43 protein-coding genes and 2 pseudogenes are annotated in these 47,947 nt (G+C 72.5%); 21 read left to right on the top strand and 24 right to left on the bottom strand.

Going from position 1 to position 47,947, the window contains the following annotated elements; genetic code table 11:
- The 4 genes and pseudogenes from AB0M39_RS29135 to AB0M39_RS29120 all read left to right on the top strand — a co-directional run.
- Positions 1-302 (top strand): annotated as a pseudogene (locus AB0M39_RS29135) (sugar ABC transporter ATP-binding protein); the annotation flags it as partial.
- A 95-nt stretch (positions 303-397) separates the two neighbouring features.
- Positions 398-1,792, top strand: a complete 1,395-nt coding sequence (locus tag AB0M39_RS29130) for an aldehyde dehydrogenase family protein (protein ID WP_365368929.1) — start codon at positions 398-400, stop codon at positions 1,790-1,792.
- Between the two features lie 19 nt (positions 1,793-1,811).
- Positions 1,812-2,891, top strand: coding sequence for a zinc-binding dehydrogenase (locus AB0M39_RS29125; protein WP_365368928.1), 1,080 nt, complete (start codon positions 1,812-1,814; stop codon positions 2,889-2,891).
- 297 nt (positions 2,892-3,188) lie between these two features.
- A complete protein-coding gene (locus AB0M39_RS29120; RefSeq protein ID WP_365368927.1) occupies positions 3,189-4,604 on the top strand; it encodes an MFS transporter in 1,416 nt (471 codons plus the stop codon).
- Here AB0M39_RS29120 and AB0M39_RS29115 read toward each other — a convergent pair.
- The 3 genes from AB0M39_RS29115 to AB0M39_RS29105 all read right to left on the bottom strand — a co-directional run bounded on the left by AB0M39_RS29115 (position 4,510) and on the right by AB0M39_RS29105 (position 7,386).
- Positions 4,510-5,538 (bottom strand): DMT family transporter, encoded by a 1,029-nt coding sequence (locus AB0M39_RS29115; protein ID WP_365368926.1) that lies wholly within the window; start codon positions 5,536-5,538, stop codon positions 4,510-4,512. The genes AB0M39_RS29120 and AB0M39_RS29115 overlap by 95 nt on opposite strands.
- A gap of 32 nt (positions 5,539-5,570) precedes the next feature.
- Positions 5,571-6,272, bottom strand: coding sequence for a winged helix-turn-helix domain-containing protein (locus AB0M39_RS29110; RefSeq protein ID WP_365368925.1), 702 nt, complete (start codon positions 6,270-6,272; stop codon positions 5,571-5,573).
- Between the two features lie 469 nt (positions 6,273-6,741).
- Positions 6,742-7,386: a TetR/AcrR family transcriptional regulator gene (locus AB0M39_RS29105; protein ID WP_365368924.1), complete on the bottom strand. Its 645-nt coding sequence runs from the start codon at positions 7,384-7,386 to the stop codon at positions 6,742-6,744.
- A gap of 62 nt (positions 7,387-7,448) precedes the next feature.
- Here AB0M39_RS29105 and AB0M39_RS29100 point away from each other — a divergent pair, with 62 nt between their 5' ends.
- Together AB0M39_RS29100 and AB0M39_RS29095 are read left to right on the top strand one after the other, a co-directional pair.
- Positions 7,449-8,600, top strand: coding sequence for an acyl-CoA dehydrogenase family protein (locus AB0M39_RS29100; RefSeq protein ID WP_365368923.1), 1,152 nt, complete (start codon positions 7,449-7,451; stop codon positions 8,598-8,600).
- A gap of 105 nt (positions 8,601-8,705) precedes the next feature.
- The gene (locus AB0M39_RS29095; RefSeq protein WP_365368922.1) at positions 8,706-9,329 is read left to right on the top strand and encodes a TetR/AcrR family transcriptional regulator; all 624 of its coding nucleotides are present in this window, start codon (positions 8,706-8,708) and stop codon (positions 9,327-9,329) included.
- Here the strand turns inward: AB0M39_RS29095 and AB0M39_RS29090 are convergent.
- Positions 9,320-9,781 carry a MaoC family dehydratase gene (locus AB0M39_RS29090; protein ID WP_365368921.1) on the bottom strand — a complete coding sequence of 154 codons (462 nt, stop codon included), beginning with the start codon at positions 9,779-9,781 and terminating at the stop codon, positions 9,320-9,322. The two genes, AB0M39_RS29095 and AB0M39_RS29090, sit on opposite strands and share 10 nt — an antisense overlap.
- 103 nt (positions 9,782-9,884) lie before the next feature.
- Between AB0M39_RS29090 and soxR the strand changes: the two genes are divergently transcribed.
- Positions 9,885-10,352 carry a redox-sensitive transcriptional activator SoxR gene (soxR, locus tag AB0M39_RS29085; RefSeq protein ID WP_365368920.1) on the top strand — a complete coding sequence of 156 codons (468 nt, stop codon included), beginning with the start codon at positions 9,885-9,887 and terminating at the stop codon, positions 10,350-10,352.
- Positions 10,353-10,834: 482 nt separating this feature from the next.
- On the opposite strand, the gene AB0M39_RS29080 is transcribed toward soxR, so the two are convergent.
- On the bottom strand, positions 10,835-11,905 hold the full coding sequence (locus AB0M39_RS29080; protein ID WP_365368919.1) for an RNA ligase (ATP): 1,071 nt from the start codon (positions 11,903-11,905) through the stop codon (positions 10,835-10,837).
- A 137-nt stretch (positions 11,906-12,042) separates the two neighbouring features.
- On the opposite strand from AB0M39_RS29080, the gene AB0M39_RS29075 reads away from it, so the two are divergent.
- The gene (locus AB0M39_RS29075) at positions 12,043-12,804 is read left to right on the top strand and encodes a hypothetical protein (RefSeq protein ID WP_365368918.1); all 762 of its coding nucleotides are present in this window, start codon (positions 12,043-12,045) and stop codon (positions 12,802-12,804) included.
- 45 nt (positions 12,805-12,849) lie between these two features.
- Here AB0M39_RS29075 and AB0M39_RS29070 read toward each other — a convergent pair.
- A pseudogene (locus tag AB0M39_RS29070) lies at positions 12,850-13,171 on the bottom strand (3-keto-5-aminohexanoate cleavage protein); the annotation flags it as partial.
- A gap of 160 nt (positions 13,172-13,331) precedes the next feature.
- On the bottom strand, positions 13,332-13,943 hold the full coding sequence (locus AB0M39_RS29065; protein ID WP_365368917.1) for a hypothetical protein: 612 nt from the start codon (positions 13,941-13,943) through the stop codon (positions 13,332-13,334).
- A 428-nt stretch (positions 13,944-14,371) separates the two neighbouring features.
- Here AB0M39_RS29065 and AB0M39_RS29060 point away from each other — a divergent pair, with 428 nt between their 5' ends.
- The gene (locus tag AB0M39_RS29060; protein WP_365368916.1) at positions 14,372-17,197 is read left to right on the top strand and encodes a penicillin acylase family protein; all 2,826 of its coding nucleotides are present in this window, start codon (positions 14,372-14,374) and stop codon (positions 17,195-17,197) included.
- A 108-nt stretch (positions 17,198-17,305) separates the two neighbouring features.
- On the opposite strand, the gene AB0M39_RS29055 is transcribed toward AB0M39_RS29060, so the two are convergent.
- From AB0M39_RS29055 to AB0M39_RS29045, 3 genes are all read right to left on the bottom strand, one after another.
- Complete coding sequence (locus AB0M39_RS29055; protein WP_365368915.1) at positions 17,306-18,619, bottom strand: serine-threonine protein kinase; 1,314 nt, start codon at positions 18,617-18,619, stop codon at positions 17,306-17,308.
- A gap of 155 nt (positions 18,620-18,774) precedes the next feature.
- Entirely contained in the window at positions 18,775-20,112 is a 1,338-nt protein-coding gene (locus AB0M39_RS29050) for an erythromycin esterase family protein (protein WP_365368914.1), read from the bottom strand.
- A 113-nt stretch (positions 20,113-20,225) separates the two neighbouring features.
- Positions 20,226-21,497: a DUF1343 domain-containing protein gene (locus AB0M39_RS29045; RefSeq protein WP_365368913.1), complete on the bottom strand. Its 1,272-nt coding sequence runs from the start codon at positions 21,495-21,497 to the stop codon at positions 20,226-20,228.
- A 203-nt stretch (positions 21,498-21,700) separates the two neighbouring features.
- Here AB0M39_RS29045 and AB0M39_RS29040 point away from each other — a divergent pair, with 203 nt between their 5' ends.
- The 3 genes from AB0M39_RS29040 to AB0M39_RS29030 are packed head-to-tail and all read left to right on the top strand — an operon-like array spanning position 21,701 to position 24,743.
- The gene (locus tag AB0M39_RS29040) at positions 21,701-22,465 is read left to right on the top strand and encodes an SDR family oxidoreductase (RefSeq protein ID WP_365368912.1); all 765 of its coding nucleotides are present in this window, start codon (positions 21,701-21,703) and stop codon (positions 22,463-22,465) included.
- Positions 22,462-24,114, top strand: coding sequence for an AMP-binding protein (locus AB0M39_RS29035; protein WP_365368911.1), 1,653 nt, complete (start codon positions 22,462-22,464; stop codon positions 24,112-24,114). The genes AB0M39_RS29040 and AB0M39_RS29035 overlap by 4 nt, the downstream gene beginning before the upstream one ends.
- Before the next feature lie 35 nt (positions 24,115-24,149).
- A complete protein-coding gene (locus AB0M39_RS29030) occupies positions 24,150-24,743 on the top strand; it encodes a TetR/AcrR family transcriptional regulator (RefSeq protein WP_365368910.1) in 594 nt (197 codons plus the stop codon).
- Positions 24,744-24,892: 149 nt separating this feature from the next.
- Here AB0M39_RS29030 and AB0M39_RS29025 read toward each other — a convergent pair whose 3' ends face one another.
- From AB0M39_RS29025 to AB0M39_RS29010, 4 genes are all read right to left on the bottom strand, one after another.
- The gene (locus AB0M39_RS29025) at positions 24,893-26,107 is read right to left on the bottom strand and encodes an acyl-CoA dehydrogenase family protein (RefSeq protein WP_365368909.1); all 1,215 of its coding nucleotides are present in this window, start codon (positions 26,105-26,107) and stop codon (positions 24,893-24,895) included.
- 8 nt (positions 26,108-26,115) lie between these two features.
- Complete coding sequence (locus AB0M39_RS29020) at positions 26,116-27,138, bottom strand: phosphotransferase family protein (protein ID WP_365368908.1); 1,023 nt, start codon at positions 27,136-27,138, stop codon at positions 26,116-26,118.
- A 182-nt stretch (positions 27,139-27,320) separates the two neighbouring features.
- Complete coding sequence (locus AB0M39_RS29015) at positions 27,321-28,232, bottom strand: MBL fold metallo-hydrolase (protein WP_365368907.1); 912 nt, start codon at positions 28,230-28,232, stop codon at positions 27,321-27,323.
- A 136-nt stretch (positions 28,233-28,368) separates the two neighbouring features.
- Positions 28,369-28,665, bottom strand: a complete 297-nt coding sequence (locus AB0M39_RS29010; RefSeq protein WP_365368906.1) for a hypothetical protein — start codon at positions 28,663-28,665, stop codon at positions 28,369-28,371.
- A gap of 150 nt (positions 28,666-28,815) precedes the next feature.
- Here AB0M39_RS29010 and AB0M39_RS29005 point away from each other — a divergent pair, with 150 nt between their 5' ends.
- Complete coding sequence (locus tag AB0M39_RS29005; RefSeq protein ID WP_365368905.1) at positions 28,816-29,751, top strand: NADP-dependent oxidoreductase; 936 nt, start codon at positions 28,816-28,818, stop codon at positions 29,749-29,751.
- Between the two features lie 33 nt (positions 29,752-29,784).
- On the opposite strand, the gene AB0M39_RS29000 is transcribed toward AB0M39_RS29005, so the two are convergent.
- From AB0M39_RS29000 to AB0M39_RS28990, 3 genes are all read right to left on the bottom strand, one after another.
- The gene (locus AB0M39_RS29000) at positions 29,785-30,111 is read right to left on the bottom strand and encodes a DUF202 domain-containing protein (protein ID WP_365368904.1); all 327 of its coding nucleotides are present in this window, start codon (positions 30,109-30,111) and stop codon (positions 29,785-29,787) included.
- Positions 30,108-30,503, bottom strand: coding sequence for a DUF202 domain-containing protein (locus AB0M39_RS28995; RefSeq protein ID WP_365368903.1), 396 nt, complete (start codon positions 30,501-30,503; stop codon positions 30,108-30,110). The genes AB0M39_RS29000 and AB0M39_RS28995 overlap by 4 nt, the downstream gene beginning before the upstream one ends.
- A 655-nt stretch (positions 30,504-31,158) precedes the next feature.
- On the bottom strand, positions 31,159-31,674 hold the full coding sequence (locus AB0M39_RS28990; RefSeq protein WP_365368902.1) for an NUDIX domain-containing protein: 516 nt from the start codon (positions 31,672-31,674) through the stop codon (positions 31,159-31,161).
- A gap of 153 nt (positions 31,675-31,827) precedes the next feature.
- Between AB0M39_RS28990 and AB0M39_RS28985 the strand changes: the two genes are divergently transcribed.
- From AB0M39_RS28985 to AB0M39_RS28975, 3 genes are all read left to right on the top strand, one after another.
- On the top strand, positions 31,828-33,483 hold the full coding sequence (locus AB0M39_RS28985; protein WP_365368901.1) for an FAD-binding dehydrogenase: 1,656 nt from the start codon (positions 31,828-31,830) through the stop codon (positions 33,481-33,483).
- A 149-nt stretch (positions 33,484-33,632) separates the two neighbouring features.
- Entirely contained in the window at positions 33,633-34,298 is a 666-nt protein-coding gene (locus AB0M39_RS28980) for a molybdopterin-dependent oxidoreductase (RefSeq protein ID WP_365368931.1), read from the top strand.
- Positions 34,270-34,905: a cytochrome b/b6 domain-containing protein gene (locus tag AB0M39_RS28975; protein ID WP_365368900.1), complete on the top strand. Its 636-nt coding sequence runs from the start codon at positions 34,270-34,272 to the stop codon at positions 34,903-34,905. The genes AB0M39_RS28980 and AB0M39_RS28975 overlap by 29 nt, the downstream gene beginning before the upstream one ends.
- A 63-nt stretch (positions 34,906-34,968) precedes the next feature.
- Here the strand turns inward: AB0M39_RS28975 and AB0M39_RS28970 are convergent, their stop codons facing one another.
- Positions 34,969-36,366, bottom strand: a complete 1,398-nt coding sequence (locus tag AB0M39_RS28970) for a gluconate:H+ symporter (RefSeq protein WP_365368899.1) — start codon at positions 36,364-36,366, stop codon at positions 34,969-34,971.
- 22 nt (positions 36,367-36,388) lie between these two features.
- A complete protein-coding gene (locus AB0M39_RS28965) occupies positions 36,389-36,898 on the bottom strand; it encodes a gluconokinase (protein WP_365368898.1) in 510 nt (169 codons plus the stop codon).
- 141 nt (positions 36,899-37,039) lie between these two features.
- On the opposite strand from AB0M39_RS28965, the gene AB0M39_RS28960 reads away from it, so the two are divergent.
- Positions 37,040-37,741, top strand: a complete 702-nt coding sequence (locus AB0M39_RS28960; protein WP_365368897.1) for an FCD domain-containing protein — start codon at positions 37,040-37,042, stop codon at positions 37,739-37,741.
- A 223-nt stretch (positions 37,742-37,964) separates the two neighbouring features.
- Positions 37,965-39,428 carry an amino acid permease gene (locus AB0M39_RS28955; RefSeq protein WP_365368896.1) on the top strand — a complete coding sequence of 488 codons (1,464 nt, stop codon included), beginning with the start codon at positions 37,965-37,967 and terminating at the stop codon, positions 39,426-39,428.
- Positions 39,429-39,533: 105 nt separating this feature from the next.
- On the opposite strand, the gene phsA is transcribed toward AB0M39_RS28955, so the two are convergent.
- Entirely contained in the window at positions 39,534-41,342 is a 1,809-nt protein-coding gene (gene phsA, locus AB0M39_RS28950) for an O-aminophenol oxidase PhsA (protein WP_365368930.1), read from the bottom strand.
- 334 nt (positions 41,343-41,676) lie between these two features.
- Between phsA and AB0M39_RS28945 the strand changes: the two genes are divergently transcribed.
- Both AB0M39_RS28945 and AB0M39_RS28940 read left to right on the top strand, forming a co-directional pair.
- The gene (locus tag AB0M39_RS28945; protein ID WP_365368895.1) at positions 41,677-42,762 is read left to right on the top strand and encodes an S-(hydroxymethyl)mycothiol dehydrogenase; all 1,086 of its coding nucleotides are present in this window, start codon (positions 41,677-41,679) and stop codon (positions 42,760-42,762) included.
- Positions 42,762-43,391 carry an MBL fold metallo-hydrolase gene (locus AB0M39_RS28940; RefSeq protein WP_365368894.1) on the top strand — a complete coding sequence of 210 codons (630 nt, stop codon included), beginning with the start codon at positions 42,762-42,764 and terminating at the stop codon, positions 43,389-43,391. The genes AB0M39_RS28945 and AB0M39_RS28940 overlap by 1 nt, the downstream gene beginning before the upstream one ends.
- Here AB0M39_RS28940 and AB0M39_RS28935 read toward each other — a convergent pair.
- From AB0M39_RS28935 to AB0M39_RS28920, 4 genes are read right to left on the bottom strand one after another with little or no spacing between them, the layout of a single operon-like run.
- Complete coding sequence (locus AB0M39_RS28935; RefSeq protein ID WP_365368893.1) at positions 43,376-44,308, bottom strand: pseudouridine synthase; 933 nt, start codon at positions 44,306-44,308, stop codon at positions 43,376-43,378. The two genes, AB0M39_RS28940 and AB0M39_RS28935, sit on opposite strands and share 16 nt — an antisense overlap.
- Positions 44,305-44,916 carry a DUF5360 family protein gene (locus AB0M39_RS28930; RefSeq protein ID WP_365368892.1) on the bottom strand — a complete coding sequence of 204 codons (612 nt, stop codon included), beginning with the start codon at positions 44,914-44,916 and terminating at the stop codon, positions 44,305-44,307. Before AB0M39_RS28930 ends, AB0M39_RS28935 begins: the two co-directional genes overlap by 4 nt.
- Positions 44,917-44,918: 2 nt before the next feature.
- Positions 44,919-45,245, bottom strand: coding sequence for a multidrug efflux SMR transporter (locus AB0M39_RS28925; RefSeq protein WP_365368891.1), 327 nt, complete (start codon positions 45,243-45,245; stop codon positions 44,919-44,921).
- Positions 45,245-45,970, bottom strand: coding sequence for a TetR/AcrR family transcriptional regulator (locus AB0M39_RS28920; protein WP_365368890.1), 726 nt, complete (start codon positions 45,968-45,970; stop codon positions 45,245-45,247). Before AB0M39_RS28920 ends, AB0M39_RS28925 begins: the two co-directional genes overlap by 1 nt.
- Before the next feature lie 654 nt (positions 45,971-46,624).
- On the opposite strand from AB0M39_RS28920, the gene AB0M39_RS28915 reads away from it, so the two are divergent.
- Positions 46,625-47,947: pyridoxal phosphate-dependent aminotransferase family protein (locus AB0M39_RS28915; RefSeq protein ID WP_365368889.1), on the top strand; the 1,323-nt coding region annotated here is incomplete at its 3' end.

Genomic DNA, 47,947 nt, shown 5'->3' with positions numbered 1-47,947 from the left:
GCGGACCGGGCGGCGGGGCGGGCGTGCTGACCCGGCTGCGGCGGCGGGCCGTCGCTCAGGTGTCGGGGTCGCCGGTCGCGCTCGCCGAGGCGCCGCCGTCCGCCGAGCCGCCTGGGGAGGTCGCCTACGAGCGTTCGGCCGTCGCCGTAAGCGATCTGGTCGTACGCACCGGTCCCGATATGCGCCTGCGGACGGGCGCGCAGATACCGCTCCTCGTCGACCTCGCCCATCTGTACGTCTTCGACCACCACGGCCGCAGGATCTGCCCCGCGCCCGCCGACCTCCCCGGGCTGGACGCCTGAGGGTCTTCGTTACGCTCCAGGGTGCCCCTGGCGGTCAAAAACTAACACCGCTAGTTTGGGGTGCGGACGACTGCCGCAGGCTCTGGAGGAGTGCGATGAAGGCTCACGACGGGATGTACATCGACGGTCAGTGGCGGCCCGCCGCCGGACCCGATGTGATCGCGGTGGTGAATCCGGCGGACGAGCAGGTCATCGGCCATGTCCCAGCCGGAACCGCGGACGACGTGGACGCGGCGGTACGGGCCGCCCGCGCCGCGCTCCCCGGCTGGGCGGCCACCCCGCCCGCCGAGCGCGCCGCGAAGATCGCCGCGCTGCGCGATGTGCTCGCGGCGCGCCAGGAGGAGATAGCGGCCACCGTCGCCGCCGAGCTCGGCGCGCCGCTCGCGCTCGCGCAGACCGTGCACACGGGCCTGCCCGTGCGGGTCGCCGGCTCGTACGCCGACCTCGCCGCCTCGTACTCCTTCGAGGAGAGGATCGGCAACTCCACCGTGCTGCTGGAGCCGGTCGGCGTGGTCGGCGCGATCACGCCCTGGAACTACCCGCTGCACCAGATCGTCGCCAAGGCCGCCCCCGCCCTGGCCGCAGGCTGCACCATCGTGCTCAAGCCCGCCGAGGACACCCCGCTGACCGCCCAGCTCTTCGCCGAGGCCGTCGACGAGGCGGGCCTGCCCGCCGGGGTGTTCAACCTCGTGACGGGCCTCGGCCCGGTCGCCGGACAGGCCCTCGCCGAGCACGAAGGCGTCGACCTCGTCTCCTTCACCGGCTCCACCGCCGTCGGCCGGCAGATCGGCGCGACGGCCGGAGCGGCCGTCAAGCGCGTCGCCCTGGAGCTCGGCGGCAAGTCGGCCAACGTCGTCCTGCCCAGCGCCGACCTGGCCAAGGCCGTGAGCGTGGGGATCGCCAACGTCATGTCCAACTCCGGGCAGACGTGCAGCGCCTGGACCCGGATGCTGGTCCACGCCGACCAGTACGACGAGGCCGTCGAGCTCGCCGCGGCCGCGGTCGCCAAGTACGTCCCCGGCGACCGGATCGGCCCGCTCGTCAACGCCAAGCAGCGCGACCGGGTGCGCGGCTACATCGAGAAGGGCGTCGCCGAGGGCGCGCGCATCGTCGCGGGCGGCCCCGAGGCCCCGCAGGACAAGGGCTACTACGTCCAGCCGACCGTCTTCGCCGACGTCACCCCCGAGATGGCCATCGCGCAGGAGGAGATCTTCGGCCCGGTCGTCTCCCTCCTGAAGTACGAGGACGAGGAGGACGCCCTGCGGATCGCCAACGGCACGGTGTACGGCCTCGCGGGCGCGGTGTGGGCCGGGGACGACGCCGAGGCGGTCGCCTTCGCCCGCCGGATGGACACCGGCCAGGTCGACGTCAACGGCGGCCGGTTCAACCACCTCGCCCCGTTCGGCGGCTACAAGCAGTCGGGGGTCGGACGCGAGCTCGGGCCGCACGGCCTGGCCGAGTACCTCCAGACCAAGTCCCTCCAGTTCTGAGCCGGGAGCCTCACTCGCCATGGTCCGCGCCGCCGTACTGCCCGCCGTCGGATCTCCGCTGGAGATCACCGACATCGAACTGCCCGAACCTGGCCCCGGCCAGGTCAGGGTCCGCCTCGTCGCCGCCGGGGTCTGCCACTCCGACCTCTCCCTGTCCAACGGCACCATGCGGGTGCCGACCCCGTGCGTCCTCGGCCACGAGGGCGCGGGCGTCGTCGTCTCGGTCGGCGACGGGGTCGCCCATGTCGCCCCCGGCGACGGGGTGGTCCTCAACTGGGCGCCCTCCTGCGGAAAGTGCCACCACTGCCGGATCGGCGAGGTCTGGCTCTGCGCCGACGCGCTGACGGGCTCGGCGAGCGTCTACGCCCGTACCGCCGCCGGCGCGGATCTCCACCCCGGCCTGAACGTCGCCGCCTTCGCCGAGGAGACGGTCGTCGCCGCTGACTGCGTTCTGGCGGTCCCCGACGGCATCCCGATCGAGGACGCCGCCCTGCTCGGCTGCGCGGTCCTGACCGGCTACGGCGCGGTCCACCACTCCGCCCGCGTCCGCAAGGGCGAGTCCGTCGTCGTCTTCGGCGTCGGCGGGGTCGGCCTCGCCACCCTGCAGTCCGCCCGGATCGCGGGCGCCTCCACGATCGTCGCGGTCGACGTCTCCCCGCACAAGGAGGCGCTCGCGCGCGCCGCCGGCGCGACCGAGTACGTCGTCGCCTCCGACCGGACCGCCAAGGACGTACGCGGTCTGACCGGCGGGCTCGGCGCCGACGTGGCGATCGAGTGCGTGGGCCGCGCGGCCACGATCCGCGCCGCCTGGGACTCCACCCGCCGCGGCGGCCGTACGACGGTGGTCGGCATCGGCGGCAAGGACCAGCAGGTCGCGTTCAACGCGCTGGAGCTCTTCCACTGGGGCCGCACCCTCTCCGGCTGCGTGTACGGCGACAGCGACCCCGTGCGCGACCTGCCGGTCATCGCCGCGCATGTGCGCGCCGGGCAGCTCGACCTGCGGTCGATGGTGACCGAGCGGATCGGGCTGGAGGGCATCCCGGCCGCCTTCGCCGCCATGGAGGCGGGCAGGGGCGGCAGGGCGCTGGTGGTGTTCTAGCGGGCGGCTGGTGTTCTAGCGGGCGGCGCCGAGCGACGGCGCTCCAGCCGGCGCGGCCTCGGCCGCTCCGGCCGAGAGCGCGCCGGCCGCTTCCGCACGACGGCCGGACGGACTGAGCCCCACCCCGTCCGGCCGTCGAGTGCTGCCCGGACGCCTCAATTCCGCGTGCGGAGCCGGGCCCGGGCGCCCGTGCGAGCAGCGAGGGAACCAACTCCGGTGAGAACCGTTGACCCCATACCACCCAGTCGGTATGTTCCCCGCACTCCACGTCCCCGCACCCAATCGGAGTGTGCACGCATGGACACCGCATCCCCTTCCCCGCCCGCCGGCGAAACGCCGGAGTCCGTCCCCGCGCCCGCCGACGCCCCCGCCGACCCCAACCGCCGCCGCGTCGCCACCGCCGCGGCCCTCGCCTCCGCCGTCGAGTGGTACGACTACTTCGTCTTCGGCATCGCGGCCGCCCTCGTCCTCGGCGACCTGTACTTCCCCTCCGGCGACTCCTCCGCCGGCGTGCTCGCCGCCTTCGCCGCCTTCGCCGTCGGCTTCCTCGCCCGTCCCGTCGGCGGGATCATCGCCGGCCAGCTCGGCGACAAGCGCGGCCGCAAGCCGATGCTCGTCCTCGCGCTGACCCTGATGGGCGTCGCCACCGCCGGAATCGGCCTGCTCCCCACGTACGAGACGATCGGCATCGCCGCTCCGGTGCTGCTCGTCCTGCTCCGCGTCCTCCAGGGCATCGCGGTCGGCGCCCAGTGGGGCGGCGCGATGCTGATGGCCACGGAGTACGCCCCCGAGGGCAAGCGCGGACTCTACGGCTCCCTGGTCCAGCTCGGCGTGCCCATCGGAGTGGTCACCGCCAACACCGTCTTCCTCGCCGCCGGGGCCGCGACCAGCGACTCCGCCTTCGCCGCATGGGGCTGGCGGGTCCCGTTCCTCGTCGGGTTCCTGGTGCTGGGCCTGGCCTGGTACATCCACACCCGCGTCGAGGAGACCCCCGAGTTCCGGGCGGCCGAACGGGCCCTGGCGGAGCAGGAGAAGAGCCAGACTACGACGCGGTCGCCGCTGCGCACGATCCTGACCAAGCACCTCGGCACGGTCTTCCTGGCCGGGGGGTCGTTCGCGGTAAATACTGCCGCGTTCTACATCATCATCACCGGGGTGCTCGACTACGCGACCCGAGAACTCGACATGAAGCGCAGCGCCGTTCTCGCCGTCTCGCTCTGCGTCAGCCTCACCCAGCTGGCGCTGATACCCGCCGCGGCCGCCCTCTCGGACCGCGTCGGCCGGCTGCGGATCTACGCGGCGGGCGCGATCGGCCTGCTGGTCTGGGCGATCCCGATGTTCCTGCTGATCGACACCGGATCGCTGCTGTGGCTGGGCGTCGGCACCTTCGTCACCAGCTGCTTCCTCAGCATCATGTACGGGCCCCAGGCCGCGCTGTTCGCCGAGCTGTTCACCGCGGAGATGCGCTACACCGGCGCGTCTCTCGGCTACCAGATAGCGGCGGTGTTCGGCGGCGGCCTGGCCCCGTTCGTGATGGTCCTGCTGCTGGAGGCGACCGGCACCTCGATGGCCGTGTCCGGCTACATCATGGGCCTGGCGGTCATCGCCCTGATCTCCATCAAGATCCTGGCCGCGCGGGCCGCCGCTCCGGCGCCGGCTCCTGCGGCCGAGCCTCCTGCGGCCGACTCTCCTGCGGAGGCCGCCCCCGCGTGAGCGCCGGCGGTGTCGTGTCTGTGGCCCCCGCGGCCTGAGCGGCCTTCTTGGTCCGCGAGCGCGACACCGCCACGCCCGCCAGGCACAGCGCGCCGCCCGCGAGGGTGAGCAGGCCGGGGATCTCGTCCAGCGCGATCCAGGCCATCAGCACCACCAGCGCGGGAACGGCGTACGTCGTGGCGCCCATCCGGCCCGCCGAGGTGCGGGCCAGCGCGTACGCCCAGGTCGTGAACGCCAGCGCCGTCGGGAACACGCCCAGATAGACCATGTTGAGGGTCGCCGACACCGGCGCCCGCCCCGCCTCGTCGATCAGCCGGCCCGCGAACGGCAGGCACGCCACCGTGCCGACCAGGCACCCGAACGTCGTCACCTGGAGCGCGCTCGCATGCCGGAGCGCGGGCTTCTGGGCCACCACCCCGCCCGCGTACCCGACCGCCGCCAGCAGGCACAGCAGCACCCCGAGCACCGAGGCGTGCCCCTCGCCGGACATGGACAGACCGACCGCGACCGCCCCGGCGAACGACACCGCCATGCCGGCCAGCAGCCGCGGCGGCAGCGACTCGCCCAGCAGACGGGCCCCCAGCAGCGCGATCAGGATCGGCCCGATGTTCACCACCATCGCTGCGGTGCCCGCGTCGACCTCCTGCTCGCCCCAGTTGAGGACCACCATGTAGACGCCGAACCAGAGCAGCCCGGAGACGGCGATGCCCGGCCAGGCGGCGCGCGGCGGCAGCCCCTCCCGGCGTATCAGCAGCACACAGCCGAGCGCGAGCGAGCCGGCGAGCAGCCGGCCGAGCGCGAGCGCGCCGGGGGAGTAGGCGTCGCCGGCGCTGCGGATCGACACGAAGGCCGAGGCCCACAGCACGACGGTGACGCCCGCGGCGGCGAGGGCGAGCCGCTGCGGACGGCTGGGGGAGTGCGAGGGGTTCGTCATGGGCAGACCGTACGGCCCGGACTGTTCGGCGCTCACCGCACTGTCTCCGCTGCGATGCCGAGCGCCCGCTCCAGCGCCTGCTCGCCGGCCGCCGTCACCTTCACGGCGCGCTCGGAGCCGATCCGTACGCACCATCCGGCGTCCAGCGCGTGCCGGCACAGGGCCGCTCCGGCGACGCCCGCGAGATGGGGCCTGCGCTCGGTCCAGTCGAGGCAGCCGCGCGCGACGGGCCTGCGGCCCGTCGCCTCCAGCGCGATGCCCAGCTCGTCGAACCAGCCCACCCCCTGGTCGGTGAGCGCGAACCCGGTGTCCTGCCGCAGCAGCCCGCGCTCGGTCATCGCATCGGCGATCGCGATGCCGAGCCGCCCGGCGAGATGGTCGTAGCAGGTCCGTCCGCGCGCCATGGCGCTGCTCGCGCTCGCGGCCCGCAGCGAACGCGGCCGGCTGCGCGCGTCTGGCGCGGGCGCGCGGTGGGCGGCGAGGTCCTCGACGAGATGGGCCACGCGCTCGTCGGCGAGCCGCACATACCGGTGCCGGCCCTGGCGCTCCTCGGCGAGCAGCCCGCCCGAGACGAGCTTGCCCAGGTGCTCGCTGGCGGTGGACGGCGCGACGCGCGCGTGCCGTGCGAGCTCCCCGGCGGTCCAGGCCCGTCCGTCGAGCAGGGCGAGACAGAAGGCGGCGCGGGTCTCGTCGGCGAGGAGTCCGGCGAGCGCGGCGAGTTCACTGGCTGACATGACGTCCAGGATGGCGTACGCATGGTTCGGCGGGCGCCGAAGTGTGCGGCGCGGGGGGCTCGATGGCAGGGGTGCGATCGGCGGGGCGGTGCGATCGTGGTCCGAGGACTCGGTGGGCGTGCGGCGCGATCGGGGTCCGCGGGCCCTTCGCCGGGGCGGCGTGATCGTGGCCTGCGGGTTCGTCGGCGGGCCCGGCGTGATCGCGGCCTGCGGGGGGCCCATCGTTGGGCGGCGCGATCGTCAGCCCGCGGGCCCATCGCCGGGGGGCGTCATCGCGGACCGCGGGCCCATCGCCGGGCTGCGCGATCGTCAGTCCGCGGGCCCATCGCCGGGGGCGCTATCGCGGGCCGCGGGCTCATCGCCGGGGCGGCATGATCGCGGACCGTGGGCTCATCGCCGGGGCTGCGCGATCGCGATCCGCGGGCCCATCGCCGGGCTGCGCGATCGTCAGCCCGCGGGGCGCATACCGCTAGGCGCGCGCCAGCGCCTCGTACTGGACCGCGAGCCCGTCCAGCAGCGCCCGCAGCCCGGTCTCGAACGCGCCCTCGTCGACCTTCTCCTGGCGCTCGGCGAGCAGATGCGCCTGGCCGAGGTGCGGATAGTCGGACGGGTCGTACGCCGACGCGTCGTCCACGAAGCCCCCCGCGAACGACCCCAGCGCCGAGCCGGTGATGAAGTACCGCATCAGCGCGCCGATATGGGTCGCCTGGGCCGGCGGCCAGCCCGCGCGGACCATCGCGCCGAAGACCGCGTCGGCCACCTTGAGGCCCGCCGGGCGGCGGCCCGGGCCGCGGGCCAGCACCGGAACGGTGTTGGGGTGGGCCCGCAGAGCCGCGCGGTAGGAGACCGCCCAGTCGTGCAGCGCGGTGCGCCAGTCGCGGTCGTCGCCCTCCTCGAACATCGACAGGTCGACCTGTGCGCTGACCGCGTCCGCGACGGCGTCGAGGATCTCGTCCTTGTTGCGGAAGTGGTTGTAGAGGGAGGGCCCGCTGACCCCGAGCTGCGCGGCGAGGCGGCGCGTGGAGACCGCGTCCAGGCCCTCGGCGTCCACGAGAGCGCTCGCCGTCTCGACGATGCGTTCTCGGCTGAGGAGGGGCTTGCGCGGTCGGGCCATGCGGCACATAGTAGGGCCTGCCCAGAAGAAACTAGCAGTGGTAGTTAAAGCAGGGGTGACGTATGAACCTGGAGCTCAGCGAGGAGCAGACGGCCGTCCGGCGGCTGGCCGCGGACTTCGTCGCCCGCGAGGTCGCCCCGTACGCCGCCGCCTGGGACCGGGCCGAGAGCGTCGACGAGTCGATCGTGAAGAAGCTGGGCGCGCTCGGCTTCCTGGGGCTGACCATCGACGAGGAGTACGGCGGCTCCGGCGGCGACCACCTCTCGTACTGCCTGGTCACCGAAGAGCTCGGGCGCGGCGACTCCTCCGTGCGCGGGATCGTCTCCGTCTCCCTCGGCCTGGTCGCCAAGACGATCGCCGCCTGGGGCGACGAGGAGCACAAGCGCCGGTGGCTGCCCCGCCTCGCCTCGGGCGACGCGCTCGGCTGCTTCGCCCTGACCGAGCCCGGCACCGGCTCCGACGCCGGGAGCCTGGCCACCCGGGCGGTGCGCGACGGCGACTCGTACGTCCTGAACGGCTCCAAGATGTTCATCACCAACGGCACCTGGGCCGACGTCGTGCTCCTGTTCGCCCGCACCGGCGAGGCGCCCGGCCACAAGGGGGTGTCCGCCTTCCTCGTCCCCGCCGACGCCCCCGGGCTGACCCGCCGCGCCGTCCACGGCAAGCTCGGACTGCGCGGCCAGGCCACCGCCGAGCTGGTGCTCCAGGACGTCCGCGTCCCCGCCTCCGCGCTGCTCGGGCCCGAGGGAAAGGGCTTCTCGATCGCCATGTCCGCGCTGGCCAAGGGCCGGATGTCGGTCGCGGCCGGCTGCGTCGGCATCGCCCAGGCCGCCCTGGACGCGGCGGTCGCCTACGCCGGCGAGCGCGAGCAGTTCGGCAAGCCGATCGCCTCCTACCAGCTGGTCCAGGAGCTGATCACCGACATCGCCGTCGACGTGGACGCGGCCCGGCTGCTGACCTGGCGGGTGGCCGATCTGGTCGACCGGGGCGAGGAGTTCGCCACCGCCGCCTCGAAGGCCAAGCTCTACGCCTCCGAGGCCGCCGTCCGCGCTGCAGGCAACGCGCTCCAGGTGTTCGGCGGCTACGGCTACATCGACGAGTACCCGGTCGGCAAGCTGCTGCGGGACGCGCGGGTGATGACCCTCTACGAGGGCACCAGCCAGATCCAGAAGCTGATCATCGGCCGCGCGCTGACCGGCGTCTCCGCCTTCTGAGCCGCGCTCCGCCGTCGCCTGGGCCGCGCCCCGCCGCGCCCAGGCTCTAAGCGCTTGCTCACCCTCGGGGTATGGTGTGCGTTCTGATGAACGGAAGGGGCGAGGATGAGTGCGGCGGAGGAAGCGGCCGGCGAGGACATGCCGTGGGGCGAGGTCGTGCCCGAGGCCGCGCGGAAGCTGCTGGTCGCCGCCGTCGAGGCCTTCGCCGAGCGCGGCTACCACGCGACCACCACGCGTGACATCGCGGGCCGCGCCGGAATGAGCCCGGCCGCGCTCTACATCCACTACAAGACCAAGGAAGAGCTGCTCCACCGGATCAGCCGCATCGGTCACGACAAGGCGCTGGAGGTCCTCTCGGCCGCGGCCTCGGGCGACGGCACGCCGTCCGAGCGGCTCGCCGCCGCCGTCAGCTCCTTCGTCCGCTGGCACGCCGGCCGGCACGACACCGCGCGCGTGGTGCAGTACGAGCTGGACGCGCTCTCCGAGGAGCACCGCGCCGAGATCGTCGAACTGCGCCGCAGCAGCGACGCCGTCGTCCGCGACATCCTGCGCGAGGGCGTGGAGTCGGGGGAGTTCGACGTGCCGGACGTGGGGGGCACCACGGTGGCCGTGCTCTCCCTCTGCATCGACGTGGCGCGCTGGTTCAACACCCAGGGCCGTCGGACGCCCGACGAGGTCGGCGCGCTCTACGCCGACCTCGTCCTGCGGATGGTCGGCGCTCAGAAGTAGTAGCGGGACACCGACTCGGCCACGCACACCGGCTTGTCGCCGCCCTCGCGCTCGACGGTGACGAGCGCGGTGACCTGCACGCCGCCGCCCGCGTCCTCGACGCTCTGGAGGGTCGCGGTCGCGCGCAGCCGCGAGCCGACGGGCACGGGGGCGGGGAAGCGGACCTTGTTGCTCCCGTAGTTGAGGCCCATCTTCATGCCCTCGACGCGCATGATCTGCGGGACGAAGACCGGGAGCAGCGACAGCGTGAGATAGCCGTGCGCGATCGTCGTGCCGAAGGGGCCGTCCGCGGCGCGCTGCGGGTCCACATGGATCCACTGGTGGTCGCCGGTGGCGTCGGCGAAGAGGTCGATCCGCTTCTGCTCGATCTCCAGCCAGTCGCTGTGCCCGAGCTGCTCGCCGACTCCGGCGCGCAGCTCCTCGGCGGACGAGAAGATCTTCGGCTCTGCCATGTGCGTGCTCCCCTGCCTGTCGTCCAAGATGTCTAAGCGCTTGCTCAGGATGGTCGGGCGGGCGCGCTCCTGTCAACGGATGGCGACCAGTAGGCTCCGAGGAGTGCCACAGATTCCCGAGAAGATCCACGAGCTCACGGTCGGCCAGCTCTCCGCGCGCAGCGGCGCGGCCGTGTCCGCCCTGCACTTCTACGAGTCCAAGGGCCTGATCAGCAGCCGCAGGACCACCGGCAACCAGCGCCGCTACAGCCGGGACGCGCTGCGCCGCGTCGCGTTCGTGCGCGCGGCGCAGCGCGTGGGCATCCCCCTCGCCACGATCAGAGAGGCCCTGGCCGAACTCCCCGAGGAGCGCACGCCCGACCGGGAGGACTGGGCGCGGCTGTCGCAGGCCTGGCGCACGGAGCTGGACGAGCGGATCAAGCAGCTCAGCAGACTCCGCGACCACCTCACCGACTGCATCGGCTGCGGCTGCCTGTCGCTGAAGACCTGCGTGCTGTCCAACCCGGACGACGTGGTCGGCGAGAGGATCGCGGGCTCCCGCCTCATGCCGGAACGCCGTCCGAAGCGGTAGGGGGGGCGGAGGCGGGGTGCGAGCTGGCCGGGGCGGAGGCAGATTATGCGAGCGAGCCGGGCCCGCGCCGCGCCGGGGCTCATATCGGATGCCCTCAGCAGGCCGGCTGGAAGTCGACGCGGCCTGAGCAGGGTTGAGCCCGAGGTGGGCTGGGCCCAATGCCCGGCCGCGGCAGCCAATGCTGAGCTGGGCGGGGCGCACGTCGGGCCGGAGCCGCGCGGGCCCAAGCCTGCCTCGGCAGGCCGTGCTGAGTCGCTCGGCCCAAGCCCGGTGCCCTAGGCAGGTGTTGCTGGAAGTCGGGTGGGCCCGAGCCGGGCCCTCAGCAGGCCGAGCCCCAGCGCGGCCCGAGCCCGGCTAGACCCAGCCGCCGCCCGAGCCGGGAAGACCCACCCGCCGCCCCCCCCCGGCACCGCCCCGCCCCCCCCAACGCGAAGACGGGCCCGCACCCCCGTGTCGGGCCCGTCCTCCGTGGGGCGACGGATCTACTCGTACTCCGTGCCGCCCTTGCGGGTCAGATACGCCGGGCTGACCGCCTTGGCTATCGCCCTACCGCCCACCACCGGGCTGTAGCGCTCGGTCGTCGAGCGGATCACGACGCCCTCCCGCAGATGCAGCTCCCGCCCGGACACGGTCTCCCGGCCGGTCGCCAGCTCCAGCACCTTGTCGATGTCGTACGGGCCCTCGTACAGCCTCGGCGCCAGCGGCAGTTCGCCCTCCAGCAGCTCCGCCGCGTCCAGCCAGCGGACCTCGCCGTCGATCTCGGCCGAGACGTCGAAGACGGCGTAGCCCAGGTCCTCCGAGCGCGCGTTGGCGCCGTAGCCGAGGTCCTGCACGCCCGCGCCGAACACCTCGCCGAAGACGCCGACCCGCCTCGCGCCCAGCTTCTCGGCCAGCCGCGCGGCGACCTCGCCGACGCCGTGGCCGTGGATCGCCCGCCAGTACAGATTGCGCGGGTCCTCCTGGAGCGCGAGCCCCTTCGAGCCGAAGCCCTTGGACGAGACCTGTACGCGGCCGCCGTCGGCCACGCTGTACGTCAGCAGGCAGGCGGAGCCGTGCAGCTTCTCCGTCAGCACCACCGGCTCGCCCGGCTCGAAGATCGTCGGGTACCGCTGGATGTTCTCGATGTCCACCCAGGGCAGCAGATCCGGCGCGGCCTCCACGTCCCCGCTCATCGTCGGCGGGATCGGCGGGGACCACTTGGTGATGGCCAGCAGCTCGGCGAAGTCCGTGCCGTCGGCCGCGGCCTGCGCAAGGTCCACGTCCGCGAGCGCCTTGGGCCGGCACACCAGCCCCTGTGACAGCTCGCCGCGCAGGCGCACCGCCTTGACCCGGTTGGACGCCTTGCCCGACAGCCGCCCGGTCAGCCCCAGCTCCTCGACCAGCTCGGCCGGGAGCACGGACTGCTCCGGGATGTACAGCGCGACGTCGCCACTGCGGTACGCGCCCTTGGCGACGACGGCTCGGTACAGGCCCACCTGGGCCAGCTCGAGCACGTCCGCGTTCGGATGCGCATGGATGGTCAGTTGCTCGGCGGTGACGCGCAGCGTCGACATGTCAGGACTCCTCGGGCGGTTTGCTCACGGGCCCTACTGTGCGGCCGGGCTATCCCACTGGCCCACTGGTTTTCGCCCTGGTAACGTCGCGCTCTTCGGCCGGCCCGGTCCGCCCGGAGTCCCGTCAGGAAACTCCTGTGACGTCCACCGAGCTCGCCGCCGCGGTCGCCCGCGTCCGTACCGTCTTCGCCGGCATGACCAGCCCCGACGAGAAGGGCTGCGGCTACTGCCACAACTCGCTGGAGACCGCCCTGCTGCGGACGCCGCACGTCACGGTCCCGGTGGAGACCGTCGGCTACTACCTGCTCGAGGTGGCGGACCACTTCACCGACCACGCCGCCTCCATGCGCAGGCTGCTGCCGGACCTCGTGGCCTACCTCGCCTCCGGCGAGCTCCACGCCTGGACGGGGAGCGTCGCCGGGCTCGCCGCCAGCGGCTGGCAGCAGTGGCCCGCCGAACAGCGCGACGCCGTCTCCGGGTTCCTCCTCGCATGGTGGGACGCGCATCTGCACGACGAGGACCCGGTCCATCCCGTGGAGAAGGTCTTCCAGATGTGCGTCACGGCGACCAGCTCGCTCACCCCCTACCTCGACCACTGGGCGGCGCAGCCCCCCGGCGGCCTCCCGGACGACCGCCTGGCGTCCGTGGCCGAGGAATGGATCCAGGACCTGCTCTACGACGACTCGGTCATCGAGGAGTGGCGCGACTGGCAGCGGGACCAGCCGGACGACGAGCTCGTCGCCTGGCTGGTCGACGTCGCCCGGCCCCGGCTCGCCGCGCACGGCGCCGATCCGGAACTGGTGCGCAGGATAGGGCTGCTGCCCCTGCCCTACGACGAGCGATGGGACGCCTACTACGGCAGGGACGCCGACTCGGCCACCGCCGCGGAGACGAGCTGAGCGTTGGACCCGGCGGGCCGTCCGTCCGGCAGGAACAGCACGTCCTCCAGGCTTTGACCGAGGCATGGTCGGGCAGCACGGTCCACGTGCGCACGCGCTCCACGCGGCGGCCCGGATCCGGCTCGGCCCAGGCGCCCGTGGTCACGCCGACCGGGACGTCCGCCGCGGACCGTATCGCCGTGGGAACCTCCGCCAGGACGCGGGGCGACAGGGTGTCCTGGCCGCACGGCGTCTTCGGGTGGACGTGCACATCCACCGCGCCGGCGGCGACGGCCTGCGCGGCGGAGGCGGCCGGCGCGGCGGGCGAGAGCGGCACGGCGGCGCCGTCGGCGGCCGACCGCGTTCCGTTCAGAGCGACCTGGATCACGCCTTCGATGGTCGCAGCCGCCACTGACGACGGGCGTCGAGCCGAAGTCGCGGCCACCACGGCGGGCGGCTGCGACCGGCGACATGGGGACGGCGACACGGGGAAACGGCGACGCCGTAGTCCGCCCCCGCGCGCCAGACCCCCCGTACGCGCACGGCCGCTACGCCACCGACGCCAGTTCCTTGCGCCCTGCCCTCTTGGCCGCCGCCACCGCGTCGGACGTCAGCACCGGCTGCGGCACCACGATGCCGCACCCCGTGCACACCGGCCCGAACCACGGCTCGTACGCCAGGTCCCGCCGCCACACGATGTCGGTCCCCTCGCACACCGGGCAGGCCTCTCCCGGCTCGGCCTCCAGCGCGGCGATCAGCCGGCGCAGGACCTCGCCGAGCGGCGCGGACGGATGGGCGGCCGGGGTGTCGCAGCGAGCGACCCCGTTCCCGCCCCAGGTCCGGCGGTGCCAGTCGTCGATGAATCCTGGTCGCCGCAGTCCGTCGTGCTTCTCACGCTTGCGGCGGTCGGCGAAGTTCGCCTCGTACGCGAGCCAGACCGCCCGCGCCTCTTCCAACTCCTCGAGCGCGGCCACCAGCCGCGCCGGATCTGGGGCCCTGTCCTCGGGCTCGATGCTGTGCCTCGCGCACAGATGATCCCAGGTCGCCCGGTGCCCATAAGGGGCGAATCGCTCCAGGCACTTGCGCAGCGAGTAGCGCCTGAGCGCCAGATCACACCGCGCGTCGCGGACCTGTCTCGCGAGACTCCGGAAACCGGCCATCGCACTGCCACCTCCGTCGCTGGTACTTCGGCGTCATGGAATGGACGTACGTGTGCCCGATCCGGCTCCATTGAAAATCCGATGGCGTCCGTCATGTGGGACACGGCGGGAGTTCGGCCGGACATCGACCATGGCGCCGGGCGTGGCGGGGGCGGCCCTCACCGCACTGAACAGCGGGTGCGGGAACAGTAAGTGCTTGCGGCCGGCGGCGGGAGGCGGACGGGGATTTTTGGCGGCGAATGGTCCATGGGGCGGGTTTGCGCGAGCGCATCGCCCTTTCGGAGCCCGGTCCCGGGCCGCCGTACGGGCTCAACGGACCGCTTCCCTCGGCCCCTTGTGGCGATTCGGAAAAGGTGACGCATGTTCACCTTACTGACGGGTCGTACCGCCAGTAACCTCCCGCGCATCGGCCTCCCCGAGGAGCATCCATGCGACGACGCAACGGAAGACTCACAGCCGCCACCGCCGCCGCGGCCTTCGCGCTCGCCGCCGGTCTGCTGGCCCCCCTGCCACAGGCCACGGCCGCTGCGAAGCCCGCACCCCCCACCGCACTCCCCACCGCATCCGCCACCGCCACCGCCGCCGACGACGACCTGTGCGGCGGCAAGTGCGCCGACATCCTGCCGCCCGGCCAGAACGGCAACGCCACCCTCGCCCAGATACTCGCCCACCGCGTCTTCGGCACCCGGCCCGCCCACAGCTCCGATCAGCTCGGCCGCTACGACTCCCTGGTCGGCGGCTACGGCGGGCTCACCGACGCCAAGCTCACCGACTTCTTCAACGACGCCTCCTTCGGCGTCCCCGCGGGCCAGGTCGAGTCCGTCGCCAGGCCCCGCGCCGACGTCGCCATCACCCGCGACAAGAAGACCGGCGTCCCCCATATCAAGGGCACGACCCGCTACGGCACGGAGTTCGGCGCGGGCTACGCCGCCGGCCAGGACCGGCTGTGGATGATGGACCTCTTCCGCCACATAGGCCGCGGCGAGCTCACCTCGTTCGCCGGCGGCGCCCTCGCCAACCAGGGCCTGGAACAGCAGTTCTGGCCGCAGGCCCCGTACACCGAGGCCGACTACCAGGCCCAGATCGAACGGATCAGAACCACCGAGGGCCCGCGCGGCGAACAGGCCATGGCCGACGCCCAGGCGTACGTCGACGGCATCAACGCCTACCGCGTCCAGTCCAAGAACGGCCGCTACTTCCCCGGCGAGTACGTCCTCACCGGCCACGTCGACGCCATCACCAACGCAGGCGAGATCCAGCCCTTCACCCTCAGCGACCTCATCGCCATCGCGTCGGTCGTCGGCGGCCAGTTCGGCGGCGGAGGCGGCGGCGAGGTGCAGGCCGCGCTCTCCCTGCTCGCCGCCCAGCAGAAGCACGGCCTCGTCGAGGGCACCAGGGTCTGGGAGTCCTTCCGGCAGCGCGAAGACCCCGAAGCCGTCCTCACCGTGAACGACGGCACGAGCTTCCCGTACGCCAACAAGCCCGCGTCCCCCCGCGGAACCGCGATGCCCGACCCCGGGACCGTGGTGCCCGAGCAGCTTGTCTACGACCGCACCGGCTCGGCCGGCACCGGCGCGAAGTCCCCGGTGCGCGCCCCCAAGAGGCTCGAGCCGGCGCAGGGCATGTTCGACGACGGCGTGATCGCGCCCGGCTCGCTCGGCCGCGGACGGGGCATGTCCAACGCGCTCCTCGTCTCCGGCGAGCACACCGCCAGCGGCAACCCGGTCGCCGTGTTCGGCCCGCAGACCGGCTACTTCGCGCCCCAGCTGATGATGCTCCAGGAGCTCCAGGGCCCCGGCATCTCCGCCCGCGGCGTCTCCTTCGCCGGCGTCGGCATGTACGTCCAGATGGGCCGCGGCCAGGACTACGCCTGGTCGGCCACCTCGGCCGGACAGGACATCACCGACACCTACGCGATCGAGCTCTGCCAGGACGACGTCCACTATCTCTACCGGGGGGTCTGCACCCCGATGGAGAAGCTCGAGAAGCGCAACGCCTGGAAGCCCACGGTCGCCGACGGAACCGCGGCCGGCTCCTACCGGCTCCAGGTCTGGCGCACCAGGTACGGCATGGTCACCCACCGCGCCAAGGTCGGCGGCAAGCCCGTCGCCTACACCTCGCTGCGCAGCACCTACCACCACGAGGCCGACTCGATCATCGGCTTCCAGATGCTCAACGACCCGTCGTTCACGACCGACGCGCAGTCCTTCCAGCAGGCCGCCCACCAGATCGACTACGCCTTCAACTGGTTCTACGCCGACTCCCGCACCGCCGCCTACTTCAACAGCGGCAAGAACCCCGTGCGGGCAAAGGACGTCGACCCGGCGCTCCCGGTGGCCGCGGAGCGGCAGTACGAGTGGCAGGACTTCGACCCGGCCGCGAACACCGCCGCGTACACGCCGTTCGCCGAGCACCCCCAGTCCATCGGCCAGGACTACTACATCTCCTGGAACAACCGGCAGGCCAAGGGGTACGCCACCGCGGGCTTCGGCTTCGGGTCCGTGCACCGCGGCGACCTCCTCGACGACCGGGTCGCCGCGCTCGTCGCGGCCGGCGGGGTCACCCGCGCCTCGCTCACCCGGGCGATGGCGGAGGCCGGAGTCACCGATCTGCGCGGCGAGCAGCTGCTGCCCGAGCTGCTGGAGGTGCTGCGCTCCCAGCCCGTCTCCGATCCGCAGGCACAGGCGGCGATCCAGCAGCTGGAGACCTGGCGGGCGGCCGGGTCGCAGCGCAAGGAGACCGCCCCGGGATCGCACCGCTACACCCACCCCGACGCCGTACGGATCATGGACGCCTGGTGGCCTCTGCTGATCGAGGCCGAGTTCAAGCCCGGCCTCGGCGACGCGCTCTACCAGGCGCTGACCGGGAACCTGCCGGTCGACGAGTCCCCGGCGGCCAACCACGGCGCGACGGGCGGGCACAGCGGGTCCGCCTTCCAGACCGGCTGGTGGGCCTTCGCCGACAAGGACCTGCGCCAGGTCCTCGGCCGGCAGGTGCAGGGCCCGCTGGCGAAGACGTACTGCGGCGGCGGCGACCTCGCCGTCTGCCGTGACGCGCTGCTCACGACGTTGAAGCGGGCGGCGGCGAAGCCGGCGAACGAGGTCTACCCCGGCGACGCGAGCTGCGGCGCCGGCGACCAGTGGTGCGCGGACGCGATCATGCACCGGGCGCTGGGCGGCATCACGCACCCGGCGGTCAACTGGCAGAACCGGCCGACGTACCAGCAGGTCGTCGAGTTCCCGGCGCACCGGTGAGGCGCGATGAGCTGACCGTCCGCCGCCCGGCCGCAGGGCGCTGATCATCCGAGCGGCGGGGCGTACGGCGCCGAGCAGTCGCCGTACGCCCCCCGCACACGGTCGCGCTCAACGGCCGATGCGGCCAGCCGCCAGCACCACCCGCGCCAGCTCCGCATGGCAGATGTCGCTGTGCGCTCCGGAGGGCGGCCCGCCGCGCCGCACCACCGACGCGGCGTCCACGCTGACGCATCCCGAGGCGGGAATCCCCGAGCGCAGCGCCTCCTCCAGGGTCAGCCGGGCCGTGCGCTCGACCGCCTGGATGCCGTCGTGCCCCATCGCCCACCACCGCCGGTCCAAGCCCGCCACGCTGTGGGTGTCCCCGGCGAGGCTGGAGGCCAGCGGATAGATCACCCCGAGCGCGCTGTCGTGCCGGGAGTAGCAGGCCACCACAGGGCCGTCGACCCGGTGCTGCATATCGCGCAGCACCCCCGAGCCGTGCGCCGCGTGCGGCAGGCTCGCGGCGAACGCGTAGTGCGAGAAGGCCCCCTGAAGCAGCGTCACCGACTTCACGTTCCGCACCCCGTCCGGCAGCCCCCGCAGCGCGAACGCGACCAGCCGCGCGCCCTGGCTGTGCCCGACCAGATGCACCCGCACCTGCGGCGACGAACGAGCCAGCTGGCCGAGCAGCGGGCCGAGCCCCAGCTCCCCGACCGTGCCGGCGCGGCGCTTCATCGCGTAGTACGTGGTCTGCCGCAGCAGCTCCTTCGCGCCCTTCCACATCCTCCCGAGGCCCCCGTCGAACGGCGAGGACCAGAGCGCCGGCTCCTCCTTGGTGACCGCGCCGGCCTCCTCCAGCGCGAGGGCGAACTTGCGGCACATCGTCAGCGTGTTCTCGTACAGCACGGCCGGCGGGCCCTGCTCGTCCCACGGCAGGTCGTCGGTGAACGGCGCCTCCAGCCCCCCGGCGGGGACCTCGGCCAACTGCCGTGCCAGTCTCCCGAACTCCGCGAACGCGGCCTCGGACTCCGGCTGCTGGGCCAGCAGCTGGGACAGCCGCGCGACCGTCCCCGCGTGCCCGGGGAAGAAGTCCACGAGCGCCTGCGCGGTCTCCCGGTCCAGCGTCGGGTCCACGGCGTCCCCCCAGTCGGACGCGGCCGAGGGGCGGAAGTCGGGGATCGGCTCGTCGACGAACTTCATCGACGGCCACACCACCCCCGCGTATCCGAGCCGGCTCGCCGACGGTCCGAGGAGCCCCGGGAAAGGGGCGAAGAAGGCGGAGTAGAGGCGGTTCGCGACGGCCGGCGAGTTGTTCCAGCCGTGCGCGAACATCACCAGGTCCGTGACGTCCATTTGCGCCAAACGGTCGCGCTGCGCCGTGTCGACGTCGCCGTCCTTGTCGAACGTTATCTCTCGGTAAGGCCGCACACTCATCTCCGGCATGACCTGCCCCTCCCCGTGGTGTCCCGCGCTGTGCACAGCATCCTGCGGGAAGGGAGGGACGGCCATACCTGCGGCGAATGTCGGCCATTGTCGGTCCCGGAGCGGTCAGAGCCGGTCCGTGGGAGATCACTTGGAGCCAGTCTCCGGGGGCGCGGTCAGAGCCGGTCGGCCGCCGTGATCCGGTGGAGGTGGACCAGCACGTCGTACGAGGCGGTCAGAGCCAGCGGCTCCGGCGCGTCCGGCCAGCCGCCGATGCTGCGCACGGGGCGGGCCACGCTCAGCCACGCGCGCGCAGCGGGCGGCGCCGTCCGCATGTCGAGGTAGTAGTCGCCGCGCGCCACCCGCTCCAGGGTGTGCTCATGGGAGCCCTTCTCGGGCGGCCCGACCTCGAAGCGGCGCAGCGGCTCGGCCGGGTCGCTCGTGTCGAAGGCGCTGAACGAGCCCTGGCCGAAGGTGAAGCCGATGTTCGTGTACGCGTCGCCGACCAGCTCCCGCAGGACCGCGCCCTGCGGCTTCGGGTCGCCCGCCGGATCGCTCGCCTCGTACGCCACATGCCCGTTGTGGGCGGAGAGCAGCATGCGGTGGCCGGTCTGCCGCTGCCACCACACGGTGTTCTCGGCCATGGACCGGTCCCGGTAGGCCATCGCCTCGGCGACCTGCCCGGCGTCCTGGAAGTCGTACGAGAACTCCGTGCCGGTCTGCGCGATGGCCCGCGCGTGCTGGAGGACCCAGGCGTGCTCTGCGCGGTCGGGGCCGGGTCGCTGCTCCTCCAGCAGGGCCAGGGCCCGCCGCACGTCCTTCGCCATCGCCCGGCGCTCGGCGAGCGGCTTCGCCGTGTACGCCTTGATGGAGGCGTCCACCCCCGCGGTCGGCCGGGAGGCGCGGTAGAGGCGGGCGATCTGCGGGGCGAGCGCCGGATAGCGCTCGTCGGCGTACGCCGTCACCGCGTCGAAGAGCCGCGGTCCCGCGTAGGCGAGGTCGTTGCCCATGAACTGCACCGGGCGGTCCGGGCGCCGGAGGTTGTGCTGGCGCATCCAGCGGATCAGATCCAGGTACTCGCGGGTGTTCCAGATGAGATACGCGTTCTGGAACTCCTCCCGCATGATGCGCACCGGGTCGCCCTTGCCGTGCAGCACATAGTCGTTGATCCGCAGCCCGGCGCTCCAGTTGACCTCCAGCGCGAACGTGGTAAACCCCTGGCGCTCCACCAGATCCTGGAAGAGCCGGTGCTTGAACCGGAAGAACTCCCGGGAGTTGTGCGTCGCCTCGCCGACGCCCACGATCCTCGCCGTGCCGATCGCCTGCTCCAGCGGCCGCAGGTCGGCCAGCGGACGGGCGGCGCGCGCCAGCGCGCGCACGGGATCGTCCGCGGCGGGCCCGGTTCTGTCTCGCGCCGGAGCGGGCGCCGCCACGGCGAGCGAGCCGAGAGCGAGGGCGAGGGCGAGTACGAGCAGCAGCGTGCGCCGTATCCGAAGGCCGGTGTACGAGTCCATGGATCAAGGGTCTCGACGGCCGGGGGGTCGGGGCCAGCCTGCCAGCTCCCCTCCCCGAGGTGGGGATTCCCCCCGGTTACCCCCGGTCCCCCCTGGTCTCCCCGGCCCCCGGGTCAGTACCGCAGATACCGCTTGCGGACCGCCTTGAACGCCGCCAGCTCGTCCTTCCAGGCCGCCGCCACCTCGTCGGCGCCCGCCCCCGCGTCGATCAGGGTCCTGACCTTCGTCGAGCCCGTCAGCTTGTCGATCCAGTTGTCGTGCCGCCAGGCGAAGCCGCTCCAGCTCCGCTTCGCCGTCACCAGCAGGCCGACGCCGGTGCGCACCGGGTCGTACGCCTCCCGGTCGTGGACGTGCAGCTGCACCCCGCCGACCGTCTTGCCCTGGAACTTGGAGAAGGTCGGTGCGAAGTACGCCTCGCGGAAGCGGACGCCCGGCAGCTCCAGGGCGTTCGCCGCCTCGGCCCAGCGGCGGTCGATCCCCTCCGCGCCCAGCAGCTCGAAGGGGCGGGTGGTGCCGCGGCCCTCGGAGAGGTTGGTGCCCTCGAAGAGGCAGGTGCCCGAGTACACCAGCGCGGTCTCGGGGGTGGGCATGTTCGGGCTCGGCGGGACCCAGGGCAGGCCGGTCTCGTCGAAGAAGTCGGCGCGCCGCCACCCCGACATCCGTACGGTCTCCAGCTCCACCGGCGTCGTCAGGAACTCGCCGTTGAACAGCAGGGCCAGCTCGGCGACCGTCATGCCGTGCGCCTGCGAGATCGGCTCGCGGCCCACGAAGGTCGCGAACGCCTTGTCGAGGACGGGCCCGAGCGCGGCGCGCCCGGTGACCGGGTTCGGCCGGTCCAGCACGACGAACCGCTTCCCCGCGAGGGCGGCCGCCTGCATGCAGTCGTACAGCGTCCAGATGTACGTGTAGAAGCGCGCCCCGGCGTCCTGGATGTCGAAGACGATCGTCTGCACGCCCGACGCGGTGAAGACGTCGGCGAGCGGCTGCCCGCTCTTGAGATACGTGTCGTAGACCGGCAGCCCGGTCGCCGGGTCGTCGTAGCGGCCCTCCGAGCCGCCCGCCTGGGCCGTGCCCCGGAAGCCGTGCTCGGGGCCGAAGACGGCGATCAGGCTCACCCGGTCGTCGGCGTGCATCACGTCCACGATGTGCCGTGCGTCCCGGGTGATCCCGGTCGGGTTGGTCACGACTCCGACCCGCTCGCCGGCCAGCCGCGCGTAGCCGTCCGCGGCCAGCCGTTCGAAGCCGGTGCGCACCCGGGCACGGCCCGCCGCGCCCGAGCGGTCGGAGGAGTCCGCCGCCGGCAGCGCTCCCGCGGGAGAGGGGGACGCGGCCAGCGCCCCCACCGCGCCGCCGGCGGCCAGCAGACCCCGTCTGGACAGGCTCATCGAGCTACCTCCGCGTTCGCCGTCTGTCATGGCCACGCACGCTAGCGCGCACCCCGGGCGCGGGGAACGACCCCGGCAGCGCGCATCGCGGGTGTGTTGCGCGGGCGAGCGCGCGGCCCGGCGCGGACGGCGCCCCCTTCCCCCACTACATACCGACTGGTTAGTCTGCTGGGGTGGCCGGCACGCAGAGAGGCGGAGCTCAGATGAGTCAGTTGCAGGGCGCTGGAGTTGTGGTGACGGGCGCGGGAGGCGGCATCGGCGCCGCGCTGGCCCGCCGGTTCGCGGCGGAGGGCGCCCGGGTCGTGGTCAACGACATCGACCCGGCGAAGACCAAGGAGGTCGCCGACGAGATAGGCGCGACGGCCGTCGTCGGCGACGCGTCCGAGATCGTGGCCGAGGCCCGCGACGCGCTGGACGGCGTCGTCGACGTCTACTGCGCCAACGCCGGACTCGCCTCGCCCGGCGACGCCTTCGCCGAAGAAGCGGTCTGGGCCGCCGCCTGGGACGTCAACGTCATGGCGCACGTCCGCGCGGCCCGCACCCTGCTGCCCGACTGGCTGGAGCGCGGCAGCGGCCGCTTCGTCTCCACCGTCTCCGCCGCAGGCCTGCTCACCATGGTGGGCGCGGCCCCGTACAGCGTCTCCAAGCACGGCGCGTACGCCTTCGCCGAGTGGCTCTCCCTCACCTACCGCCACCGCGGCCTCAAGGTCCACGCGATCTGCCCCCAGGGCGTGCGGACGGACATGCTCACCGCGGCCGGATCCGCCGGCGAGCTCGTCCTCGCCCCCACCGCGGTCGAGCCCGAGGACGTCGCCGACGCGCTGTTCGAGGGGATCGAGTCCGATCGCTTCCTGATCCTGCCGCATCCCGAGGTCGCCGGGTACTACCAGGTGCGCGCCGCCTCCCCGGACCGCTGGCTGGGCTCCATGAACCACATCCAGCAGAAGTGGGAGGGGGCGGGCGAGTGACCCCGATCTACGCCGCCAAGCCCTGGCTCGGCCGGCTCACCGACGCCCAACGCGCCCCCGTCACGCCGCCCGAGACCGTCGTGCACGCCTTCCGCGCCGCCGTCGCGCGCGCCCCCGAGCGCACCGCCCTCGCCTACTTCGACGGACGGCTCGGCTACCGCGAGACCGACGAGCTGTCCGACTCGGTGGCGGGCCGCCTCGCCGCGCGCGGCGTCGCCAAGGGCGACCGGGTCGCCGTCATGCTCCAGAACACCCCGCACTTCGTCCTCGCGCTCCTCGGCGCGTGGAAGGCGGGCGCGACCGTCGTCCCGCTCAACCCGATGTACAAGGCGGCCGAGGTCGCGCATGTGCTGCGGGACTCCGAGGCGACCGCGCTGATCTGCTCGGACCGCGCCTGGGAGACGTATCTGCGGGAGACCGCCGCCGCGAGCCCCGTGCGCGTCGCCGTCACCGCCTGCGAGCTCGACCTGCAGACCCGCGACGACCAGCGGGTGCTCGGCTTCGAGCGGCTGCCCGTGCCGGACGACGCCGACGACCTGCTGACCGTGGCCCGCCAGGGCCTGCCGGCCCCCGCCGAGCGCGAGCTCACCGCCGCCGACACCGCCCTCATCAGCTACACCTCCGGCACCAGCGGCGCGCCCAAGGGCGCGCTCAACCTCCACGGCGGGATCTGCTACAACGCCGAGCGCCAGCGCACCGGCCACCCCGTCGAGGAGGGCGACACCTACTTCGCGCTCGCGCCCCTCTTCCACATCACCGGGATGGTCTGCCAGCTCGCCGTCTGCTTCGCCAACGCGGGCACGCTCGCGCTCGCCTACCGCTTCGAGGCGGGAGTCGTGCTCGACGCCTTCGCCGAGCACCGGCCCGCCTACACCGTCGGCCCCTCCACGGCCTTCATGGCGCTCGCCGCCCACCCCGCCGCCACCCGCGCCCACTTCGCCTCCTTCCGTCTCATCTCCTCCGGAGGCGCGCCGGTGCCGCCCGCGCTGGTCGAGAAGTTCCACGCCGGCTTCGGCCACTACCTCCGCAACGGCTACGGCCTCACCGAGTGCACCGCCCCCTGCGCGTCCGTGCCCCCCGAGCACGAGGCGCCCGTCGACCCCGCGTCCGGCACGCTCTCCGTGGGCGTGCCCGGACCCGACACGCTCGTGCGGATCGTCGACGAGCAGGGCGAGGACGTGCCCCTCGGCGAGCAGGGCGAGATCGCGGTCCGCGGCCCCCAGGTCGTGCCCGGCTACTGGCGGCTGCCGGAGGCGACTGCGGAGGCGTTCCCCGACGGGGAGCTGCGCACCGGCGACATCGGCTTCATGGACGCGGACGGCTGGCTCTACGTCGTCGACCGCAAGAAGGACATGATCAACGCCTCCGGCTTCAAGGTCTGGCCGCGCGAGGTCGAGGACGTGCTGTACACCCACCCGGCGGTGCGCGAGGCGGCCGTCGTCGGCGTGCCCGACGCGTACCGCGGCGAGACGGTCAAGGCGTACGTCAGCCTGCGCCCGGGGGCACAGGCGCTGCCCGCCGAGCTCTCCTCCTACTGTGAGGAGCGGCTGGCGGCCTATAAATACCCGCGGGAAGTAGAGATCCTGCCGGAGCTGCCGAAGACCACGAGTGGGAAGATCCTCAGGCGGGAACTGCGTTCCCCGGCGTAGGACCGGACAATTGAACGAAAGGCAGGTGCGGTGCAATGGCCAGGACGACGGACGGGGACGGCGCCCCCGTACCGCAGAGACTGCTGGCCGCCGCCACCCGGCTCTTCGCCGAACGCGGCTACGACCGCACCTCGGTCCAGGAGATCGTCGAGGCGGCGGGCGTCACCAAAGGCGCGCTCTACCACTACTTCGGCTCCAAGGAGGACCTGCTCCAGGAGGTGTACGCGCGGATGCTCCGCCTCCAGCAGGAGCGTCTGGACGCCTACGCGGACGCCGACGAGCCGGTGGAGGACCGCCTGCGCGCAGCCGCGGCCGACGTCGTCGTGACGACCATCGACAACCTCGACGACGCGGCGATCTTCTTCCGCTCGATGCACCACCTGAGCCCGGAGAAGCACAAGCAGGTGCGCGCGGAGCGCCGCCGCTACCACGAGCGCTTCCGGGCGCTGGTGGAGGAGGGCCAGCAGAGCGGGGTCTTCTCGTCGGCGACGCCCGCCGACCTCGTGGTCGACTACCACTTCGGCTCGGTGCACCACCTGTCGACGTGGTACCGGCCGGACGGCCCGCTCACCCCGCAGCAGGTGGCGGACCACCTGGCCGACATGCTGCTGCGGGCGCTGCGTCCATAGCGCGGCGACGCGAACACGTCGAACGCCGGCGGGGCCGAGTCATCGGCCCCGCCGGCGTTCGCGGTCTGGCGTTCGCAGTCCGGCGTTCGACGCGTTCGCGGTACGGCGGGCCGGGGAGCGAGGCCCCGGCCCGCCGCACCCGCCCGCTCCTACAGGTACTTCTTCAGCTCGCGCTTCGCCAGCGACCGCTGGTGCACCTCGTCCGGCCCGTCCGCCAGCTGCAACGTCCGGGCGCCCGCCCACAGTTCGGCCAGCGGGAAGTCCTGGCTGACCCCGCCCGCGCCGTGCACCTGGACCGCCTTGTCGAGGATGTCCACGACCGCCCGCGGCGTCGCGATCTTGATGGCCTGGATCTCGGTGTGCGCGCCCTTGTTGCCCACGGTGTCCATCAGCCACGCCGTCTTCAGGACCAGCAGCCGCAGCTGCTCCACGGCGACCCGCGCGTCCGCGATCCAGTTCTGCACGACGCCCTGCTGGGCGATCGCCTTGCCGAACGCCTCACGGGACACTGCCCTGCGGCACATCAGCTCGATCGCGCGCTCGGCCATGCCGATCAGGCGCATGCAGTGGTGGATGCGGCCCGGGCCCAGGCGCGCCTGGGCGATGGCGAAGCCGCTGCCCTCCTCGCCGATCAGGTTCGCGGCCGGCACGCGGGCGTCGGAGAACACCACCTCGGCGTGGCCGCCGTGCGAGTGGTCCTCGTAGCCGTAGACCTGCATGGCGCGGCGGACCTCGACGCCCGGGGTGTCGCGCGGGACGAGGATCATCGACTGCTGGCGGCGGATGTCGTCGCCCTCGGGGTCGGTCTTGCCCATCACGATGAAGATCTCGCACTTGGGGTTCATCGCGCCGGAGATGTACCACTTGCGGCCGTTGAGGACGTAGTCGTCGCCGTCGCGGTCGATCCGGGTCTGGATGTTCGTCGCGTCCGAGGAGGCGACCTCCGGCTCCGTCATGGCGAATGCCGAACGGATCTCGCCCGCCAGCAGCGGCTCCAGCCACCGCTTCTTCTGCTCGTCGTCGGCGAACTGCGTCAGCACCTCCATGTTCCCCGTGTCCGGCGCCGCGCAGTTCAGCGCGGTGGGGGCCAGGTGCGGGCTGCGGCCGGTGATCTCGGCGAGCGGGGCGTACTGCAGGTTCGTCAGACCGGCGCCGTACTCGGAGTCCGGCAGGAACAGGTTCCACAGGCCCTGCCTGCGGGCCTCGGCCTTCAGCTCCTCGACGACCGCCGGGGTGTCCCACGGCGAGGCGAGCCGCGCGCGCTGCTCGTGCTCGATCTCCTCGGCGGGGTAGACGTGCTCGTCCATGAAGGCAAGCAGCTTGGCCCGCAGCTCCTCGGTGCGCGCGTCGTATGCGAAGTCCATGGGTCTACTCAGCCTTCCTGGAGGGTGGTGAGGCCGTGCTCGATGAAGACGGGGACGAGATCGCCGATCCGGTCGAAGCCGGCGCCGACGGTCTGCCCGAGGGTGTAGCGGTAGTGGATTCCCTCGAGGATCACGGCGAGCTTGAACCAGGCGAAGGCCGTGTACCAGGAGACGGCGGATACGTCGCGGCCGGAGCGGGCGGCGTACCGCTCGACCAGCTCGGACGCCGCCGGGTGCCCCTCGGCGCCCGCGGTCGTGCTGATCGGGGAGCCCGCCAGCTCCAGCTTCTGGCTGTACATCACCAGCAGGCCGAGGTCGGTGAGCGGGTCGCCGAGCGTCGACATCTCCCAGTCGAGCACCGCCTTGATCTCGTCGTCCTCGCCGATCAGGACGTTGTCCAGGCGGTAGTCGCCGTGGACGACCGTCGGGGCGGGGGAGGCGGGCAGCGCGCGGCCGAGCGAGGCGTGCAGCTCGTCGATGCCGGCCAGCTCGCGGTTGCGGGAGGCGTCCAGCTGCTTGCCCCAGCGCCGCAGCTGCCGGTCGAGGAAGCCCTCGGGCCGGCCGAAGTCGCCCAGGCCCACCGACTGGGGGTCCACGGCGTGCAGCTCCACCAGGGTGTCGACCAGGGCGAGCACCGCGTCCCGGGTCCGCTGCGGGCCGAGCGGGGCCAGCTGCTCGGCCGTGCGGTACGGCGTGCCGTCCACGAACTCCATCACATAGAACGGCGAGCCGATCACCGACTCGTCCTCGCACAGCAGCACCGGCCGGGGCACCGGCACGGCGGTCGGGTGCAGCGCGCTGATCACCCGGTGCTCGCGCTTCATGTCGTGCGCGGTGGCCAGCACATGGCCGAGCGGCGGTCGCCGTACGACCCACTTGCCCGCGCCGTCGGCGACGGCGTACGTGAGGTTGGACCGGCCGCCCTGGATCAGGCGAGCGCTGAGCGGTCCGCTCACCAGACCCGGCCGCTCGCGGTCGAGATACCCGCGGAGCTGGTCGGGATCGAGGCCTGGCGGGTGGACAGAGCTCATGGTCGGCACCTCCGGTGAGCGGGCGGAACAGGTCCCGCTCATGATGACCGACCAGTCGGTATGTAGTCCAGGGCGCCTCTCGAACCCCGGCTCAGATCACATGGGCACACGCGGGCGTCGGCCCCACGGGTCGCCTGCGCCAACGGGCGCCCCGTCCGGCCAGGATCCCGTGTATCCGCAGGTCAGGCGTGGCAGGCCACCGGCGTCCCGCCGTTCATCGCGGCCATGTCGGCGAACAGCGCCACCGGGTCCAGCGGCGAGCCCTCGGGCTCCCCGTCCAGCTCCGCGTACGCCCGGTGCAGGTTCGCCACCAGCCGCTCGCTCTCCCGCAGCTCGGCGAAGTCCCCGAGGTCCGCCGCCCGCGCCGTCTCCAGCGGGGTGCGTCCCTCGGCGTGCCCCTGCCGAGCCAGCTCGGCGACGTACCGCAGATAGCGCTCCGTCGCGTCGTACGCCGAGGGGTCGGTGACCGGGCCGTGGCCCGGGACCACCGTCGTCGCGTCGAGCGAGCGCAGCAGCTCCAGCGCCCGCAGGGAGCCGCTGAGCGAGCCCATCGGCACGAACGGCGTGCCGCCCTGGAAGACCAGGTCCCCGGTGAAGACCACCCCCTGCTCCGGCAGGTGCACGATGGTGTCGCCGACGGTGTGCGCGACGCCCGGGTGGAGGAGCCGGACCTCGACGTCTCCCACATGGACGGTGAGACGGTCGTTGTACGTCAGCGTCGGCGCGGTGATCTGGATGTCGCCGAAGTCGGTCTGCGGCCACACGAGATGGAGCTGCCGGCCGACCGACAGCACCTCGCTGCGGCAGGAGTCGTGGCCGATCACGACGGCCTCGGGGACGAAGACGCCGTTGCCGTAGGTGTGGTCGCCGTGGTGGTGGGTGTTGACCAGAGTGCGGGGGAGCGGGAGGCCGCTCGCGAGCACCGCCTCGCGCAGCGCCAGGGCCCGGCGCTCGGTGGCGGCGGTGTCGATCAGGAGGGCGGAGGCGCCGTCGCCGACGAAGCCCGCGTTGTTGAGGCACCAGCCGCCGTCGGGCTGGACGTAGGCGTGCACCTTCGGCGCGAGCTGGACGGTGTACGGGTCGTTGGCGGGCAATGCGGCTCCCCCGAATCGAGGTCGACTGGTCGGTAGGAGCCTGCCAGTTGACGACGGGTCGGGGGAAGGCGGGATCGGATGCCTCAGCCCTTCGCGCGCATCCGTGCGGCGGCCGCCGGCGTCCGACGCGGGTGGGTCAGTGGTCGTCCCAGTGGCCGTCGTGGGCCGCGTGCCGGTGCCCGTCGTGGGCGTAGTCCACATGGTCGCCGTGCACGATGGCCGGATGGCCGCACCCGTCTTTGTGCTCGTGCGCGTGGCCGCTGTGCGCGATGTGCTCGCCGGGCTCGCACTCGTCCCAGTGGCCGGAGTGCTCCCGGTGCACGTGTCCGTCGTGCGCGTAGTCGACGTGGTCGCCGTGGCTGATCTGGGTATGGCCGCAGTCGGGGCCGTGGGTGTGCTGGTGCGCGGGGTGCTCATCGTGGAGAACGGTCATGACGCTCGCCTCTGGTGGGGTTCGTGGCCTTCCATCGGATTCCAGGCTAGCCCTCTGTGACTGATTCGCTCGTTCTATCACTCAATGTCATATTCCGTGCCGTTCTGGGCCCGGCTTGCGGGAGCGCGGGACAGACCGGAGGGTCGGAGTATGAAGGCGATCAGCTACAGCCGATACGGCGGCCCGGAGGTCCTGGAGTACGGAGAGCGGCCCGACCCCAAGGTCGGTCCCGACGCGGTCCTGGTGAAGGTGCGCGCCGCGGCCGTCAACCCGGTCGACTGGAAGGCCCGCGAGGGCTGGATCGACGGCCTCTTCGAGCCCGTCTTCCCGGTGATCCCCGGCTGGGACGTCGCCGGAGTCGTCGTCCAACTCGGACTCGACGCGCCGGAGTTCGCCGTCGGCGACGAGGTGATGGGCTATGTGCGCGAGGGCTTCCTCTCCCGCGGCACCTTCGCCGAGTACGTCGCGGCGCCCGTGCGCACCCTCGCCCGCAAGCCCCGGAACCTGAGCTTCGAGGAGGCCGCCGGGCTGCCGCTGGCCGGCCTCACCGCCTACCAGGTGCTGCACCGCGCGCTCTCCGTCGGCGGCGGGGACACAGTGCTCGTCCACGCGGCGGCCGGAGGCGTCGGCTCCATCGCCGTCCAGCTCGCCGGGCGCCTGGGAGCCCGCGTCATCGGCACGGCGAGCGAGCGCAACCACGACATGCTCCGCCGGCTCGGAGCGGAGCCGGTGGAGTACGGGGACGGCCTCGTGGACCGGCTGCGCGCGATCGCCCCCGACGGCGTCGACGCTGCCTTCGACACGGTCGGCGGCGACACGCTCCAGGCGTCCGCCGAGGTGCTGAAGCCCAACGGCCGCATCGCCTCGATCGCCGACGGCGGGGTCCTCGCGCTCGGCGGCCGCTACTGCTGGGTGCGCCCGGACGCGGCGGACCTGGCCGTGCTGGGCGAGCTCGCCGAACAGGGCGTGATCTCGGTCCACGTGGACAAGGCCTTCCCGCTCGAGGAGGCCGCCGAGGCGCAGAAGCTGAACGCGGAGGGCCGCACCCGCGGCAAGATCGTCGTCACCGTCGACTGGGAGAGCTAGGGGGAGGGGGAGGCTAGGCCGTCGAAGGGCCGGTCACAGGACGATCGCGACGCCGAACCCGGCGAGCGCGATCGTGCAGGCCGTCGCGGCCAGCGCCGCCCGCGCCGACAGCCCCGCCGGCCGGGCGGCGGCGCCCAGCGCCCCCACCCTGCGGTGGGCCACCCGCAGAAAGACCAGCCACACCAGCGTGCTGCACGCCACCGCGACGAACCCAGCCGCGCTCAAGTCGCCGCCCGTCACCTGCCGCGCCGCCAGCACGGCCGCCACGGTGAACGCCAGCGTGGTCCTGCGCCACGCCAGGCGCGTCCGCTCCGGCTGGAGGCCCGGATCGCGCTCCGGGCGGCCGGCCTCGGCCGTCACCCGACCTCCCAGCCGAAGAGCACGACCAGCACCATCGCCACCGCGACGAGCGCGACCACGAGACCCAGCAGCGTCGGGAAGCGGGAGACCGGCAGGTCCTCGCCGCGCCGCATCGCCTGCTCGCACCGCACCCAGTGGTTGACGGCCCGCACGGCGCAGAGCACGCCGGCCCCCAGCAGCCCGAGCGCGAGCCCGGCCCGCACCCCCCAGCGCAGATCGGGGAGGAACTGATCGACCGCGAAGCCGCCGCCGACGAGCGCGAGAGCCGTGCGGATCCAGGCGAGGAAGGTCCGTTCGTTGGCGAGCGAGAAGCGGTAGTCGGGGGTCGCGCCCTCCTCCCGGATCCGCTGAGGCGCGAACCACAGCCGCAGACTCCGTACGAATTCGCTCACGTGTCGCACCCTACCCGCGGCGTCGCCGCAGGCCGCGCCGGCGTACGGCGCCTGGGCGAGCGCCCGGAGCCCGCCTGCGCGACCTCGCCCAGGGCGGCCGCGCGCCGACGATGCGTCAGACGACTGCGCTGGGAGAGCAGGACGCCCACCGCCGGCACACGGCCACCGGACGCCCGGCCGTCGGCTACCCGGTGCCGGATGCCCGGTGTTGGCTACGATCGCCGGCTTCCCGATCGCCGGACGCCCGCCGCCGGCTACCTGATCGCCGACTACACGGTCGTCGGATGCCCGGCCGCCGGACGCCCGCCGCCGGATCCCCGGTGCCGGCTACCCGATCGCCCGGATCCCGGCTGCTGGCCACACGGCCGCCGGATGCCCGGTGCCGGCTACACGGCCGCCGGATCCCCGGTGCCGGCTACGATCGCCGGCTTCCCGATCGCCGGATGCCCGCCGTCGGCTACACGGCCGTCGGCACCCGCCACCGGATCCCGGTGCCGGATGCCCGGTCGCCGGACGCCCGCCGCCGGCTACCTGATCGCCGACTACACGGTCGTCGGATGCCCGGCTGCCGGATGCCCGCCGCCAGCTACACGGCCGCCAGCTACACGGCCGCCGGATGCCCGCCTCCGGCACACGCCGCCTTGCGCGCCCCCCCTCAGCCCGCCCCGCGCCCCCGCAGCCGCTCGTACGCCGCCAGGCCGTCCGGGACCCACTCCCACTCGCCGATACGGCGCTCCAGCTCCGCCGCCGGCAGGAAGGCGTGCCAGGCGACCTCCTCCTCCTGCGGGCGCACGGGCAGCTCGCAGCGGACCTCGTACACCGACGACCACCAGCTCTGGCGCCCGTCCTCGCTCTCGTACAGGAACGTGAACAGCGGAACCGGCCGGGGGAGACCGGACACCCCGAGCTCCTCCTCCGCCTCCCGCAGCGCCGCCTCGTCGTAGCTCTCGCCCGCGCCGACGACCCCGCCCACGAACATGTCGTACAGCGAGGGGAAGACCAGCTTCGTCGCCGTACGGCGGTGGACGAAGACCCGGCCCTGCGCGTCCGTGGCCAGGACGAACACACAGCGGTGGCGCAGCCCCCGGGCGTACGCCTCGCCGCGCGGGGCCTGGCCGACCACCACGTCGTTCTCGTCGACGATGTCCAGGATCTCCTCAGAGGCACTCATGCCCGCCATCCAACCACCGGCCGCCTGCCGGGCCCTGAGGCGCCGCAGCGTCGGGGCGGCCGAGCATTGTGCACGGGAACGGTTGACTAGTTACTGCCCCGTACAGAAGATCGGTGCCATCGCATTCCGCCCGCCCCGACAAGGATGGAAACCATGGCGTACGACGCTGATGTGATCGTGATCGGGGCAGGGCTCGCCGGACTGGTGGCCACGGCGGAGCTCGTCGACGCCGGACGCACCGTCATCCTCCTCGACCAGGAGCCCGAGCAGTCGATCGGCGGGCAGGCGCACTGGTCCTTCGGCGGGCTGTTCCTCGTCGACTCGCCCGAGCAGCGCCGGATGCGGATCAAGGACAACCGCGCGCTGGCGCTCCAGGACTGGTACGGCACCGCGGGCTTCGACCGGGACGAGGACCGGTGGCCGCGCGAGTGGGCGGAGGCGTACGTCGACTTCGCGGCCGGCGAGAAGCGGTCCTGGCTGCGCGCCCAGGGCATGCGCTTCTTCCCGGTCGTGGGCTGGGCCGAGCGCGGCGGGTACGACGCCACGGGCCACGGCAACTCCGTGCCCCGCTTCCACATCACCTGGGGCACCGGACCCGGCGTCGTCGCCCCCTTCGAGCGCAGGGTCCGCGAGGGCGTCGCCCGCGGTCTCGTACAGCTCAGGTTCCGGCACCGGGTCACCGGCCTCAGCCGCACCGGCGGCGAGCTGGACACCGTCAGCGGCGAGGTCCTGGAGCCGTCGGAGTCCGCGCGCGGCGCCAGCAGCAGCCGCGAGGTGGCCGGCGCCTTCGAGTTCCGGGCCCAGGCGGTGGTCGTCACGTCCGGCGGCATCGGCGGCAACCACGACCTCGTCCGCTCGCAGTGGCCCGAGCGGCTCGGAACCCCGCCCCAGAAGATGCTCTCCGGCGTCCCCGCGCACGTCGACGGGCTGATGCTGGGCATCGCCGAGCGCGCGGGGGCGAGCCACATCAACCGCGACCGGATGTGGCACTACACCGAGGGCATCGAGAACTGGAACCCGATCTGGGCCAGGCACGGCATCCGCATCCTGCCCGGCCCGTCCTCCCTCTGGCTGGACGCGCGCGGCAGGCGGCTGCCCGTACCGCTCTTCCCCGGCTTCGACACCCTCGGCACGCTCGAGCACATCATGCGGTCCGGCTACGACTACACCTGGTTCGTGCTCGACAGGAAGATCATCGGCAAGGAGTTCGCGCTCTCCGGCTCCGAGCAGAACCCCGATCTGACGGGCAAGTCCGTCCGCGGCGTGCTCGGACGCGCCCGGGCCGACGTGCCGGGCCCGGTGAAGGCGTTCATGGACAACGGAGTCGACTTCGTCGTCGAGAAAGACCTCGGCGCGCTGGTGCGCGGGATGAACGCGCTCACCAAGGAGCCGCTGATCGACGAGGCGGAGCTGCGGCGGGAGATCACCGCGCGGGACCGGGAGATCAGGAACCCGTTCACCAAGGACCTCCAGGTCACCGCGATCCGCGGGGCCCGCAACTACATCGGGGACAAGCTGATCCGCACCGCCCCGCCGCACCGCATCCTCGACCCGGCGGCCGGTCCGCTCATCGCCGTACGGCTGAACATCCTCACCCGCAAGTCGCTCGGCGGACTGGAGACGGACCTGTCCTCGCGGGTGCTCCAGGAGGACGGCGAGCCGCTGCCCGGGCTGTACGCGGCGGGCGAGGCGGCGGGCTTCGGCGGGGGAGGGGTGCACGGGTACCGCTCGCTGGAGGGCACGTTCCTGGGCGGCTGCATCTTCTCCGGGCGCGCGGCGGGGCGGGCCGCGGCGAAGGCGGTCGGCTAGCGGCCATGTGCAGCGACGATGTGTGACGGAAGTCTGACGTCACTCCCCCTTCCCTGGCTTCCGAGCCCCCGTGGTGTTCGAATCGAGGGGTGAGCACACACCACTCGGACACGGAGGGCTCGCCCGTCGGGCGGCGCCTGGTGCTGTCGATGCTGGGCCTCGGCGCGGCCGGCGTCGCCGCCGCGCCCTATCTTCAGCGCGGGCTCGAGTCGTTCCTCGGCGCGGCCGCCGACAAGGACCCCACCGGTCTGACCGGTCTGCTGCCCAACGGCGGCGGCTTCCGCTACTACTCCGTCGCCTCCTCCGTCCCCCGCAAGAGCGAGCAGACCTACCGGCTGACCGTCGACGGGCTGGTCGACCGCCCGAAGACGTACACCCTCGACGCGCTCCGCGAGCTCCCGCAGACGCGCGTCGTCCGGGACGTCCAGTGCGTCACCGGCTGGCGGGTCCCCGACACGCCCTTCTCGGGCGTCAAGCTGTCCCTGCTGCTGGACGCCGCCGGCGTACGCCCGGAGGGCAAGGCGATCCGGTTCACCTGCTTCGACGGCGTCTACAGCGAGAGCCTCACCCTTCCGCAGGCGCGCCGCGACGACGTGCTCGTCGCCCTGCGGATGCAGGACAAGCCGGTCAGCCACTCCCACGGCGGCCCGGTCCGGCTCTATGTGGCGCCCATGTACTTCTACAAGTCGGCGAAATGGCTCTCCGGGATCACCGTCACCTCCGACGTCCAGCCCGGCTACTGGGAGGAGCGGGGATATGACGTCGACGCCTGGGTCGGCAGGTCCAATGGCCGCAGCGACACCCCCACGGTCTGAACAGCCCGCGCGGGTGCGGCGGTTCAGCCGCGCCGAGCGCTGGGTGCACCGGACCACCGCCGCGCTGATGCTGCTCTGCGTGGCCACCGCCGCCGCGCTGTACGTTCCGCAGATCGCCGAACTCGTCGGCCGCCGCTATCTGGTGGTCACCCTGCACCAGTGGTCGGGGCTGCTGCTGCCGGCGCCCTTCCTGCTCGGGCTCGCCTCGCCCGCCTTCCGCGCCGACCTGCGCAGGCTCAACCGGTTCGGCCCGCACGACCGGACCTGGCTGCGGGCGGCGCGGCGCAGGGACCGCAGGCCCGAGTCGCGCCCGGCGGGCAAGTTCAACGCCGGGCAGAAGGTGTACTCGGCCTGGATCGCGGGCGCGGCCTTGGTGATGCTCGGAACCGGGCTGGTCATGTGGTTCACGGATCTCACCCCGCTGGTGTGGCGCACCAGCGCCACCTTCGTCCACGACTGGCTGTCGCTCGCCGTGGGGATCGTGCTGTTCGGCCACATCGGGATGGCGCTCGCCGACCCGGAGGCACGCCGCGGCATGCGGACCGGGTCGGTCGAGCGCCCCTGGGCCCGCACCGAGCACCCGCTGTGGGACCCGGACGACGACTGACCGCCGTCGTCGCCGGGTCCCGACCGGACGAGCCGTACGGAACGGTCCCGTACGGCGCGAGCCCTACAGCACGAGGGAGAGCAGCAGGACGAAGACGATGCCGACCACCGAGATGATGGTCTCCATCACCGACCAGGTCTTGATCGTCTGGCCCACGCTCATCCCGAAGTACTCCTTCACCAGCCAGAACCCGGCGTCGTTGACATGGCTGAAGAAGAGCGAGCCCGCGCCGATCGCCAGCACCAGCAGCGCCGCGTGCGAGGTCGACATGTCGGCGGCCAGCGGCGCCACCAGCCCGGCCGCCGAGATCGTGGCGACCGTCGCCGAGCCCGTCGCCAGCCGGATCGCCACCGCGATCAGCCAGGCCAGCAGGAGCGTGGGGATCGCCCAGTCCTCGGAGAACTCCAGGATCATCTGGCCGACGCCGATGTCGATCAGCGTCGTCTTGAAGCCGCCGCCCGCGCCGACGATCAGCAGCACGCCCGCGATGGGGGCCAGGGACTTCTCCACGGTCGAGGAGAGGCGGTCCTTGGTGAAGCCCGCGGCCCGGCCGAGGGTGAACATGCCCACGATCACGGCGGCGAGCAGCGCGATCAGCGGCGAGCCGATGACGTCGGCGACCCTCTGGACCTGGTGCTCGGGGTCGTCGACGACGATGTCGACGAGCGCCTTGGCCATCATCAGGACCACCGGCAGCAGCACGGTGGCGACCGTGGCGAGGAAGCTCGGACGCTTGACGAGGTCCTCGGAGGGGCGCTGCGGGATCATGCGCTCGGGCGCCGGGATGTCCACCCAGCGGGCCGCGTACTTGGAGAACACCGGACCGGCGATGATCACCGTCGGCACCGCGACGACCAGTCCGAGCGCCAGCGTGACGCCCAGGTCGGCCCCGATGGCGTCGATCGCGACCAGCGGCCCGGGGTGCGGCGGAATCAGGCCGTGCATCACGGAGAGGCCGGCGAGCGCGGGGATGCCGATCCGCATCAGCGAGTAGCCGCCCCGCTGGGCGACCATCAGCACCACCGGGATCAGCAGGACGATGCCCACCTCGAAGAAGAGCGGCAGACCGATGATCGAGGCGATCAGCACCATCGCCCACGGCATGGACTTCTCGCCTGCCTTGGCCAGGACCGTGTCGACGATCTGGTCCGCGCCGCCGGAGTCCGCCAGCAGCTTGCCCAGGATCGCGCCCAGCGCGATCAGCACGCCCACGCCGGCCACGGTCGTGCCCAGGCCGGTGCTGAACGACACGATCGTCTTGTCCAGCGGCGCGCCCGCGAACGCGCCGAGGGCCAGCGACCCGATCGTCAGCGCCAGGAACGCGTGCACTTTGAACTTGGTGATGAGCAGGACGATCACGGCTATGCCGGCGAGGACGGCTATGCCGAGCTGAGCGTTGCCCGCCGAGGTGATCGGCTCGGCAGCGGCCGCTGCCAGCGTCTCGACGCTGAGACTGGTCACGGAGGCTCCTTGGCTTTCGTGCTCAGCCGTCGAGCCCGCGCAGGGCGGCGACGGCACGTTCGGTGATCTCTTGTGGTGCGCCGGACACGTCGACGCGGACGCCCGCCTCGTCGCTCTGCAGCGGCTCGAGCGTGGCGAACTGCGAGTCCAGCAGCGCGGCGGGCATGAAGTGCCCGGTGCGCTCCGACATCCGGCGCTCGATCAGCGCGCGGTCGCCGGTGAGATGAAGGAAGACGGCGTCGGGGGCCGCGGCCCGCAGCCGGTCGCGGTAGACCCGCTTGAGCGCGGAGCTGGAGACCACTCCGCCGAGCCCCGCCCGTCCGTGCGCCCACTGGCCGACAGCGTCGAGCCACGGCCAGCGGTCCGCGTCCTCCAGCGGGGTGCCGGCCGACATCTTCGCGATGTTCGCCGGCGGATGGAAGTCGTCGCCCTCGGCGTACGGGACGCCCAGTGCGGCGGCGAGCAGGGGCCCGACGGTGGTCTTGCCCGTGCCTGCGACGCCCATCACCACGACGACGTGGGGGGTGCTCATGTGGATGCCTCGCTGTCTGCGCTGTCTTCGTCGACATCGTTCGGTCGCGCTACTGAAACGCATTAGGTGCGACGTATTCAAGAGGCCGAGACATAAACGTCATACTTTTTGTTCGCGCAACCCGCCCCGTAGGCTTGCTCCATGACCACAGAGGGCCGGGGGCTCCATACCCATGTGCTGGACACGCTCGGCCTCGCGATCACCGCGGGCGAGTACCCGACGGGGAGCGTGGTGCGCACGGACGAGGTGGCCCAGCGCTTCGACGTCTCGCGCACCGTCGTACGCGAAGTGGTCAGGGTCCTGGAGTCGATGCACCTGGTCGAGTCCCGCCGCCGGGTCGGCGTGAGGGTCCGCCCCGCCGAGGAGTGGAACGTCTACGACCCGCGGGTCATCCGCTGGCGGCTGGCCGGCGCGGACCGCCCCCGCCAGCTGCGCTCGCTGACCGTGCTCCGCTCCGCGATCGAGCCGGTCGCCGCGGGCCTGGCCGCCGTGCACGCCACGCCCGAGCAGTGCGCCGCCCTCACCCAGGAGGCCCTGGGCATGGTCGCGACCTCGCGCGGCCACCAGTTGGAGGGGTACCTCCGGCACGACGTCGCCTTCCACCGGGTGGTGCTCAACGCGTCGGGCAACGAGATGTTCGCCCGGCTCGGCGACGTGGTGGCCGAGGTCCTCACCGGCCGCACCCACCACCAGGTGATGTTCCACGACCCCGATCCGGCGGCCGTCACCCTGCACGTCCAGGTGGCCGAGGCCATTCGCGAAGGCGATGCCGAGCGGGCCGAGAAGCTCACGCGCGAGATCGCCGTGGGGGCCCTCCAGGAGCTGGATGTGCTCGCTCCCTGAGGATCATGGCACCCTTGGTTCGCATTGTCGAAACCTCTGAAATACCTCAGATCTATGTCTGAGTGAGGTTGGCCACTGCCAAAATCCCAGGGTTGCCCCGACTATGAGCCCTCGGGCCTTCTATGCCCAGAGGCCGAGCCGCGGTGACTGTCTTCCGCACCGCTGGGAAGGCCGCCGGCGATGGCCGGGTACCGCACACCCCCTCACGAAGGCGAACATCTCCATGAGTGACCGCACCATGTCTGCGGCCGACACGCCTGTCGCCGAAGCCCCGGCGACGAGCTCCCCCCACGTAGACGCCGGTGACGCCGGGTACCGCAAGGACCTCAAGTCGCGGCACATCAACATGATCGCCATCGGCGGCGCCATCGGTACGGGACTCTTCCTCGGCGCCGGCGGCCGCATGGCCAACGCCGGCCCCTCGCTGTTCATCGCCTACGCGGTCTGCGGCGTCTTCGCCTTCTTCGTCGTGCGCGCGCTCGGCGAGCTGGTCCTCTACCGGCCCTCCTCCGGCGCCTTCGTCTCCTACGCCCGTGAGTTCATGGGCGAGAAGGGCGCCTTCGCGGCCGGCTGGCTGTACTTCCTCAACTGGTCGACGACCGCCATCGCCGACATCACGGCCGCCGCGGTGTTCGCGCACTACTGGTCGGCCTTCAGCGACATCCCGCAGTGGGTGCTCGCCCTCATCGCGCTCGCCGTGGTCCTCACCGCCAACCTCATCTCGGTGAAGTACTTCGGCGAGATGGAGTTCTGGTTCGCGATCATCAAGGTCGGCGCGCTGGTCATCTTCATGCTCATCGGCATCTACCTCGTCGCGACCTCGCACGACATCGGCGGCCACACCCCGGGCCTGTCCACCATCACCGACAACGGCGGCATCTTCCCGAGCGGCGTCATGCCGATGCTGCTGCTGATCCAGGGCGTCGTCTTCGCCTACGCCTCCGTCGAGCTGTGCGGCGTCGCCGCCGGCGAGACCGAGAACCCCGAGAAGATCATGCCGAAGGCCGTCAACTCGATCATGTGGCGCGTCGGCCTCTTCTACGTCGGCTCGGTCGTGCTCCTCGCGCTCCTGCTGCCGTACACCGCGTACTCCGGCGACCAGAGCCCCTTCGTCACCGTCTTCGCCAAGCTCGGCATCCCCGGCGCGGCGGACGTGATGAACCTGGTCGTGCTCACCGCGGCCCTGTCCAGCCTGAACTCCGGCCTGTACTCGACCGGCCGCATCCTGCGCTCGATGTCGATGTCCGGCTCCGCGCCCAAGTTCACCGGCGTGATGAACAAGGGCGGCGTCCCCTACGGCGGCATCCTGCTCACCGCGGGCTTCGGCGTCCTCGGCGTGGTCCTGAACTACGTCATGCCGGGCGAGGCGTTCGAGCTCGTGCTGAACTTCGCCTCCATCGGGATCATCGGCACCTGGGGCATGATCATGCTCTGCTCGCTGCTGTTCTGGCACCGCTCCAAGGACGGCCGGGTCACCCGCCCCTCCTACCAGCTGCCCTGGGCCCCGTACACCCAGATCGCCACGATGGTCTTCCTGGCCTCGGTCCTGGGCCTGATGTGGATGGACGGCGACATCAGCCGCAAGACCGTCAACTGTCTGCCGCTCATCGCGGCCGCGCTGGTCGGCGGCTGGTTCCTCGTGCGCAAGCGCGTCGCGCAGACGGAGGCCGAGCGCAAGGCCGGGTGACGCACGCGCGCCTGCGCCCGACGGCCGCACACGCCTGACGGCCGCACGCCTGAGGGCAGGGCCCCCACGGGAGACATCCCGCGGGGGCCCTGCCCATTTGCGGCGTCAGTGGTGCGGACCGTGGCCCGCGCCGTGGTCGAACTTCAGCGCCTCCTTGGGCATCACCACGAACGGCCGCATCATCCCCATGTCCTCGTGCTCCAGCAGATGGCAGTGGTACATGAACCGGCCGTGCGCCCCGTCGAACCGGCCCATCACCTTCACCAGCTCCGCCGAGGTCACCCGGAAGACGTCCTTCCAGCCCTGCTCGTTCGGCGGGACGGGGATCTTCCGGCCCGGGTCGTGCACGACGGGGCTGCGGGTCCCGCCGAGCGCCGGGTCGAAGCCGCCGACCTGGTACGCCTCCCGCGCCACCACCTGGAAGTCCGCGAGATGGATGTGCATCGGATGCATGGGAGCGCCCAGATTGAGGAAGGACCACTGCTCGTAGGCGCCCTCGCCGATGGTGATGCCCAAGCCGTCGTTGAAGGTGCGCGCCGTGCGCCGGTAGGTGCGGACCCTGCCGTCCGCGCCCTGGACCTGGATCACGCCCTCCGCCGGGAGCTGGACGTCGACGTGCTCGAGCTCCTTCATCTCCCAGATCTCGGGGTGCCCGCCGCCCCCGACCGTCCCGGGCGGAGTGAGCACGATCAGCCGGTGCCCGTGGTCCACTTGGCCGTGGTCGAAGCGGCGGAAGGACCCGGACAGCACCTCGGGCAGCACGAAGTCGTCCCGCTGCCCGCTCTCGCGCACCCGGAACTCCATCACCTGCGGACACGGGACGCTGTCCGCGAGGTCCGGCACGCCCGGCCGCTCGTTGCGGCCCTTGTTGACCAGCCGCAGCCGCTTCCCGGCCAGCGCCCGGAAGTCGACGAGCAGATCGAAGCGCTCGGCCGGGGCGATGGTCAGCGGCTGCCCGCCCGTGAAGTCCGCGGGCGCCGGGCGCGGCAGCAGCCCGCCGTCGCTGCCGATCTGGTGCACCACGCCGGGCACCGGGTTGTCGTCCTCGTCGACCAGCACCAGGTTGTAGGTCCGCGCGTTGGAGGCGTTCACCAGCCGGAACCGGTACCAGGCGTCGTCGACGTCGAGATGCGGCCAGATCGTCCCGTTCACCGTGGAGTACGGGCCGAGGAAGGGCAGCGTCACCGGCTTGCCCGTCTCCGGGTGGCTGGCGATCAGCACAGTCGTCTTGTGCAGCAGCCGCCCGTTGAGCCGCCCGTCCTCGTCCGTGTCCAGATTGCGGTCGGCGAGGATCAGCGGCAGCTCCCGGTCCCCGGACGGGAGGCGGAGGGCGTCCTCCTCGTCGTCCCGCACCAGATACGTGCCGACCAGACCCGCGTAGACGTTCCACCGGGTGATGTTCATGGCGTGGTCGTGGTACCACCACTGCACGGCCTGGTGGTCGTTCGGATACTCCGACAGCTGTGCGTCGCCGCAGGTCACCGCGTTGTCCGCCCAGCCGTCGTTGCCTCCGCCGGTCTGCGCGCCGTGCAGATGCGTCACCGACCAGGCGGGCAGCGCCGCCACGTCCTTGTTCGGCTCGACGCCTTCGCGGCCTGGCCGGTTGTGCGGCAGCGGCCGGCCCGGCGGCACTGGGCCCACCTCGACCGCCGTGACGGGGTACTCGCTGCCCGGCGGGATCCGGTTGGTCCAGGCGATCCGGATGCGCCGGCCGCGCCGCACCTCGATGGTCGGGCCGGGGACCACGCCGTCGTACCCCCACATCAGGGTCGGCGGCAGCTGCGAGTGCAGCCGCGCCCAGGTGGGGCGCAGCGCGATCTCGATCTCCTGGGTCACGTCCGGCACGTCGGGGCGCAGCACCGGCGGAACCGTCAGCGGGTCGGCGTACGGCGTCAGCCCGCCGGCCTCGGCCAGGGCCTCCGGCGCCGCGACGGCGCTCTCCCGGGCCGTGCCGTCGGCCGTGTCCTGCGTCGTCGAGCCAGTGGTGTCATGGGTGGTGTGGTCGGTCGTGCGGTCGATGATCTCGGTCAACGTACTTCCCCCGTACCGTCGTGCTCGATCATTGGTCCTGCACCCGAGGAGACACCCCTGCGAGTGCCGGAGTTGCCCGTTGCGAGGCGTCTGGCCGAAATCATCCCGTACGCCCCGGTGGGCAGCGTAGAAACACGCCATCGCGGCGCGCCGCCGTGACAGGCCATAGTGGTGGTCGACTTCATGTGCGAAGAGGCCGAGAAGGGCAGGTACTGCGATGTCGCAGCAGGTGCAGGGCGTGATCGCGCCAGGGAAGAACGAGCCGGTACGCGTCGAGACGATCGTGGTCCCCGATCCAGGACCCGGCGAGGCCGTGGTGAAGGTGCAGGCGTGCGGCGTCTGCCACACCGATCTGCACTACAAGCAGGGCGGGATCAACGACGACTTCCCGTTCCTTCTCGGCCATGAGGCGGCCGGAGTGGTGGAGTCCGTCGGCGCGGGCGTCACCGAGGTCGAGCCCGGTGACTTCGTCGTCCTCAACTGGCGTGCGGTGTGCGGCCGCTGCCGTGCCTGTCGGCGCGGCCGGCCGCAGTACTGCTTCGACACCCACAACGCGCGGCAGAAGATGACCCTCCTCGACGGCACGGAGCTCTCGCCGGCGCTCGGCATCGGGGCCTTCGCCGAGAAGACCCTGGTCGCCGCGGGGCAGTGCACCAAGGTCGACCCGTCGGTCTCCCCGGCCGTCGCCGGCCTGCTGGGCTGCGGGGTCATGGCCGGCATCGGCGCGGCCGTCAACACCGGCCAGGTCGGCCGCGGCGACACCGTCGCCGTCATCGGCTGCGGCGGCGTCGGCGACGCGGCCGTCGTCGGCGCGCGGCTGGCCGGAGCGGCCCGCGTCATCGCCGTCGACATCGACGACCGGAAGCTCGAGACGGCCAAGACGATGGGCGCGACCCACACCGTCAACTCCCGTTCCACCGACCCCGTCGAGGCGATCCGCGAGCTCACCGGCGGCTTCGGCGCGGACGTCGTCATCGAGGCGGTCGGCCGCCCGGAGACGTACAAGCAGGCCTTCTACGCCCGTGACCTGGCCGGCACGGTCGTCCTCGTCGGCGTGCCCACCCCCGAGATGCAGCTGGAGCTCCCGCTGCTGGACGTCTTCGGCCGCGGCGGCGCGCTCAAGTCCTCCTGGTACGGCGACTGTCTGCCGTCCCGGGACTTCCCGATGCTGATCGACCTGCACCAGCAGGGCCGTATCGACCTGGCCGCGTTCGTCACCGAGACGATCGGGCTGGGCGACGTGGAGAAGGCCTTCGCCCGGATGCACGAAGGCGATGTGCTCCGCTCGGTGGTCGAGCTCTGATGGCGGCCCGCATCGACCGCCTCGTCACCTCCGGCGTGTTCACGCTCGACGGCGGAAGCTGGGAGGTCGACAACAACGTCTGGATCGTGGGCGACGACCAGGAGGCGATCGTCGTGGACGCCGCCCACGACGCCCCGGCCATCGAGGCGGCGCTGGACGGACGCACCCTGCGCGCCATCGTGTGCACCCATGCCCACAACGACCACATCGACGCGGCCCCGGCGCTCGCGGCCGCCACCGGCGCGCCGATCCTGCTCCACCCCGACGATCTGCCGCTGTGGAAGCAGACGCACCCCGAGCGCGCCCCCGACGGCGAACTGGCCGACGGCCAGCGCCTGACCGTCGGCGGGATCACGCTCACCGTGCTGCACACGCCGGGGCACGCGCCGGGCGCGGTCTGTCTGTACGCCCCCGAGCTGTCCACGGTCTTCACCGGCGACACCCTCTTCCAGGGCGGCCCCGGCGCGACCGGACGGTCCTTCTCCCACTTCCCGACGATCATCGACTCGATCCGCGACCGGCTGCTCGCCCTGCCGCCCGAGACGGCGGTGCGGACCGGCCACGGAGACGCGACCACCATCGGCGACGAGGCGCCGCATCTTCAGGAGTGGATTCAGCGCGGCCACTGAGCGAGCCGCAGCCCGCTCTCGAAGCGGCGCGGCTCGCCCGTCGCCGGATCGGCGAACTCCAGGACCTTCGCCAGGAGCTGGAGCGGGCGGGAGTAGTCGTCGGCGCGCCGCTCCTGGACGACCGGATAGAGCGGGTCGTCCAGGAGCGGCAGCCCCAGGCTGTTCATATGGACCCGCAGCTGGTGGGTGCGGCCGGTGGCCGGCAGCAGCCGGTACCGGCCGAGAGGGCCCCGGTGCTCGACCAGCTCGATCCGGCTCTCGCTGTTGGGCTCGCCGGGCTCCTCCCGGGCGGCCAGCACCCCGCGCTCCTTGACGATCCGGCTGCGCACGGTCCTGGGCAGCGCCACGGCCGGGTCGTACGCGGCCACCGCCTCGTACTCCTTGCGCACCAGACGGTCCCGGAACAGCGTCTGGTACGCGCCCCGGTCCTCGGGCCGTACGACGAAGAGCGCGAGCCCCGCCGTCAGCCGGTCCAGCCGGTGCGCGGGCTGGAGCTCGGGCAGCCCCAGATCCCGGCGCAGCCGGGCCAGAGCCGTCTCGGTGATATGGCCGCCGCGCGGGGTGGTGGCCAGGAAGTGCGGCTTGTCGGCGACTAGGACGCGCTCGTCGCGGTACACGATCCCCACCTCGAAGGGGACCCGCTCCTCGGGGGCGAAGTCCCGGTGGAACCAGAGACAGCGCCCCTCGGCGTACGGCTCGTCGGCGGCGACCGCCCCCTCCAGGGAGACGACGCGCCCCTCCCGGAACATGGCGTCCAGCCTCTTAGCCCCCACCGCCTGGCCGTACCGCGCCGCGAAGTGGTCGCCGACCGTGGCCCAGGCGCCGTCCGGATCCGCGGGCAGGCGCACCCGCACGGGGTCGATGCCGTCGCGCTGGGGGAGCGGCGAGGGCGGGGCGCCGCGGTGTCTGCGTCTCACCGAGGCGACTGTAGGCCCACCGCGTCGGAGCTCCGGGAGGCGGGGGAGCGCGCCGGATCGTCGGGGCGCCCCGACGGGCGGGCGTCCTGCCGCACCAGCAGCACGATCGCGGGGACGGGGAAGAGCAGCAGGAAGAGGTTGGGGATCCACCAGCTGAGGGACCAGTCGCCGCGCAGCGCCCAGAAGACCACCGCCTGGAGCCCGGCGGTGCTGGTGAGGGTGAGCGAGACGAGCATCAGCGGGCGCCAGGCCAGCCGGCGCCGGGCGAGCAGGGCCGCGCCGCAGCCGCCGCGGGCGAGGACGAGGGAGGCGAGACCGGTCGCGCTGGCGGCGATGTCGAGCGGCAGGAAGGAATAGTTCCAGTCGCTCATCACCGGGTCGTCGTAGTCCTTGTACGCGTACTGGGCGGGGATGAGGACGAGGAGCGAGGCGGTCCAGTAGAGGAGGAAGGCGACGTCGGTGACGAGCATGGCCCCCTTGACCAGGCGCAGGCCCGTCTCCTTCGGCGGCTGTGCCTCCTGTGCCTTCTGTGACCCCTGCGCTTTCTGTGCCTTCAGTGTCCCTTGCGCCCCCTTCGGCGCTTCGGCGTCCTTCGCGGCGCGGCTCATCGTCAGTGCTCCATCCCGCCGCCGAGGTACATCACGGCCACGCCGACCACGACGAGCACCACCCCGACGATCGTCGCCGGACGCACCGGCTCGTCGAAGAGGAAGACCCCGCCGAGGAACGCGCCGACGGTGCCCACGCCCGACCAGATGGCGTACACCGGGCCGACGTTGAGGGTCTTGAGCGCCTGCGCCAGCAGCACGAACGCCGTCGCATAGCCGGCCACCACCAGCAGGCTCGGGCCGAGGCGGCTCAGCCCGTGGGAGGCGCGCAGCGCCAGCGTGGCGATCACCTCGGAGACGATCGCGCCCGCGACCAGAACGATGCCCATCAGACGGTCTCCCCGCTTGCCTCGCCGCGCCCGCCGGCGGCCCGCTCGGCGCCGGGGCCGATGTCCGGGCCGACGTCGAGGCCGCCTCGTTCGGTGTCCTGGCCGCCATCCTGTCCCACACGGCCCGTGTCAGGGTCCGCGAACCGGCGCGTGTCGGGGGGCGTGCCGGGGGCGGCGTCCGGGTCGGCGGCTGGGGCGGCGGACTCGTCGATCAGCCGGCTCACCAGCTCGCGGAGCTGCTCATGGGACGCGCCGCGCGGCGCCGCGAGCCCGAGCAGACGCGCGGTCCACCAGCCGTCCACCGCCATCCGCACCAGCGAGCTCACGCCCGGCGCCAGCCCGTCCGCTTCCAGCCGCTCCTGCCAGCGGCGGTAGTGGCGCCGCAGCACGTCGAGCACCTCGGGCCCTCCCGCCGCCGCGAGCAGGGCGACAGGGACCTCGTCGGGCAGCTCGTCGCCCTCCTCGGGGGCCGCGGCCGGGATCGACGCGTCGAGCCAGGCCCGGGTGTAGGCGCCCGGCGGCGCGCCGGGGTCCGGCAGCACCGCCTCGAACCGGTCCACCAGCCGCTGGACGACGCCCTCCACCAGGGCGTGCTTGCTCGGGAAGTGGTGCAGCAGACCGCCCTTGCTCACCCCCGCCTCCGATGCCACGGCGTCCAGCCGGACGGCGTCCACGCCGCCCTTCACCAGCAGCCGTTCCACCGCGTCGAGGAGCCGATCGCGCACTGTCCCACCTGTCTCTTCCGTACCGGCGAACTAAACCGACCGTCTGGACGGTCGAATGCAGCGTAGCATCATCCTCGCAGGGCCTGCCGACCGAGCCTGATCGCCGCCGAGAAAGCGGAACTGTTAAATCCAGGTGGATTGGCGGAGTGCTGTCAAGGGTTTGGTTGACATGAATGGCCGGAACTGGTTACGGTCCACTCGCCTAATTCGGTCTGCTGTTGAAGTGGATCATCATCAGTTTGTCGATCGGGGGATTTGAATGGCCAATAAACTGACACCTTAGACTCCGCACCGAACATCACCGGGCCGCAGGGGCCCGCAGCACCACGCCCCCAGCCCCTGCCCCCGCGGTGCGTCCCGCAGTCGTGCGCCGGCGCGGTCGTTGACGACCGGCGCGCCGGGCTGCCCCAGGTCAACGGCGACCTATGGATCCACCGTCCGGCGATGTGGATCCTCTCTCGGCTCACGCGACTCTCGTCATCCGCTCCTGCGTCCCGTCATTCCCTCCCGCCTGCCAGGAATACCTATCGGGCGAGCGAATGCGCCAGGCGCTGATTTCTCACTGCGTGGACCGCTCCTTTTCGCGCGGGAAATTCCGGTCGCGACACGGCCGGCCCAGTCGCGCGCGCATTCCAGCTGCTAGGGGAATTCTTCGTGAATGCGATAACAGAGAACACGGTTCATACGGTCCGTACAGCGCAGAATGACGTATTCTCTCGCTTCGCCGCGTTCACCGCGGCGACCGAGCTGATCGGGGCGGGCCTCTACCCCTACTTCCTGCCGCTCGACGGCCACGAGGGCACGACCGTACGGCGCGCCGGCCGCGAGCTGATCATGTGCGGCTCCAACAACTACCTCGGCCTGACCGCCGACCCGCGCGTACGAGCCGCGGCCCGCGACGCGCTCGACGCCTACGGCACCTCCTGCACCGGCTCCCGCTTCCTCAACGGCAACATCGACCTCCACCACCAGCTGGAGGAGGAGCTCGCCCGCTTCCTGGGCAAGCCCGCGGCGCTGGTGATGTCCACCGGCTACCAGACCAACCTCGGCGTGCTCACCGCGCTGCTGACCCCCCGGGACTACGTCCTGATCGACAAGGACGCGCACGCCTCCCTCGTCGACGGCTGCCGCCTCAGCGGCGCCAAGGTCCGCCGCGTCCCGCACAACGACCCCGCCGCGCTGGCCCAGGCGCTGGAGCGGCTGCCCGACCACGCGCCGCGGCTCGTCGTGGTCGACGGCGTGTACTCCATGGAGGGCGACGTCTGCGACCTGCCCGCGATATCCGCCGTCTGCCGGCGCTACGGCGCCCGCCTGGTCGTGGACGACGCTCACGGCCTCGGCGTGCTCGCCGACGGCCGCGGCACCGCCGCCCACTTCGGGCTCACCGACCAGGTCGACCTGATCACCGTCACCTTCAGCAAGTCGCTCGCCTCCCTCGGCGGCGCGGTCGCCGGCAGCGAGGAGGCGATCCACTACCTCAAGCACCACGCCCGCAGCCTCATGTTCAGCGCGGCGATGACGCCGGCCGACACGGCCGCCGCGCTCGCCGCGCTGCGCGTCCTGCGCTCGGAGCCCGAACTCGTCGTCTCCTTACAGGCCAACGCCGACTACGTACGAAGGGGCCTCGCGCAGGCCGGCGTCCAGACCGGCCACAGCACCACGCCGATCATCCCCGTGCCGACCGCCGGCGCGATGGAGACCCTCGCCGCCTACCACCGGCTGATCGAGCGCGGCGTCTATGTGAACCCGGTCCTGCCGCCCGCCGCCTCGCCCCGGCTGCGCACGAGCTTCATGGCCAGCCACACCGTCGACCAACTGGACCGGGTGATAGAGGCGTTCGCCGCCGAGGCGGACCTGGTCCGCCCCCGGGAGTGCGTCTCGGGGCCGGCCGACGCCTGGCACTGCCCGCCCGGGCTGGAGGAGGAGCCCTCGTACGCGCCGACCGTCGACCATCGGCTGCGCCACCTCCTGGAGCGC

The sequence above is a fragment of the Streptomyces sp. NPDC051907 genome, from assembly GCF_040681075.1.
Taxonomy (GTDB): Bacteria; Actinomycetota; Actinomycetes; order Streptomycetales; family Streptomycetaceae; genus Streptomyces.
Note: the sequence above shows the minus strand (reverse complement) of the source record. Positions and strands in the feature narration are given on the sequence as shown.

Bases quoted from the DNA above. Each gene is read 5' to 3' on its own strand.
- AB0M39_RS29130 (WP_365368929.1), top strand. From the start codon at position 398: ATGAAGGCTCACGACGGGATGTACATCGACGGTCAGTGGCGGCCCGCC.
- AB0M39_RS29125 (WP_365368928.1), top strand. From the start codon at position 1,812: ATGGTCCGCGCCGCCGTACTGCCCGCCGTCGGATCTCCGCTGGAGATC.
- AB0M39_RS29120 (WP_365368927.1), top strand. From the start codon at position 3,189: ATGGACACCGCATCCCCTTCCCCGCCCGCCGGCGAAACGCCGGAGTCC.
- AB0M39_RS29115 (WP_365368926.1), bottom strand. From the start codon at position 5,538: ATGACGAACCCCTCGCACTCCCCCAGCCGTCCGCAGCGGCTCGCCCTC.
- AB0M39_RS29110 (WP_365368925.1), bottom strand. From the start codon at position 6,272: ATGTCAGCCAGTGAACTCGCCGCGCTCGCCGGACTCCTCGCCGACGAG.
- AB0M39_RS29105 (WP_365368924.1), bottom strand. From the start codon at position 7,386: ATGGCCCGACCGCGCAAGCCCCTCCTCAGCCGAGAACGCATCGTCGAG.
- AB0M39_RS29100 (WP_365368923.1), top strand. From the start codon at position 7,449: ATGAACCTGGAGCTCAGCGAGGAGCAGACGGCCGTCCGGCGGCTGGCC.
- AB0M39_RS29095 (WP_365368922.1), top strand. From the start codon at position 8,706: ATGAGTGCGGCGGAGGAAGCGGCCGGCGAGGACATGCCGTGGGGCGAG.
- AB0M39_RS29090 (WP_365368921.1), bottom strand. From the start codon at position 9,781: ATGGCAGAGCCGAAGATCTTCTCGTCCGCCGAGGAGCTGCGCGCCGGA.
- AB0M39_RS29080 (WP_365368919.1), bottom strand. From the start codon at position 11,905: ATGTCGACGCTGCGCGTCACCGCCGAGCAACTGACCATCCATGCGCAT.
- AB0M39_RS29065 (WP_365368917.1), bottom strand. From the start codon at position 13,943: ATGGCCGGTTTCCGGAGTCTCGCGAGACAGGTCCGCGACGCGCGGTGT.
- AB0M39_RS29060 (WP_365368916.1), top strand. From the start codon at position 14,372: ATGCGACGACGCAACGGAAGACTCACAGCCGCCACCGCCGCCGCGGCC.
- AB0M39_RS29055 (WP_365368915.1), bottom strand. From the start codon at position 18,619: ATGCCGGAGATGAGTGTGCGGCCTTACCGAGAGATAACGTTCGACAAG.
- AB0M39_RS29050 (WP_365368914.1), bottom strand. From the start codon at position 20,112: ATGGACTCGTACACCGGCCTTCGGATACGGCGCACGCTGCTGCTCGTA.
- AB0M39_RS29045 (WP_365368913.1), bottom strand. From the start codon at position 21,497: ATGAGCCTGTCCAGACGGGGTCTGCTGGCCGCCGGCGGCGCGGTGGGG.
- AB0M39_RS29040 (WP_365368912.1), top strand. From the start codon at position 21,701: ATGAGTCAGTTGCAGGGCGCTGGAGTTGTGGTGACGGGCGCGGGAGGC.
- AB0M39_RS29030 (WP_365368910.1), top strand. From the start codon at position 24,150: ATGGCCAGGACGACGGACGGGGACGGCGCCCCCGTACCGCAGAGACTG.
- AB0M39_RS29025 (WP_365368909.1), bottom strand. From the start codon at position 26,107: ATGGACTTCGCATACGACGCGCGCACCGAGGAGCTGCGGGCCAAGCTG.
- AB0M39_RS29020 (WP_365368908.1), bottom strand. From the start codon at position 27,138: ATGAGCTCTGTCCACCCGCCAGGCCTCGATCCCGACCAGCTCCGCGGG.
- AB0M39_RS29010 (WP_365368906.1), bottom strand. From the start codon at position 28,665: ATGACCGTTCTCCACGATGAGCACCCCGCGCACCAGCACACCCACGGC.
- AB0M39_RS29005 (WP_365368905.1), top strand. From the start codon at position 28,816: ATGAAGGCGATCAGCTACAGCCGATACGGCGGCCCGGAGGTCCTGGAG.
- AB0M39_RS28990 (WP_365368902.1), bottom strand. From the start codon at position 31,674: ATGAGTGCCTCTGAGGAGATCCTGGACATCGTCGACGAGAACGACGTG.
- AB0M39_RS28985 (WP_365368901.1), top strand. From the start codon at position 31,828: ATGGCGTACGACGCTGATGTGATCGTGATCGGGGCAGGGCTCGCCGGA.
- AB0M39_RS28980 (WP_365368931.1), top strand. From the start codon at position 33,633: ATGCTGGGCCTCGGCGCGGCCGGCGTCGCCGCCGCGCCCTATCTTCAG.
- AB0M39_RS28975 (WP_365368900.1), top strand. From the start codon at position 34,270: ATGGCCGCAGCGACACCCCCACGGTCTGAACAGCCCGCGCGGGTGCGG.
- AB0M39_RS28965 (WP_365368898.1), bottom strand. From the start codon at position 36,898: ATGAGCACCCCCCACGTCGTCGTGGTGATGGGCGTCGCAGGCACGGGC.
- AB0M39_RS28960 (WP_365368897.1), top strand. From the start codon at position 37,040: ATGACCACAGAGGGCCGGGGGCTCCATACCCATGTGCTGGACACGCTC.
- AB0M39_RS28955 (WP_365368896.1), top strand. From the start codon at position 37,965: ATGAGTGACCGCACCATGTCTGCGGCCGACACGCCTGTCGCCGAAGCC.
- AB0M39_RS28945 (WP_365368895.1), top strand. From the start codon at position 41,677: ATGTCGCAGCAGGTGCAGGGCGTGATCGCGCCAGGGAAGAACGAGCCG.
- AB0M39_RS28940 (WP_365368894.1), top strand. From the start codon at position 42,762: ATGGCGGCCCGCATCGACCGCCTCGTCACCTCCGGCGTGTTCACGCTC.
- AB0M39_RS28930 (WP_365368892.1), bottom strand. From the start codon at position 44,916: ATGAGCCGCGCCGCGAAGGACGCCGAAGCGCCGAAGGGGGCGCAAGGG.
- AB0M39_RS28925 (WP_365368891.1), bottom strand. From the start codon at position 45,245: ATGGGCATCGTTCTGGTCGCGGGCGCGATCGTCTCCGAGGTGATCGCC.